Genomic DNA, 57,181 nt, shown 5'->3' with positions numbered 1-57,181 from the left:
CCCCCAGCGCGCTGGTCCTCTACTCGACGCTGGCCAAGGCGCCGGTTCTGGAGGGTGCGGACAAGAAGACGTCCACGCGTCATTTCCTGCGCGAACTGAACCGGTTCGGACTCACCTCCGCGATCGACGCGGCCGGGGGATTCCAGAACTTTCCCGAGAACTACAGCACCGTCGTCGAACTCGCCGCGGCGGGCCAGTTGTCGCTGCGCATCGCCTATCATCTCTTTCCGCAGACCGCCGGACAGGAAATATCCGACCTCAAACGCTGGATCGAAATGGCCCGCCCCGAGGACGGGGACGAATGGCTGCGTCTCAACGGGGCCGGTGAGAACCTCACCTGGTCGGCGGCGGATTTCGAGAACTTCGCGCAGCCGCGCCCTGAGCTCTCCTCGGACTACGAGGGGGATTTCGAGGCCGCGGTGCGTCTCCTCATGGAGAACGGCTGGGGGTTCAGGCTCCACGCCACCTACGACGAGACCATCCGGCGTGACCTTGCGGTGTTCGAGAAACTCGCCGCGGACGGTCTGTTCCCGGCCGGGAACCGCTGGCTGTTCGACCACGCGGAGACCGTCTCCGCCGACAGTCTCGACCGGATCGCCGCCCTCGGCGGAGCCATGTCCGTACAGAACCGGCTGTCCTTCCAAGGAGAGGCGTTCGTACGCCGGTACGGACCCGGCGCCGCCGCGGACGCCCCTCCGATCCGGGCCATGCTGGAACGCGGCCTGACGGTCGGCGCGGGCACCGACGCCACCCGCGTCTCCACCTACAACCCGTGGATCGCCCTGCACTGGCTGATCACCGGACGCACCGTCGGCGACCTGGCGGTCCGACCGCCGCACAACCGCGTCGACCGGCACACGGCCCTTGCCATGTTCACCGAGGCGGGCGCCGCGCTCACCGGCGAGGAGGGCGTCAAGGGAGTCCTACGACCGGGCTGCCTCGGCGACTTCGCCGTACTGTCCGAGGACTACTTCACCGTGCCCGAACCGGACATCGCCCGCATCGAGTCCCTGCTGACGGTGGTCGGAGGACGGATCGTCTACGCCGCCGCCGAGTACGAGGGCCTCGACGAGGAGCTGCCGCCGGTCAGCCCGGAGTGGAGCCCGGTCGCGCGCTTCGGCGGCTATCAGGCCGCGCCCGGCGGCGCGTCGGGCGCCCGGCAGGCCGAGTTGCTCGGCGAGGCCGTCGCCGAGTCCGAGCTGCACCGGCAGTGGCGGACGCGGCGGGACCCGGCTCCGCGGACCGGGGGCCCGATCCTGGATCCCTGCTTCGGCCTGTGACGCTGACGACGCGAGAGCTGGGCTCCGATGCTCCGGCCTCTGACGACGCGAGCGCCTCGGCCCCGAAGGCCCACGAAACTCGGCCCCGAAAGCCCACGAACTCGGTTCCGGCGGGCCCACGAACACGGTTCCGAAGACCCAAGACCTCCCTCTCTCCTCACTTCTCACCGTGACGCGGACGACGACCGCCCGCTGTCCCGACCAACCCACTCGAAAGGCACACTCATGACCGACATCTCCCAGGTCACCCCCGCCCCCGGCCCCGACCTGCTGACCCCCGACAACTGCGCCGTCCTCTTCGTCGACCACCAGCCGCAGATGTTCTTCGCCACGGGCAGCGGCGACCGCACCGCGATCATCAACTCGACCGTGGGTCTCGCGAAGGCGGCCAAGGTCTTCGACGTCCCGGTCGTACTGAGCACGGTGGCCGCCGAATCGTTCTCGGGCCCGCTCCTGCCGCAGCTCGCGGCGGTCTTCCCGGACCAGGAGCCCATCGACCGCACCTCGATGAACGCCTGGGAGGATGCCGCCTTCGTCGAGGCCGTCAAGGCCACCGGCCGCACGAAGCTCGTCGTCGCCGGCCTGTGGACCGAGGTCTGCGTCGTCCTGCCCACGCTCTCCGCCCTCTCCCAGGGCTATGAGGTGTACGTGGTCACGGACGCCTCAGGTGGCGTCAGACCGCAGGCGCACGAGCACGCCGTCCAGCGCATGGTCCAGGCCGGGGCGGTGCCCGTGACCTGGGTTCAGGTTCTCCTGGAGCTCCAGCGCGACTGGGCACGGACGGAGACGTACGTCCCGGTCACCGAGGTGGTGAAGGAGCACGCCGGTGCCTACGGCCTCGGCGTGGTCTACGCCCAGACGGTCATCGGCGCCCACGCGGCGGGCTGACCGGCACCTCCGAGCATTGACGGAACGTCAGGAACAGGCAGGAACACGATGGACACCGGACTATTGGTCCTCCGCTGGGTGGTGGGTCTGCTCATCGCCGGACACGGAGTGCAGAAGGTGAGTTTCCGGCTGGGCGGCAACGGCCTGGCGGGCGGGACGGAGGAGTTCCGCCGAGACGGCTTCCGCGGCGGCCGGCTGACCGCGCTCGTCGCGGGCGGCAGTCAGCTCGGGGCCGGCCTGTTCCTGGCGGCCGGGCTGCTCACCCCGCTGGCGGCCATGGCCGCCATGGGAGTGATGACGGTCGCCGGCACCGTGAAGCGGCACAACGGCCTCTGGGTGCAGAACGACGGATACGAGTACCCCCTGGTCCTCGTCGGGGCCGCCGCGGTGCTGGTGCTGACCGGACCGGGCCGCTGGTCGGCCGACCACGCCATGGGGCTGAGCCCGTGGCCCTCCTGGGTGCAGGCCGCGACCCTCGTGGCGGGACCGGCGAGCGGACTGCTCACGCGCGCGGTGCTGCACCGCCCGTACGCCGCGGGGAGGAGCGACCATGCGCGCGCTGCTGGCTGACGCGGCCCGCACACTGGTGCCGCCGAAGGACGACCGGCACGGTCCGCTGCCGCCGCTCCTACTCGTACTGACCTTGGCGACCGGCCTGGTGGACGCCGTGAGCTTTCTGGCGCTCGGTCACGTCTTCGTGGCGAACATGACCGGCAACGTCGTCTTCCTCGCGTTCGCCCTGGCAGGTGCCGAGGGGCTGTCGGCGACGGCCTCCGTCGTCTCGATGGCCGCGTTCCTCGCGGGCGCGCTGGCGGGCGGGCGGTTCGGCACCCGCTTCGCGGCGCACCGCGGTCGGTTGCTGGCTCTCGGCACGGCGGTGCAGACGGTCCTGGTCGCCGCGGCCCTCGGCACGGCGATCGTCGCGCACGACCGGGTGACGACGCCCGTCCAGTACGTCCTGATCGTGCTGCTCGGCCTCGCCATGGGGCTGCAGAACGCGGTCGCCCGGCGGCTCGGCGTCCCGGATCTGACCACGACCGTGCTGACCTTGACCCTCACGGGTCTTGCCGCCGACTCCGCTCCCGCAGGGGGTGCGGCGCCCCGGCCAGGAAGGCGGATCCTCTCCGTCCTGGCCATCTTCTTGGGAGCGTTCGTCGGAGCCTGGCTCCTGTCGAAGGCCGAACTCGCCCTCACCTTGGGGCTGATGCTCGCGGCACTGACGGTGACGGGGCTGGTCGCCCGGCGCCTGGCATCCTCCGGAGCCGCTTGGACGAGGCCGCCGGGGTGACCGGCGCCGCGAGGCCCCCTCGTGTCACCGCGCCGGGGCCTCGCGGACGGCGGACTCGCGCACGGGGTGCTTGCTGAGGATCGAAACGCGGTTGAACGCGTTGATGGTGATCGCCACCCAGACCACCGCCGAGATCTCGTCGTCGGTGAACTGCCGACGGGCGGCGTCGTAGGCGCTCTCCTGCGCGCGGGCGTCGGCGGGATGGGTGGTCGCCTCCGCCAGGGCGAGCGCCGCGCGCTCGCGCTCCGTGAACAACTCGGTGTCGCGCCAGGCGGCCAGAGTGCCGAGGCGCCGCGTGGTCTCGCCCACGCGCAGGGCGGCCCTGGTGTGCACGTCGAGGCAGTAGGCGCAGCCGTTGAGCTGGGAGACGCGCAGGTTGACCAGTTCCACGAGGACGCGGTCGAGGCCCGCTTCGGCCGCGGTCGCCCGGACCGCCTCGGACGTCTCGACCAGTGCGCGGTACGCCTTGGGGCTCTGCTTGTCGACGTAGACGCGACGATCCGTACCCATGTCTCCGCGACGATCCATGCCCGCTGTCGTGTCGCTCACCCTGGACTCCCTCGCGGGCCGCTCAGGGCCCTGGCTCGTGCCGGTACGCACCCGGTCGGGCGCAGGGCTTATCATCGGACACAGTTGTTGAAAGTCAAAATATCTTGGTGGGAGGAGCCCGCGATGAGCCAGCCCGCGATGAGCGAGGCCGACATCCTGTCCGCGCGTGATGTCCCGCTCGGCGGCCCGCGGTCGATGACGGTGCGCCGCACCCTGCCGCAGCGGGCCCGCACCCTGATCGGCGCCTGGTGCTTCGTCGACCACTACGGCCCCGACGACGTCGCCGAGACCGGCGGCATGGATGTGGCGCCGCATCCGCACACCGGACTGCAGACCGTGAGCTGGCTGTTCAGCGGGGAGATCGAGCACCGGGACAGCCTCGGCAGCCACGCCATGGTCCGGCCCGGCGAGCTCAACCTCATGACGGGCGGGCACGGCATCAGCCACACGGAGGTGTCCACCCCGCGCACCACCGTGCTCCACGGCGTGCAATTGTGGGTGGCGCTCCCCGACGAACACCGGCACGCCGCCCGCGACTTCCAGCACCACGCCCCCGCCCCGGTCCACCTGGACGGCGTCCGCGCCAGGGTCTTCCTCGGCACCCTGGCGGGGGAGACCTCACCGGTGCGGACCTTCACACCGCTGCTCGGCGCCGAACTCGTCCTCGACCCCCGCGCGACGATCACGCTCTCCGTGGACGCCGCGTTCGAGCACGGACTGCTCGTCGACCAGGGGCGGGTCCGCATGGCCGGCACCCTCCTCGACCAAGCCGAGCTGGGCTACCTCGACACCGGCCGCACCACCCTGACGCTGACGAACGAGACGGACACCGCGGCGCGCGTGATCCTGCTCGGCGGCACGCCCTTCGAGGAGGAGATCGTCATGTGGTGGAATTTCATCGGCCGCAGCCACGAGGACATCGTCGAGGCCCGACAGGCGTGGGAAGCGGCCTCCGACCGCTTCGGCGAGGTCGAGGGCTACCCCGGCGCCCGCCTCCCCGCGCCCGCCCTCCCCAACGCCACCATCGCACCGCGCAAGAACCCGGCGCGCACCTGACGCGTTCCTCCGACGCTTTCCTGACGTGACCCTGAAAGGCAGTACGACGATGACGCAGCCCGAAACGACCCCGACCCTCCGGCGCGTGGACGCCAGGCACCGCTACGAGATCCTCGTCGACGGCGAGAGCGCGGGCTTCACCGCGTACCGCGACCGCGACGACCGGCGCGTGTTCTTCCACACCGAGATCGACGACGCCTACGCCGGGCAGGGCCTGGCCTCGATCCTCGTACGGCAGGCACTGGAGGACGTGCGGAGCACGGGCCTGCGCGCCGTGCCCGTCTGCCCCTACGTGGCGAAGTTCCTCAAGAAGCACGAGGAGTTCGCCGACGTCACCGAGCCGGTGACGCCCGAGGTCCTGGAGTGGCTGGACGGCGTCCTGAAGCGCTGAACACTGAGCATTGAGCGCCGACGGCAGGGGCGAAGTCATGAGCGAGGGGAGTACGACCGGGGCCGCGACTGGGACCCGGGCCGGGCTCGGCGCACCGGAGTTGACCGGACGAGAAACGCAACGCGCGGTCATCGACGCGGCCCTGGCCCACATCGCCACCACCGGGGCGTCCGTCATCCTGCGCGGCGACCCCGGCACGGGGCGGACAGCCCTGCTGGGAGCGGCCGAGGCGACGGCCCGCCGGGCCGGTCTGCGGGTGCTGCGGATGACCGGCGCTGAGGCAGAGTCGGAGCTGCCGTTCGCCGCCCTGCACCAGGTCCTGTGGCCCCTCCTCGGCGACTCCGACGGTCTCTCCGAACACCAGCGGCACGCCCTGGAAAGCGCGTTGGGCGTGCGCGAGGGCGCCCCGCCCAGAGGATTCACGGTGGCGGGCGCCGCCCTCACCCTGCTCGCGCACGCCGCCGCACGCCGCCCCCTGGTCGTACTCCTGGACGATCTGCAGTGGGCCGACCCGTCCAGCGTCGCCGTGTTCGCCTACGTACAGCGGCACTTGGCCCCGCTGCCCCTGGTCGCGATCGCGGCGACCCGGCGTACCGGGGCCGCGACCGGCCGCGCCCGGCCCGCCGACCGCGAGGAGCACGACACCAGCGCCTGCCTGGCGGGAGAAGTGATCGACCTGCCGCCGCTGGACGCGCCGCACGCCGAGCTGCTGCTGCGCACCCGCCACCCGTCCCTGTCCGAGGGGGTGCGCCGCAGGGTCCTGCGGGCGGCCGCGGGCAACCCGCTCGCCCTGCACGAACTGCCGCAGCAGGTGGCGCGATTGGCCGCCGACCGTGCCGAATCCCTCGCGAGCCCCGCGCTGCCGGAGATGCCTGAGCTGTTCGACGCGCTGCCCTTGGGGGAGCGCCTCGGGCGGCTGTACGAGGACAGGCTGCGCGCCCTGCCCGCCGCCGCCCGCGGCCTCCTGCTCGTCGCGGCCCTCGGCGACGCCTCCACCCGGCACCGCACGGTGCTGCAAACCCTGGCGGAGCACGCCGCGGGCCCGCCCTGGCACCAGCTCGAAGAGGACATCGAACGCTCCGGGCTCGCGCACCTCGACCCGCAGTGGGAACTCCTGGAATTCCACCACCCCCTGGTGCGCGCCTCCCTGACACACCTCGCCTCCCCGGCCGAACTCCGCGCCGCCCACCGGCAGCTCGCCGACGCCCTGCCCGCCAAGGACGCGCGGCGCACCCTGCACCTCGCGGCCGCCGCGCTCGGCACCGACGCCGAACTCGCCGCGCGGCTGCACGCCGAGGCCGACAGCATGTCCGCCCAGGGCGGAGACGCCGAGGCGACGGTGCTGATGGCGCGCGCGGCCGGACTCAGCCCCGACCGGACGACCAGGACCGCCCGTCTCGTCGCCGCAGCGGCCCTGGCCGTACGCGCCGGTCGCCCCCACCTGGCGGCGGAACACCTCGCCGGGGCCGAGGCCGCGGCACGCCCCGGCAGGCCCGAACCCGCCGCCCCGTACGCCTTCGCCGTCGCCTGCACCCGGCTCCACCTCGACGCCGACCCGCGTCCCGCCATCGAGCTGCTGCCCGCCGTTCTGGACGCACCGGTCCCGCCGGACGCCGGGGACCAGCACGCCGCACTCATCGGCCCGATCCTCTTCCTCCTCCTCGTCGCGGCTGCCCTCACCGGGGACGAGCGGGCGTGGGACGCCCTCGACCGGCACGCGGCGCACCCCGCCGCGCCCACCGGGGCTGAGCTCTGCCGACGGGCCTGGCACGGCCCCCACCGGGCTGTCCACGAGGTACCACGGCGGCTGCGCGAAACGGTCGCGGCCCTGCCCGAGGACCGCGAGACCACCGAGGCATGGCTGCTGCTCTGGACGGCCGCGGCTGTCGACTCCCTCGGCGAGCACTGCGCGCTCTGGAGCGCGTTCGCCCGCCGCCACGCGTACTCCACCCAGACGTTCACGGACAGCCTCCGGGCCCACGACGACTTCCTGCACGGGAACTGGGACACCGCCCTGGCCGCCGCCCGCGCCGGTGCGCGAACGTCCGCGGAACACGGCTACGCGCTGGCCGAGACGCTGTTCTTGCAGACCGAGGGACACATCCTCGCCGCCCGCGGGGACCGGGCGGGGCTCACCGCACTGGAACCGGCGCTCGGCACCCGCGCGGGAGAACGCCGTCTGCGTCTGGTCACCGACCTGCTGAGCGGGATGCGGACGCTGTGCGCGCTCGGCCACGGGGACGCCGAGGAGGCGTGGCTCCACGCCTGCGACCTCATTACGCCCGGTGCGGTGACGGACCGCGGCCCCTGGACACATCTCTCGCTCGTCGACCGGGTACAAGCCGCCGTCGACAGCGGACGGACCGAGGAGGCCCGGCGCCATCTGCGGGCGGTCCGCGCGTCCGGCCTCGCCCGCATCTCGGCGCACCACACCTTTCTGGTGACCGTTGCCGAGGCCATCGCCGCCACCGACGACGAGGCGGACGAGCGGCACGCGGCCGTGTACGCCCAGCGGGACGCGGAGAACTGGCCCTTCCCGCTGGCCAGGGCCCACCTGGCGCACGCCGTGCGGCTGCGCCGACAGCACAGGACCCAGGAGGCGAGCGCGCACTGCCGTGCCGCGCTCACCGCCTTCACCCGCCTGGACGCCACGCCCTGGGTCGCGCGGGCCTCCCGCGAACTCGCCGCGGCGGACGCGGACATCGAGGCCGCAGGCAGGACTTCCGGGCACCACCCGCTGCTCACGGCGCAGGAGACACGGATAGCCCGGCTCGCGGCCCGAGGCCTCACCAACCGGCAGATCGGCGCGCGGCTCTCGCTCTCCCCGAGGACGATCGGCGCGCACCTCTACCGAATCTTCCCCAAGCTCGACATCACCACCAGGGCGGGAATCGCACGCGCCCTGGACGCCTCTCTCAGGAATCCGGCAGCGCCCCCGCAAGAGCCGCCCGTGACGTGACCCCCAACTTCGGGAAGATCCGGTAGAGATGAGCCCCGATCGTGCGCGGCGACAGCTGGAGAGCCGCGCCGACCTCCTTGTTCGTGAGGCCGGTGGACACCAGGCGGGCGACGCGCAACTCCTGCGCGGTCAGCCCGTCGGCGGGGACGCTCGTGCCGTTCGACGGGCGGTCCGCGGCCCGAAGCTCTGCCCGGCACTGCTCCACCCACGGATCCGCGCGCAGCCCCTGGAAGGCACGGAGGGCGGCGTGCAGCGTGTCGACCGCCTCGGCGCGGCGGCCCCGACGGCGCAGCCCAGCCCCGTGCAGCAGTCGCAGGCGCGCCATGTCGAAGACCCACTCACCGGCTCCCGGCACCGCGCAGGCCGCCGCGTACGCCGCGTCCGCCTCCGCGTCGTCCGCCGTGATGGCGGTCGCGGCCGCCAGCAGGAAGGCGTGGTGCGCGGAGACGGAGTCCATCCGCGCGGCCCGCCCCGCCGCGACGTGGGCCCGCGCCTCCGCCCGGCGGCCGCAGCGCAGGCTCGCCACGACGAAGTCGAAGAACGCGAGGTGGAACCACGCGAGGCCGCGCGGCAGTTGACCCGGCGGCATGACGCGACGCAGCAGGAGGTACGCCTCCTCGTCCCGCCCGTGCGCCAGTGCGGCGAGCGCGTCCAGACGGTCCAGGTGGTCCGTGACGAACCGCATCCGTGCCGACGTCGCCACCGGCCCGATCCGCGCCCGCACGTCGCGCAGGCCCCGCTCGTCGCCCCGGCCCGCCAGGAAGTGCGCGTAATAGTGCCGGAAGAGCAGGGCGTTGCAGTGATACCCGAGCTCCTCCGCGGTGTCGGCCTCGCGCAGACACTCCTCGGCGGCGTCCCAACGGCCCCGCAGGAACGCCTGATGGCACCGCGCCTTCGCGACGGACCCCTGGGTGGCGTACGTGTGCTCGTCGTCGAAGAGCCGCCGCAGCTCCTCGTCGGCCGCGTCCACCGCCGACGCCGCCCAGAGCAGCAGCCAGGCTCCGGCGGTCTCCCGCCGGGCCGCGACGCGCGCCACCAGGGACCGCAGTTCCCTCTCCGCGCCGTGCGCCGTGCGCGGCGGGTCCGCCCACGCGCGGTGGCACAGGCGTACGGCGGGGGAGAGGTGCCCGCGATGCCGCTCAAGGACGTCCCAGCCGCGCGGGTCACCCGTGTAGGCCGACGCGAGCAGCAGCTTGAACGCCATCTGCTCGACGAGGTCACCGAAGACCGGCGCGCCCGGCGCCGTCAGCGCCTCCAGCGCCCCGGGCAGCAGCTCGAAGGACGAGGCGAAGTCCACGTGGTGGCTCTGGTCGACGTACACGACCGCGTAGGCGAAGAGCGGAGCGATGTCCTCCGGCACCGGGCCGCGCCGGATTTCCCTCAGGAGTTCCGCCGCGTACGCGAGCCGCCCGCCCCGCGCCGACATCACGGCGGCCCACGTCAGACGACGCGCGCGGTCGCCGGGACCGGTCCCGAGAGCGGCCGCGCGCTCGAGGAGCATGGCGCCCTCCGCGTCACCACCGCGCCCCGCGATGCGGGTGCCGGCCTCCTGGAGCCGGGCGGCCAGCCGTTCGTCGGGGCCCTCGGCGGCGGACGCCTCGTGCAGGAGCCGACGTGGGTCGTCCTCGCGCAGCCGCTCAGCCAACGACCGGTGCGCGGACCGCCGTTCGGCGTCCGGGACGGCGGCGATCACGGCGCTCCGCACCAGGGGATGGCGGAAGACCAGCCGTCCCGCGGCGTCCCAGCGGGCGAGCCCGCTCGCCTCGATCGCGTCCAGAACCCCTTCGGCGCCGCCTTGTTCCGTCGAGCGCACGGCATCGCCACCGACGTCCGCCACGTCGTCCAGCGCGGCGAGCAGCAGGACGCGCGCCGCACTCCCGGGCAGCGACCGCACCCGCCGCGCGAACACCTCCTCCAGACGGCTGCCCAACGGCAGCCGCTCCGGGAGCGGTACGACGCCCCTGCGATGCTCGTCCGCAAACCGACCGGGCAACTCGGCCAGGGCGAGAGGGTTGCCAGCGGCCTCCGCGAGCACCCGCCGGACGGCACCGGCGGCGAGCCCCGGCTGTCGGCGCCGCAGCAGCGTCCGCGCGTCCTCGCCCGACAGCGCCTCGACATCCACCGGATGGGCGGGCCAGCCCTCCAGAGCGGACCCGTCGGACCGGCTCGCGCACACCATCACCACGGGCAGAGAGACGATCCGCTGGTGCAGGAAGACGAAGACGGCGGCGCTGGAAGGATCCACCCACTGAAGGTCGTCGACGACGATCAGCACCGGGCCGCGACGCGCCTGTTCGGCGAGCAGCGCCAGCGCGGCAGCGCCCACCATGAACCCCTTCGGCGGCAGCTCGTCGCGCAGCCCCAGCGCCCGTTCCAGGGCGAGCCGCTGGTGCGGAGGCAGCGCACGCGAGTTTTCCCGCAGCGGCAGCAGCACTCGGTGCAGCGCGCCGAAGGCGATGCCGGACTCCGACTCGCTGCCCACCACACGCAGGACGGTGAACCCGTCGCGCGCCGCGCGCGCGACCGTCCACTCCAGCAGCGCCGTCTTCCCGATGCCCGCTTCGCCGCGCAACACCGTCGCCGAACCGCACGCCCCGACGCGCGCCTCATCGAGGGACCGCTCCAGCAGCGCCTGTTCGCGCCGACGGCCGACGAGCGTCCTGTCACCCTGTCCGCTGCCCATGACTCTCCCCTGGTCGCCTCCGACCACCGTGACATCGCCGCGATGCCTGTGCGTGCACGGCTCGTGCCCCTGCCCGCAGGGAAGGCCGCACGCTCTCGTCAGCCGGGCCCGACCACAGCAGGCTGATCACGTGACAACGACCATGCCCACCCCCACCGCCACCACGGGGGACACCTTCGCAGACCGCACGCTCGGCTTCCTCCGCATCCGCACGTTCCGGGGAACGGCGCGCCCGGTCCGGCACGTTCCCGACGCGGACGCCGTGACCGACCCGTACGTCCTGCTGGGCTTCCACACCGCCGGGCGGGCCACGCTCGGCGGGCCCGGCAGCACCGAGGTCTGCCTGCCCGGAGACGTCTTCCTCCGTGACGGGGCGCGTCCCCTCACCCTGGAGGAGAGGGAGGACTTCGAACTGCACCTGGTGCACGTCCCGCGCCGTGCCCTGGCCCTCACCGACCGGCAGGCGCGCGACCTGGCAGGACGGGCCCCGTTCGCCGACGGAACCGTGGCGCCGTTGCTCGGCCCGCTCCTGCGCGAGATCACCGCGGCGGAACCCGGGCCCCCGTCACGCGCCGCGCTGCGCTGGGCCGGGGCGGTCGCCGACCTCGTCGCGCTGCTCGCCGTCGAGGACGCAGGACCCGGCTCCGCAGAGGACGGACAGGACCGCGAGGCCCTGGTCCGCAGACTGCGGGCGTACGTCGACGCTAACCTGCGCGACCGCAACCTGACACCGGCCACCGTCGCCGAGGCCCAGCACATCTCGATCCGCTATCTGCACAAGCTCTTCGAGGGGCGGGGGAGCACGGTCGGCCGGTGGATCCAGCACCGCCGCCTGGAGGAGGCCCGCCGCGAGCTGGCCCGTCCGGCACGCGACGACATCACGGTGGCGGCGGTCGCCAGTCGCTGGGGATTCGCCAGTGCCACCCACTTCAGCCGCAGTTTCCGTACGGCATACGGCATGTCGCCCAGCGACTGGCGCGACGGCCGGACCAGACCCGCCGAAGGGCCGGGAACCGGCCGCCGCTGACAGCATCGTCAGGCACGCGTCCCCGGAGCGTCGGCCGTCCCGGACATAGCCATCCGCCGCCACTGCTGAGGCGGATGGCCGTAGACGGACTTGAACGCGCGGCTGAAGTGCGCCGGACTGCGAAAGCCCCAGCGGGCGGCGACCACGGCGATGGACGGACTGCTCCGGCCGCGCCGCGCGAGCTCCCCGGCGCACCGCTCGACGCGCTGACGCTGGATCAGCCTCCCTACGGTGACGCCCTCGGCCTCGAAGAGGCGGTGCAGATAGCGGACCGAGATGAGGTGCGCCGCGGCGATGCGTTCTGCGGATAGGTCCGGGTCGCCGAGGTGACGGTCGATGTACTGGCGGATGGTGACGACCAAGGGGTGCCTGTCGTCCTCGGGCGGCCCTTCCGCGTCCTCGGCGAGGTCCTCGACGAGCCCGGCGACCAGATCCGTGACGAGACCGCCGAGCCGTTCGCCCAGCGGGGCGGACACCCGCGGGGCCGCGGTCTCCAAGTGCCGGAGCAGGGCGGGGAGAACCGCCGCGGAGCCCGCGGACGGCGGGAGCGCGCGAGCCGTGAGGGACCGCAGGGGGACCGAGGGAACGTGCAGCGCGTGCAGGGGCAGCCGAAGGAAGAGCGCGCGGGCCGCGCCCTCGTACTCGACGGTGAACGCGCGGCGCAGGTCGATGAGCGCCGACTCACCCGGCACCACGGACACGCCGCGCCCGTCCTGGACCAGCCGCACCGCCGCCTCGCGCGGGACGAGCAGCGCGACCGCGTCCTCCGTGCCCGGGCGGGGACCGCGGACCAGCCGCAGCGGCCCCGACGCGCAGGTCAGCATGCGGACGTAGCCGAACTGCCGGAAGGACACGGACCCGTCCGCCCGTCTGTCGGCGTCGCCGGGTGCCACGAGGGGTGTGAGCCAGCGCGCGAAGGCGGACTCCACGTCGGTCGAGGTCTCGGTGCCCGGCGACACGGCCGTTCCGGATCCCACGCTCACGGAGGGCTCCCTTCAACCGTCCCCGGGCCGGTGCCCTGTGCGTGGCAGAGGGGGACGGTCACCCCTGGTCCACGGCCCATGACCGTGAGTCTGGACCGACAACCGCGTGAGGCGTTAGGTCATATGACTGCCTTTCGCGTACGCGTCAGAGGCTGCGCCCGAAGTGTGCACGCAGCGGCATGAATCAGTGGGACCGCCGGTCCCCTTTCCGGCCGATGGCGTCCTAGGGTGAGTACTCCGAGTCGGCGGAGCCGCGAACGGCCCCGCGATCCGTCCCCTGTGCAGGAGTCCCCGTGGAAGCAGACGTTCCAGTCGTCGGGGAGAGACCTGTGCTCGAACGGCACACGAGGGCCTTCGCCGAAACGTACGCCTGTCCCTCCTGGCCCGAGTCCGCGTCCGAGCCCGGGTCCGACGACCCGGCCTCGTCCAGGTCCCGCATGGCCGCCCTGTGGGACGGCGGCGGCGCGGACGACCCGGACATCGAGGAAGAGTGGCTGGCGCTGCCGGGGCGCGACGGGAACCGCATCAGGGTACGGATCCTGCGCCCGGCCGGCACCGACGAACCGCTGCCGGTCGTGCTGTACCTGCACGGCCTCGGCTGGATGCTGACCGACGCGTACGCGCACCGGCGACTGCTTGCCGACCTCGTGCTCGGCGCCGATGCCGCCGTGGTCGTCCCCGAGTACGACACCCCGCGGGACGCCCGCCACCCGCACGCCGTGGAGCGCGCCTACACGGTGGCCCGCTGGGTCGCGGGGCAGGGCGCGGAGTGCCACCTGGACGGGGCCAGGATGGCGGTCGTCGGCGCCAGCGCGGGCGCCCAACTGGCCGCAGCCCTCACGCTCGTGGCGCGCGAGCGCGGCGGCCCGGACTTCCGCCACCAGGTCCTTGTCTGCCCGGTGACGGACGCGGCGATGGACACCCCGTCCTACCGGCGGTTCGCCGACGGATACTTCCTCAGCCGCGACGCCATGCACGGCTACTGGCAGCAGTACGCGCCGGACCGCGAGAGCCGAGCGCAGGGTGCCGTCTCGCCGCTGCGCGCATCGGTGAGCCGACTGCGCGATCTGCCTCCGGCGCTGGTCCTGACGGCCGAGGCCGACGTGCTCCGCGACGAGGGCGAGGCGTACGCGGCCCGGCTGCGGGAAGCGGACGTGCCCGTCGTGTCGATCCGCTACCAGGGCACCATCCACGGCTTCGTGCTCTTCGACCTGCTCCGCGGGACCGAGGCGTCCCGGGCGGCCCGCATCCAGCTGACGGACACACTGCACGCCGCCTTGCACTCGGCGTGAGCCCGGCCGGGACGGATGCCCCTCACCCGCCGCCGTCGGAGCTCGTGACGTCGCGGTGTCGGCGCCACTCGCTGGGGGACGTGCCGTACGCCGCCTGGAAGCGGCGGCTGAAGTGACTCGGGCTGGTGAACCCGCACCGCGCGCCCACCGCCGCGACGGTGAGCCGGTCGTAGCGGGGCGCGGTCAGCATCTCGCGCGCCCTGGCCAGACGCTCGGTGATGAGCCACTGCTCCAGTCTGATGTCCGCGTCGTTGAGCAGGGCGTAGAGCTTGCGCACCGAGACGGCGTGCTCCCGCGCGATCCGCTCCGGCGTCAGGTCGCGGTCGGAGAGGTGGCGGCGGGCGTACGCCAGGACCCGCGTGAGCAGCGTCTCGTCCATCGCCGAGCGGACGGCGGGGGACTCCTCGGCGTGCGCGGCGGAGACGAGCAGCGCGCGGACGAGCTCGGTGGTGGCCGTGGCGAGGGCTGCGGCGCCGGGGTCGCCCTCAAGACGCCCCGGATCGCGCCAGACACCGCGCAGATGGTTCAGGACCAAGTCGTACAGGGGACTGGCGCGCAACTGCAGCGAGGCCTTCACCACGGCGTCCACCGGCATGTCCAGACGGTCCACGTCGAACATCATGGACTGGGACGCGCCGTCGCCCGACCAGCCGTAGACCCGGGGCGACAACTCGTGGAACACACAGATGTCGTCCGGCCCGAGGACCTGCTGCCTGCCCGCGATCTCGGCCCGGTGGACGCCTTCGGGCTGGAGCGAAACCGAGATCACGGGCCGACTGCGGTGATGGCGCACGTGCCGGTCGTTGCGGCGTACCTCGAAGCCCGAATTGCGGGTGGAGAACAGCCCGAGCCCGCCCACCTGCCACAGCTCCATGCGCGCGTGGATGCCCGTCTCCGGCTCCTCGTGGACCACTTCATTGGGCACCAGCGAGTCGGTCAACGCATGATGAAACGCGTCCGCCCGCTCGCGTGGCGCCACGGTGGACAGATCGACGAGCAGCACACAACCCCCAAGACGACTTCCCCCATGAAGCAGACATTCTGCCTCATGGGGGAGGGGTACTTGACCGGGTACGTTCAGGCTGTGGGGAGGCGGTCGAGGAATCCGTGGACGGTACGGATCCGGCCGTCGTCGGCCAGCGTGATGACGTCGGCCCCGGCAACGGGTGCGGTTCCGTCCGCGGTCGACACGAGCTCCCAGGTGAAGCGAGCGATGCCGTGGTGCCCGTCGACCGTGCCGGTCCGGCGGAACTCGAAGCCGGGGAACTGCTCGTGGGCCCCGTTGATCACGGCGGCGAGGCCCTCGTGCCCGGAGACGTCGGCCAGCGGGTCGGTGTAGCTGCCGTCCTCGGTCCAGGCGGCGGCCACAGCCTTGATGACGTTCTCGTCGCCCCCGGCGTTCCAGGCCTCGAAGTAGCGGGCGACTGCGGTCTCGTACGCGGCGGTGTCGAATGCGGTCATGGCGGGTCAGCCTCCTGTGAGGTGGTGGTCGTCCTGCGGGGTGATGGCTCAAGACTGCCGCTCGCCCGCAGAGGGGTCGATTACCTCGCAGGTCATGAGCGCGACGCCCCTGACGCGCGGGATGCCGAAACGCACGGGATGTCGAGACGCACGGGTTCTTGAGGCCACGAGCAGCCCACGGCAGACGCGCGCCGCATGATCGATGAGTTCGTCAAGCACGCTGCAGGGATCTCGTCCCGGTGACGCCGCGTGCCCCAGAGCCTCGCGCTCGGCGCGCCGTGCGGGGCAGTCCGGCGCTGACGGCCCGTCCCGCGAGGGTGACCGCGTGGCCCAGGTGCCGCAGGTCGTGCGCGGGGTCGACCATGGCGCACAGCGCGGCGACGACCGTGCCGTCGGGTGCCGTCACCGGCGCCGCGACACAGTGCACGCCCGGTATCAACTCCTCCCGGTCCAGGGCCAGTCGGCTTTCCCGGATGGCGGCAGCCTCGCGGCGCCAGGATGCTGGCAACGGGTCGAACGGAATGGCCGGCGGGGCGGTCGCCACCAGGAGCCTGCCCGCGGCGGTGGACCACGACCAGGTCGCGCCGGGCCGCAGCGGTGCCAGATGGTCCACCATGCCGGGCACTCCGTGCACGGCGAGGGTCCGGCCCTCGCGCAGGACGCAGACCCCCACCGTGGCGTCGGTCATCTCCGCCAGGCGCCGCATCGGGGCGTGCGCCGCGACCCGCAGCCGTGGGTGGGGTTGCCACCCCTGGCCGAGGCGGAAGACCCGCGGGCCCATCCGATAGCGCGTGCCGCTCTGTTCAACGACGCCGAGGTCGACCATTTGTTCCAATAAACGGTGCACGGTGGTTTTTGGCAAACCGCTTTCCGCTGTCAAAGCGGTCAGTCCCGCTTCCTCGGTCCGCTCGATGGCTTCGAGGAGGGCAAATGCCCCTTCGAGTACCCCGCGCCCCCGGGTCCCCTCATGGGACTTCTCGTACGGACAACCGGCCATCAGGCCCCCTTCCCGAGGTCGCTTGCGCGTTGCCTCTCCCCCAGGGCAGTAAAAGCCATCCGCATGAATGGCCACTAAATAGTCGCTTGCCGCATAGCGGAGTTGCCGATGCCGGTCCGCTCAGCAGACCGCAGCGCGACAACACGTGTCTGCGCGGTGCAGTGTCGATCCGCCCGGGAGCACTCCGGAGGACGAGCACCCGTCTCGGCGCCGTCCGGCGACGAGTGAACTCTCCGGGGAGCAACGCGAGATCAAGAGACCGAGAGATCGAGAGGGGGTATGTGATGAAGATTGCGATCCGTCGTCTCGAGAAGATCGAGACCACTCAGCCGACGTGTGACCCGTGTGACTGCTGATTCCAGCACGGCGTTCCGGTGCGGAGGCGGCTCCTTAGCCTCCGCACCGGAACAGCCTCGGCTCGCGCAGCGGCGCACCCGTTCATTCCTCTCCATGTCCTCACCCTTCGCGCACTCACCGTTCCTTCTCGAAAGCAGGCTTGGATGTTGCGGCCCCGCGTCAAACCCATATTCCCGCCCATTCCCATCGGAGGCGGAAAGATCCGCATCGGCTGGTACGACTACGGAATCGCCGGCGAACTCGATGACGACGAGCAGGGCCACACCTGGCACCTGCTGCAGTTGCTCAGTGGCGAGCACACGCTTCCTGAGATTGCCCGGCTCATGCAAGAGTTCGACCCGCTGGTGCGGGACGAGGAGGTCGGCGATGCGGTTGATCAGCTGGCCGCCGCGGGGTATTTGGAGGATGCGGCCGTGGGCCCTGATGTGTCGCTCTTTTCTCCGCCGGAGATTGAGCGTTACCGCCGCAACGTCGAGTTCTTCTCGCATTTCCACCATCCGCCGTTGTCCGGCCACGACTTCCAGGCGCGTTTGAGGAAGTCCCGGATCGCGGTGGTGGGCCTCGGCGGCCTCGGCTCGTACGCTGCTCTCGCTCTCACGGCCATGGGGGTCGGTGAACTGCTCGTCGTGGACTGCGACACGGTGGAAGCGGTCAACCTGAACCGGCAGGTGCTCTACACGGACGCCGATGTGGGGCGGGCGAAGACGGAGGCGGCGGTCGAACGGCTCGCCCAGGTGAATCCCCATGTGTCCGTCACGCCGCTGTTCCTGGAGATCGACGGGCCCAAGAGCGCCGCCGAGGTGTTCGCCGGGCGCGACCTGGTGATCTGCGCGGCTGACCGGCCACGGGTGCGGATCTACGAATGGTTCAACGCTGCCTCGGTGGGGGCTGGTGTGCCCTGGGTGCGTGGTGGTAACACGGGTTTGACGGTCAGTTTGTTCCTGCATGCCCCGGGTCGTACCGCGTGTTTCGCGTGTGTGCAGCGCACCACCCACGAGGAGCTTCCCTGGTACGAGGCGGCCTCGCGATATCTGGCGGAGAACCTGGCGACGGGCACGTTCAACCCCTGCACGGCCCCGGTGGCCGGCCTGCTCGGCAGCATCGTGGCCCTGGACACGGTCAAGTACCTGACGGGTGTGGCCGCCCCGGCCGCTTTGGGTCGGCGTTTGTTGATCGATCTTGCCCGTATGGATGTCGCTTACAGCGAAGAGGAACCGCGGCGGCCGGACTGTCTGGTGTGCGGCGACGCACCGCGGCGGTGAGGGGGATGCCCAGGACACCGCTCTCCGGCAGCGCGCGTCTCGCGTTGTATCCGCTGCATATCGGCGCGCCGGAGGACGGCTTGTGTGAGGTGGGCCGTGCCGAGACGGGGGTGTTCATCGCGCTGCCTATAGAGGGTGTCGCGCTGGTCGAGTGGCTGGGCCAGGGGATGCCGCTGGCTGAGGTGGGGGTGTGTTTCGAGGACGCCTTCGGTATCGCGCCCGAGTTGGACGAGTTCCTTGAAGGGCTCTGGGAATGCGGCTTCATCAAGAGCATCAACGGCACGCCCACGGCAACGACCGCAGCCGGGCAGCCGGCCCGGGGCTGGCGGCTTTTCGCCTCCTTGCCCGCTGAACGGCTCGGCTGGCTTCTGTCCCGGCCCTGTCTGATCGCCTACCGGGCGATTTGGGTGGCTCTCGCCGTCGTCCTGATCACACGTCCGGGCCTGTGGCCGCACGCCAGGGACACCCTCGTGGTGTCGGGGGTGATCCTCAACGCGGTGATCGTGGCTCTGCTGGCCTGGACCATGGTCTTCCTGCACGAGCTGGCCCACCTTCTGGCCGCCCGCGCCCGGGGAGCCATCGGTGCTCTCTCACTGAGCCGCCGCATGTACTTCCTGGTGGCCCAGACGGACATGAGCGGGGTGCGGGCTCTGCCACGTGCCGAGCGCTACGCCCCATACCTGGCGGGCATGACGCTGGAGGCGGGCGTGCTGCTCGGCTGTCTGGGGCTGCGCTGGGCAGGCGCGGGCGGTGGCCTGCCCGCGCTCCTGGCCTACATCGTCACCATCCAACTGCTTTTCCAGTGCGCCATCTTCTTGCGCACCGACCTCTACTTCGTGCTCACGAACCGGCTGCGCGCGGGCAGCCTCGCGGCGGACACCACACAGGTGCTGCGCGCGTACGGGCGGCGTGTGCGGGGCGCCCCCGCGATCGACCTCAGCCATATCCCGCAGCGGGAACGCCGCCTCGTGCACTGGTACCTGCCCTTCTACGCCGCGGGCATCGCGGCGGCTGTGGTGGACCTCGCTCTGTTCGTCGTCCCCGCGGTCGTCACGATGTGCCGCCGCGCCCTTCACGAACTCACCACCGCAGGCCCCCTGCGCCAGGCCGAGGCCGCCGCGTTCTTGGCGATCGTCACGTTCAACCTGGGCTCCGTCGCCGTCATCGCCCTGTGGCAGCACCTCGGCGGCCGCCGCCGGGCCCGCACAACCGCCTGAGCCAACCGCATCGCCGCACCGCTCGCGGCACGCGGAAACACCCCGAACACGCGCGCGCCGGATCCCTGCCGTCCCTGACAACCCCGGGCTCGTGCCGGAGCCCGGAGCCCGGAGCCCGGAGGCCCGCCCCGACGCGGAGGCGCTGCACGCCCGTATCCGCGGGCTGCGGCAGCACGGGCACCCTGACACTGCACGCTGCCAGACATCGGCAAGACAGCCCTCGCCCTTGATCTCGCCCACGACGCCGAGACGCCCGCTCGCTCCCCCCGAGGGCGTGCTGCCCGAGGGTGTGCTGTGGGCCGGCTTGGATGCCCGGGCAGATGGACCGCACCACCTGCCGGCCAGGGACGAAAGACCGGGTGTGCCACTGGCGAACACCGCGGAACACACGGTCCCCGCCTGGTCCGAAGCGCTGCACCGGGAAACCGCACGCGATCCCAGGCCGCGCAGGATATCCGGGCGCCTCAAACTGAGTTCGGCCGCCGCGCTCTTCACCAGCGTATGCCGAGTTGGTCGAGGTCGGCCCGGCGTTCTGTACTGAGTTTGCCGGCGCGTTTCCGGACGTTGTCGAGCCACGTCCCCAACCGCACCTCTACCGGCCCGTCCACGCCCGGGAGGGAGCTGTTCGCCCCGGCATCGAACCCGAGGCCCTCCACGTGTTTACGGGGGACGCGCAGGTGTCCTTCCCGGGCATGGAACTGCTGCGCGGCAGTGTTCCGAGTCCGTGGGTCAGCTCCTCGGACGTTTGCCGCGTCCCCCTGTCGAGAAGCCGGGCCCCGGCATGGAGCGCGGGCAACCGCCAGGACTCGCCCATGGGGGATCCGGGAACAACGCAAGAGCCAACAGGTGGGGCAGAACGGGCAATTTGGCGTCGTGTTTGGTGCGTTAGTGCGCGCCGTGGCCCGGAAAGGGCAAGGTTCCGTATTCCGCTTGCGTTGCCTGACCGCCCCGTCGCCCAATAGGGAGGGCAGGGGCACATCGCAGTGCCCCGACGCGGGATCCCAGTCCGGGAGAGGGCCCCTCGTTTGCCGCGAGGGGGCCACCAGCCCCCGCCCTGCACCCGCTGGTCACCACCATGCACCGGGGCTGTGCTGTCCCTTCAATCCGTCGGTAGCACGCCAGCGAAGGGGGCAGGGGCCAGTGGGGCGAACAGATCGCGAGCGCAGGACACGCCTGGCGCGGCGACGGCCGCGGCCGGACCGCATCCGACAACGTCGTAAGGCGATGCGACAGCAGCAGGCCCCTGCGACGGAATGGCTTACGTCGTGGGGGACTTTCGGTGCGGCCCTCGCTGCGGCTGGAGGGCTTGTGATCAGTGGTGCTGCCTCATGGGCAGCGCTGCAGACCCTTCAGGACCAGCGGGCGGATGCAGCCGCTGAACGCCAAGCTGCCCAGGCCCGCCAGGCCGCGCGTGTCTCTGTCTGGACTGATGCCAACCCTGAGCTCATGCCGTTTGAGACCAGGGCCAAGAAGGTCCTCATCATGAACCGCTCGCCCGACCCCATACCGGTCTGGGCCGTGGAGATCACCACGTATCCCCGCAACACGTGGGGCGGGGTTGGCAGGGAGAAGTACAGCGCCGCTACCGCAGAGTCGGTCCCGCCCTGCACCTTGATGACCATTCAGCTGGATGCCCTCAAAGAGGGGGTGGAGCGGAACCGTGAATTCGGGGTGACGGCCTTGCTCTTCCGGGACAACCAGGGCCAGCCATGGCGACGCGGGACTTCTGGGACCATCCAACGACTCACACAGACCCGCAGCATCCAAGAACGCCTGACCTCGTTCACCAAGTCCCACACGTCCCGGGTGCCGCACTGTGGTTAGGGAGGAAGACGCGCAGCGACTGGAGGCATTGACCCATCAGCAGCAGCCGCTTCTGGAAGAGCTGCGTGCGTGCGGGCCGGGCAGCACATCCGCCTCACGCGGGTGGCTATGCAGGTGGTGCCGTGGCTGTTCCGGTTCCGAGGCTTTGGCGTCGCCGGAGAGCACGTCGATGACGCCGCTGCGCTGGTCCTCCAGCGGGCCGCGGCTTCGTCGCAGGTGTCCTGGAGCGGATCGAGGGCGCTGTGCTCGTCGACGTGGGGCGTGAGGTCGATCGTATGCCCCGCGGAGAGGGCGATGAGCGGCCAGAGGGTGTCGTCCTCGTTGTGGTGGTGATGCCGTACGGCGGCGTTGTCCTGATGGATGTACGCCGCGACGGCGCGGGCGCGGGGCTCCGGTACGTCGGTGTGGGCGAGCGAGGCGAGGAGCTCGGCGAGCCGCGTGATGTCGCCGGTGAGGGCGCGGTGGCTCAGCCGCATACCGGTGAGATCGGGCACCGGCTCGGACGTGCTGGAAGGAGGCGTGAGGGATGTGCTGTTGGACATGGCGCCAGGCTCTCCGAGCCCGCTCCACGCGCGGTGACCATCCACTCAACGCGATTACTCCTTGAGACGACCGGACCGAGCTGGTCAGGCTCTGTCCGAGCGCGCCCCCGCGTCGCTCTCCACACCGGCCTTCGGATCCGACTCCGATCCGGCCCCCTGTTCGGCGCGGCCCCCGTCGGCCTGCGCGTGCGTGGGCAGATGGCGCAGGCGTACCGCGGCGAGGACGGCGGCGGCGAGGACGATCGTGCCGGCCGCCGCGGCGGTGACGCCGAGGCCGCTGGCGAACGCCTCGTGGGCCGCCGCGAGGAGCGGGGTGGCGAGGGCGTCGGGCAGGGGCTCGGCAGCCTCCGTCGCCCCGGCGAGGGCGGAGCGGGCGGCGTCCGCGGTCGCCTCGGGCAGGCCGTCGGGCAGCTGGTCGGTGAGCTGGGTGCGGTAGACGGCGGTGCCGACCGTGCCGAGCAGGGCGACGCCGAGGGCCACGCCCATTTCGCCGCTGCTCTCCGAGAGGGCGGAGGCCGCTCCGGCGCGCTGGGGCGGTGCGGTGCTGATGACCAGGTCCGTGCAGAGGGTGATCATCGGGCTCAGGCCGAGGGCCACGAGTTCATAGCCGGTGATGAGCAACGCCAGGTCGTCCCCGTCGACTTGGGAGAGGGTGGCGAAGCCGAGCGCCGCCACCAGGAGGCTGCCCGTGATGACCGTCGCGGGGCGAAAGCGCCGCGCGAGCAGCGGGGCGAGCAGGGAGCCGACGATGGTGCCCACGGAGGCGGGGACCATCCAGGCACCGGCCATGAAGGGGGAGAGGTCGAGGACTTCTTGAAGGTAGAGGGCGATGAAGAGCTGGGTGCCGCCCATCGCGAACAGGCCCAGCAGGTAGGTGCCCAACGAGGTGTTGATGACGCGGTCGCGCAGCAGGGACAGGTCGAGCAGCGGGTCGTCCAGGTGGTTCTGGCGCCGTACGAAGACCACACCGAGGGCCAGTCCGGCCACCAGGGTCAAGGCGAAGGACAGGTCGGGGCCCGCGGCGCTGACGTGTTTTACCGCGTAGACGACGCCGAGCACGGCGGCCAGGGCGAGTGCGGCGCTGAACCAGTCGAGGCGCCCGCCTTGCGGGTCGCGGTACTCGGGCAGCAGGACGGGGCCGATGGCGAGCAGCAGCACCATCACCGGCACGCCCGCGAGGAAGACCGAGCCCCACCAGAAGTGCTCCAGGAGCGCGCCGCCGAGCAGCGGTCCGATGGTGGTGCCGACGGAGAAGCTCGTCATGACGACGGCCACCGCGAAGCTGCGTTGGCCGGCCCGTTGGAACATGACGCGGACCAGGGAGAGGGCGGACGGCATCAGGGTGGCCCCGGCCAGGCCGAGCAGCGCGCGGGAGACGATGAGCATGAGCGGGCTGGTGGCGTAGGCGGCGAGTGCCGAGGCGATGCCGAAGAGCGCGGCGCCGAAGAGCATGATGCGCCTGCGGCCGATGCGGTCACCGAGGGCGCCTGCGGGCACCAGGGCTCCGGCGATCAGGAATCCGTAGATGTCCATGATCCACAGGAGTTCGGTGGAGCTCGGCCCCAGGTCGGCGCTCAGGTGCGGTACCGCCAGATACAGGACGGTCATGTCCATGGAGATCAGCAGCGTCGGCAGGGCCAGGACGGTGAGTCCGATCCACTCCCGTCGGCCGGCGAGGGGAGGGGTGTCGGTGGTCATCGTGGTGCTTCCTCTGGTACGGGGGTGTGCGGGTGGACAGAGGTGGGGGCCGATCGGTAGATCCGGGCCACCGTGAGCAGGAACGTCGTCTCGTCGGCCAGGGTGTCGGCGCCGATCGGCGCGATGGGCGGGGTGTCGCGTCGCGGTTCCCCGCCGGTCAGGTGGGCCGCGCGGGCGCCTTTGAGGACGGCGGCGAGTACGGCGGCCGAGTGTTCCTCGGCCGGTGGCGCCGCCGCGCGCGTGTCACCGTCGTACGGGTGTGCCGGGACGCCGTCGCTCACGGTGTCCGCGAACGCCCGGGCGCGGGAGTGCAGTTCGGGGGTGGCGTACTGGTCGAGCACGAGGATGGCGTCACGGATCTCCATGAGCTTGCGGTACAGCAGGAGGCGGCGCGGGCCCTGTGGCCACAGGGCCTCCATGAGGCGGCTGCGCCGGGGTGCGAGCAGCACCTGCGGACACACCTCCACCAGGTCGCGCCAGAGCGGCCAGATCCGCCACAGGTGTCCGAGGTCGGTGAGCGCGCGGCGGGCGGCGCGGGTGGTGGGGACGGTCAGGGCCGCCGCGACGAGCAGACCGTGCAGCGCCAGGGCGAAGGGTTGTATGGGCACCGACCAGGCGGAGCCGAGGAGTTGGGACAGCGCGCCGAGCCAGAACACGCCCGCCATGGCGGTGCCGGATCCGAGCAGGAGCAGGGCGGCCGTCAAGGAGCGGTTGCCGCTGCGCCGCCCGCGGCGTACGCACACCGCGAGGCACAGGGTGTTGGCGATCAGGTGTGTGCCGATGATCAGCAGCCAGTACGGCGGGGAGGGTGTGGGGGAGGGGCCTTCGAGGATGAGGTGCCGTCCGTGGGGGCTGTGCAGCGTGTCCAGGGCGACGGCGCCCACCACGACGCAGCACGCGGTGACCCGTAACCAGCGGAGCAGCGTCCGGCTCCGGGAGCCCGCCGCGAGCGAGTGGACCAGTTCAAGCAGCGCGAACGCCGAGATGAGGCCGCATACGTTGCGGACCAGGTCCACGCTGTGCGCGCTGCCGGAGTTCCGGTCGACGAAGTCGCCGACGCCGTCCAGGTCGAGCGTCGTGGCGGCTGCCGCAGCCAAGCAGGCCAGCCACAGTTCGCGCTGCTGGCGTGAGCCCAGAGCGTGCGGCAGGCGAAGGAGCACGGCCGTCCACATGCATACCGTGCCCGCGACCTGCGCGTCGGTGCCAAGGGCCGCGAGGTCAGTCGCCGGAAGCAGCATGGAGCCCCAGCGCCCTTTCCACCGTCTTCGCCGTGCCGTGGGCGTTGAGGTACGTCGGGCGCAGCACTCCGCTGAGGATCAGGCTCGCGACCATCTCGGCCTCCTGTTCCTGGCGCGTGCTGTGCGAGGCGCGGCGCAACAGCCGCCGGATCAGGCGGGGGTCGAGGTCTGGGAGAACATCGCGCACCGGCTCGGTGTCGTCGGTCAGGGGGCGGTGGTGGCCGAGGAGTATGTGGCCGATCTCGTGCAGGATGATGTGGTCTTGGTGGGGGCGGGTGGTGCCCGGTTCGAAGAAGACGTGGTCGTCGGTGTCGGTGGCGATCCACGCGCCGCAGGTGCCGTCGGTGCGGCCTTGGGCGGGCAGCGGATAGAGATGGATGGGGCGGCCGCGCCGCCGCGCGACGTATCGGCACAGTTCGTGTGCCGAGGCGGATCGGGGCAGCGCGAGCTCCTCAAGGACTGATTCGCACCGCTGTCGCAGCGCTCGGTAAGGGAACAGCAAGGTCACTCGTCCTTTGGGGGGCGGCGGGTCGTGCTGGCCAGTGATGCCGAGTTCTCGTCCTCCTCTTCTGGGTCCTCGTCGTCGCCTTCGTCCTCGTCATCGCGTCACGACCGGGGGTCGGCCGCGGCGTCCGCTGATCCGTCCTCGGGTCTCGCTTCCTCGACGGCCGGGAGGCGGTGCAGCTTGCGTGCCTGGTCGACCATGGTCAGCAGCGCGTCGAGGGTTTCGCCGGAGAGCCCTTCGGCGCGCAGCGCCAGGGAGCGGACCCGTGCGTCCCGCAGTGCGGTGGCGAGTTGGAGCTGGGCGTTGACCCGCCCAGCGACCTCCTCGTTGAAGAAGTACTCGGGGGGGACGCCGAAGAAGTCGGCCAGAACGCCCAGTTGCTCGACCGTGACGTTGTGCTTCTTGCCGGTGGCCAGCTCCCACAGGTAGGTGCCCGAGAGCGCGCCGCCGGTGGTCTCCCTGATCTCCTTGGCCAGGCGCGCGTAGCCGGGTCTGGCGCGTTCGTCCGGGTAGAGCGTGCAGATGAGGTGGGTCAGCCGTGCGCTGATCTTGCCCGCCAGCTGACGGTTCGATGGCCGCCTGCCCTGGTTGCCCGTCATGTGTGCCTCCGTGGCTGAACGCGTCACTCCGCAAGCGGGGCGACGTCCCCCGTCCGCTGCAGCGGACGCAGTCTAGCGCTCCAAGTCGCTTCGTGTTCGCCACTGTTGACAGGCTGCGATCGTTTCAGCGTAAGCTTCTTGGTGTGGTTGTCCGCTGTAGTGTACGACCTGATCGTGTAGGGAAGGTGATCCACCTGTGGCCACTGGTGAGTCGACCTCACTCGCCGTTGACACCCCACCTCTGACGATTCCCTCGGCGTTCGCGCGTTCCGCCCTCGCGCGCCCCCTGTCACCCGCGCTCACCGATGGCCTGTTGGGCCTGACGTACCAGCAACTCCAGGACGAGACGGACGACATCAGCCGCGCCCTGGCGCCTCTGGTGAACCCCGGTGACCGGGTGGCCCTTCAGCTACCCCGCAGCGCCGAATACATGGTGACCTATCTCGCCGTTCTCTCCCTCGGTGCCACCGTGGTGCCCCTCGCCCATGACCTGAGCGCGGCGGAGACCGACACCGAACTCGCCTCCTGCGCACCGGTGTTGCTGCTGCAAGATCCGGATTTGCGGGGCGCGCGCCCGCATCGTGTCTCCGCCGCGAGCGACCGCGGGGGCGGCGCGTCGGCCACGGTCGTGCACGTTCCCGTACGCGCCCGGGCCGACGGTGATCTGACGTCCCTGCGGTCGGTCTGCGGGGCGGCGGAGGGTGCCGGTCCGGCTCCCGGCCGTGGCGCGAACCCGGCGGAACCCGCCGTGCTGCTCGCCACTTCCGGCTCGTACGGCCTGCCCAAGCGCGTCGTGCTGACCCATAGCGCCCTGCTCGCCAGCGCCCGCGCGCACCGCGCCTCGCTAGACGGCGCGACGGACGCGACGGATGCGACGGATGCGACGGCGGACGCCACGACGGGCGAGGGGGAGACCACGCTTGCCGCCGTGCCGCTGAACTTCGGCTACTGCAACACCGTGCAGATCGTCGGGCAGTTGGACAGCGGCGGGCATGTCGTGCTCCTCGACGGCGACTTCCTGCCCAGCCGGTTCGGGCGCCTCGTCCAGGAGCACCGGGTTACCTCGACGCTGCTCGTGCCCTCCATGCTGCGGCTGCTCACCCTCGGCGACTGGCACCGCGCGTACGACCTCTCCTCGCTTCGGCACATCGTCTACGGCGGCGCCCCCACCCCGCCCGAGATCCTGGCCGGCATCGAACAGCGCCTGCCCGATGTGGAGTTGGTCGAGACGTACGGACAGACCGAGGCCGGACCTCGGGTCACCACCATGCGGCGCCGCGACCGCCAGGACCACCCGGGATCCGTCGGACGCCCGCTGCCCGGCGTCGAAGTGGCCATCCGCGACCGGGACTTCCGCCCGCTGCCGCCCGGCGCGACCGGGGAGATCGTGGTACGCGGGCCCGGCGTGATGACGGGGTACCACGGCCGTCCCGAGGAGAGCGCGCGGGTGCTGCGCGACGGCTGGCTGCTCACCGGCGATCTCGGCCGCCTCGACGAGGACGGCTTCCTCTATCTGCGCGGCAGGCTGCGCAACGTCGCCATCGTGAGCGGGATGAACGTCTCCCTCGAAGAGGTGGAGGCATGCCTGACGGCGCACCCGGCGGTGGCCGAGGCCGTGTGCGGGGTGCGCGCGGACGACCGCGCGGGGGAGACGCTGGTGGCCTGGGTACGCCTGGCCGCCGACGGACCGGGCGCGGGCCCGGGTGAACAGATCGCGGCCCCCGCCGGACAAGCCGCCCTCCTCCAGGAGCTGACCGGCTTCTGCCGAGAGCGCCTGAGCGCCCACAAGCTTCCGCGCCGCATCGCGACGGTGGCGGATCTCCCGCGTACCCGGACCGGCAAGATCGACCGGTCCGCGCTGCTCGCCCGCAGCCGGAACGTTCCCGGGGAGCCAGCTGCGCCCGGTCGGGGCGCGCCCGATGTCGAGGAGGCAGTGCGGTGACACCCGTGGACGAAGTGGACGACTGGGTCGTGCGCCAGCTGGCCGTGCTGAGCATTCCGCCACGCCCGGCGGAGGAGATCACGGCGCAGCAGTCGCTGACCGAGGACCTCGGAGTGGACTCGCTGGCCTTCATCGAGGCCCTCGTCTCCTTCGAGGAGAAGTTCGGCGTGCGGCTCGACGAGGACCGGCTGCTGCTTTCCTCGTACGCCAAGGTCCAGGACCTCGCCGACTATCTGCGCGACTCCCGTACCAGCTGACTACCGCCCGACCCGCCGGACGGCCCGGGCGACCCAGCAGAACGGAGCACTCAGTGGAACCCGACAGCTACCTCCGCATGTTGGTCGACGCCGTACGCGGCATCGAGACCGGCCAGGTGACCGCTGCCGTCGACCGGATCGCGGCGGCCTGGACCCGCGGCGCCACCGTCTTCGTGGCCGGGAACGGCGGCAGCGCCGCCACGGCCTCACACATGGCGTGCGATCTGGCGAAGACGGCGACCCCAGGACTGGCGGCGGGGGTGCGGGTCGTCCCGCTGCTCGATACGTCGGTGCTGACAGCCTGGGCCAACGACGTCTCCTACGAAGCGGTGTTCGCCGCCCAGCTCGCCACCCAGGCGAGAGCCGGTGACGTCCTCGTCGTGATCAGCGCGAGCGGCAACTCGCCCAATATCGTGCAGGCGTTGACCACCGCCCGCGCCCACCGGGTGGAGACCGTCGCGCTCCTCGGCTTCGACGGCGGTACGGCGCGGTCCCTCGCGGACAAGGTGATCATGGTGCCCGCCGACCACTACGGGGTCGTCGAGGATCTGCACCTCGCCGTCAACCACATGATCACCGAACAGCTCGGCGCCCGGACGGGCGCCCGTGCCGTCGGGGGAGCGGCCGCGGTGAGCGCGGCCCCGCCGGTCGTGGGCGGTGCGCGGTGAGCGGCGGCACGGCCCGTGCCGGGACGGACAGCTGGGACGAGCGGGCCGGGCGCCCCGGCCTCTACGCGGTACTCTCCGGCCGGATGGACCCTTGAGCAGTGCGCCCAGGTCGACCAGGAGCAGAAGGCGCTGATCGCGCGGCTCCTTCCCGGCCTGGACGAGGACCGGGTGGCCGATCTCGGCTGCGGAGTCGGGCGGGCTCACCACCTGGCTGAGCGGACGGGCCCGCTGGACGGTGGGCGTCGACCGGTCGCCGGAGATGGTGCGCAGGGGCGACCCACGCGCTGGAGGGGAAACCGGCCCGCGCGGTGTGCTCCGGCATCGACCGACTGCCCTTCGAGGACGGCTCCTTCGACACCGTCCTCGCCGTCTTCACCCTCCAACACCTCACGGACGACGCGGAGTTGGGGGCCGCCTGCGTGAGATGGGCCGGATCGGTGGCGCCGGACGGCGGCCGCCTGCTCGTCGTGGACGGTCACAACCCCGCCGCCGAGCGCCGTGACGTCTCCAGCCCCACCACCTCGACCGTGATCCGGCCGCTCGCCGCCTACCAGGACCTGGCGGCGGTCGCCGAGCGCACGGCCGTGGAGGAACTGACGTACGTCGGTGACCGATACCTCGCCCAGCTCTGGCGGACCGGCCGACAGGACGGACAGGGCAGACAGGGCCGACAGGACAGGCAGGGCCGACAGGACAGGCAGGCTGACAGGACTGGCAGAACGACCGACACGGCCCGCCGACGAAAGGGAGCGCCGTGCACCTCTGGTTTCTCACCCCCACCTTCCCGCCCGTCCACGGCGGGTCGGAGACACAGATCTACACCCTGGCGGCCGGGCTGGTACGGCGCGGCCACCAGGTCGACGTGCTCACCGAGCGCTACCCGGGCACCGAGGAGTTCGAGACCTGCTCGGCGTGCGGGTGCACCGGGTGCGCACCGACGCCGCGCGCTGGTCCGAGCCCGACCGGGTGCCGTGGAGGAGCGGGTCTTCGGGCTGCTCGGGGATGCCGAACGCCTCATCGACCCCGGCCGGATCGACATCCTGCAGACGTTTTGCCAAGTGGGCGCCGTACTGGGGGGCGATGATGCGGGACACCCTCGGCTGCCCCTGGTCGTGACGGATGAACGAGACCACCCCCGACACCGACCCGTTCGGCGCTCCCGATCCCGGCTCGTCTTCGGAGGGCTGCCGCACGACGCGGATGGGTGACCGGCAGCCGCGCCTACCGGGAACAGGCCATCGGCTACGGCGCGGACCCGGACCGGGTGCACATCGCGCGCTATGGCATCGAGACCGACCTGTACGGCGGCGCGGGCGAGCGGTGAAGTCCGGCACGCCCGCGGCTGGCTCGGGGTCGCGCCGAAGGATCCCCTGGTGCTGCTCGTGGGCCGGTACAAGGAACGCAAGGGGCAGCGTGAACTCGTGCGGGCGATGGCCCGGATCGTGGCACGCCACCCCACGGCCAGAGCCGCCCTCGTGGGCTCCCTCAACTCCGCGTCGGCCGCGTACAAACGGCAGTTGGAGGACGACGTCGAGGCGCTCGGGCTGGGCGAGCACGTGCTCCTGCGCTCGTCCGACCGGCCGTTCGGCTCGATGCGCGCCCTCTACGGCGCCGCGGACGTGGTGGTGCAGCCGAGCCACGCCGAGGGCCTCGGCCTCTCCGCCATCGAGGCGATCGCCGCGGGCCGCCCCTTGGTGGCGGCCTCCGTGTCGGGCTTGTCGGAGGTCCTGGAGTGCTGCCCGGGAACGGTTCCCGTACCTCCGCGCGACCCCGAGGCGCTGGCCCGTGCGGTCTGCGGGCTGCTCGACGATCCGGCGGCCGCGGCCAAGGAAGCGCGCCGGGCCCAGGAGGCGGCACGGCGGGAGTTCGGCGCCGAGTCGATGGTGGACGGGTACCTGGCGGTGTACGAGCGACTGCGCGCGGCCCGCGCCCAGGCCCCGGCTCCGGTGGGGGCGGCGGCGCCTGCCGAGGCCAGGGCCGGGGCCGAGGTCAGCCCGTGACCGTCAGGCCGGGGATCCGGCGCAGCTCGGGCAGTTCCCCGACGGCATCCGCGAGTTGGGGCGAGGCGAGCACGACGCAGCCGCGCCGGTATCCGGTCTCCTCCCGTGCGGGGCAGCTCGGCCACAGAATGTGGCTCTCGGCCAGAGCGCTCTGCCCGAGATAGTCGACGGACAGTTCGGTTGGGCCGTACGCGTCGAATCCGTAGCCGCTGTCGTCCGGGACTTTGAAGTCGTCGATGACGATGACGGACAGCGGCCATTTCTGAAGAATGAAGGCCACCTCGTCGCGCAGGGGAAGATCGGCGTCCCAGTGCGCGTCCAAATAGCACAGGAAAGGTTTCGAGGAGGGAATGTGTGCGCCCGTGTGCAAGATCCGCAAGGCGTCCCGTGAATCGTGGTTGAGGACTTTGACTTCGGGTACGTGGCGAAATTCTCGGGCCACGTAGCGGGCGAAGTTGGGATTCTTCTCCGCTGTGTAGACGGGCTTTCCCGAGACATGCCACAGAAAGCGTGTCGAGGCTCCCCGGTAGCTGCCCGACTCGAAGAGGGATGCTGGCCGCACCGCGCTGACCAGGGAGCGGAACATGCGCTGCCGGGCGTGCTGACCGTTGAACGGTTCCAGCCAGGGGCCGTCGAGCGAGGGCAGATTCCGGCCGATCAACTCGGCGACGGAAGGGTGCAGAGGGCGGGAAAGGGAGTCGTAGGTCCGGGCCAGGAGGCCAGTCGTCTGCTTGGCGAGGTCGATGAGTGCCATGGAACTTCACCTCCGAAGTGAATGAGCTCGGCTCAGTATTCACTGGGCTTGGTTCGCCTTGCATTGATAAGCCAGCGTGCGAGCGGCCGTCAAGTGGGCCGGATGTGAAGGACTTCGAAATAGGGTGTTGTGTGAACGGAAAACACTGCTACGTTGTTGAATGACCGCCCCGAATGTGCCCCGGTCATCGCTGCCGCGGCCTCGGGAGCCGGTATTCATGATTCATGCTCATCGTGCGCTGAACCCGATGAAGCTGAACCCGATGAATGAGAGAGGGTTGGCATGCCATTCGTTCCGGCCGTCGAGATCGAGGTGTCCGACGCCGAGCGTCGCCAGGTCCTCGACGAGGTCGACCGGCTGCTGCGCGCCGGGAGGTTCTCCCAGGGCGTCAACGTCGAGGCGTTCGAGGAGGAGTTCGCGGCCTTCACCCGGGCCCCGCACGCCGTCGCCGCCGCCAGCGGCACCACCGCCCTCGAGCTGATCTTCCGCGCCGTGGACGTGGGCGGCCGTGAAGTCGTCGTGCCGGGCGGCACCAACTACGCCACGTACGTCGCGGCCGAACGGGCGGGCGCCACCGTCCGCCTCGCCGACACCGACCCGACGACCATGGCGCCCACCCTCGAACACGTCCGCGCGGTGTGCACCGAACGCACCGCCGCTGTGACGATCGTCCACACCGGCGGTCTGATCAGCCCCGAGACCGCGGCCATCGCGGCCTGGTGCGAGCAGCGCGGCATCGCCTTCGTCGAAGACTGCGCACACGCCCACGGCAGCGAGCGCGACGGGCGGCACGCGGGCACGTTCGGCGTCGCGGGGGCCTTCTCGTTCTTCGCCACCAAGGTCATGACCACCGGCGAAGGCGGCATGGTGATCACCGCGGACCCCCAACTCGCCGAAGAGATACGGCTGTTACGCAACCTCGGCAAGCCCGAAGCCTGGGTGAGCAGGCACACCCGCCCCGGCTGGAACGCCCGGCTACCGGAGCTCGCCGCCATCCTGGGGCGCGCCCAACTCGCCCGGCTCCCAGATGTGTTGACGGCGCGCCGCGCGGTCGCCGCCGACTACGCCGACGCCCTGCGTGACCTCCCGGTCGGTGACTTCCTGCTGCCCGAGCACCCCTACAGCGGCTACAAAGCGATGCTGCTGCTCCCGCCCGGCACCGACCGCGATGCCCTCAAGGCCGCCCTGCGGGAGTGCTCCGTACAGGCGGCGGGCGAGGTGTACGCGACCCCGCTGCACCATCAGCCGGTACTGGCCGAGCGCCACCAGGGCGTGCGGCTGCCCGGGACCGAACGGGCCTGCGCCGGACAGCTGTGCCTGCCGATCTATCCCGGCCTGGACGAGAAGCGCCTGACCCACGTCGTGCAGAGCCTGTGCGAGTGTCTGGCGGAGGTGAGTACACGGTGACGGCAGCCCAATACCCACCCGGGACGGAGCCCTCCGCGCAGCGGCACGGTTCCTCGCTCACCGCCTTCCACACCCCCTGGCTCACCGTCCGCGAGGCACACGTGCCGGAGCCCGGCGGCCCCGGGCGCGACTGGTACTACGTGGACCACCCGGGCTGTGCCCTGGTGCTTCCAGTGACCGCCGACGGCACGCTGCTGCTCATCCGGTCCTGGCGGATCGCGGTGCGCCGGTGGTGCCTGGAGGCGCCGGCCGGACGGTGCGAGCCGGGTGAGACCCCGCGTGAGACGGCCGTGCGTGAACTGGCCGAGGAGACCGGAGCCCGCGCCGAGGTGCTGCATCCGCTGGGCAGCGTCTGGCCCTCCAGCGGCTCCTCCAACGAAGAGGTCCACCTGTTCCTCGCGCCCTCCGTCGCTCCCGGACAGCCGCGCCTCGACCACGGCGAGGTCATCCTCCCCGGCCCGCTCCCTGTCGAGGAGGCGCTGGAACTCGCCACCGGCGGCGAACTCCAGGACGCTCCCACCGCGCTCGCCCTGCTCCGCGCCCACCGCCGGGGACTGCTGCCCGCCCCGGCTCATGGTGCGGCCTCGGTGCCGCTGGCCCAAGGGGAGCCGCGATGAGTGGCGCACCCGGCCGGCACCTCGACCGGCGCCTTGGTGAGCAGCCCCGCCCGACCCCCTCCGGCCTCCAAGTGGTCGTCCTCGCGGGCGGGTTGGGCAGCCGCCTCGGCGAACTGGGCACCCACCTGCCCAAGATCCTGCTCCCCGTCGCCGGTCGCCCCTTCCTGGACCTGCTCCTCGCGCCGCTCCTCGACGCCGGACTGAGCCGTTTCCACTTCTGCCTGGGGCATCTCGCGGATCCAGTCCTCGAACACCTCCACCGGCTGCCCGAGCCCATCGAGGCGACCTCCCACATCGACACCGTCCCGCGCGGCACGGGCGGCGCGCTGCGGGCCGCCGCGCCGTACCTGAACGAGACGTTCCTGCTGGTCCTCGGCGACACCCTGCTCGACATCCCGTACGCCGACGCGGCCCGCTGGCCGGGCCGCCGGGACGAGGCCGCCATGGTCGTCACCTCCGCCGACACCGGCGTACACCCCAACACCCGTGTTCAGGACGGCCGGGTGAGCGCATACGACAAGAACGCACACGCCCAGAACGCCACCGACCCCGACGGCAGCACTCTCACGACCGACACCGGCGTGTGCGTGCTGCGCCGCGATGCCCTGCGCCACCTGGCGCAGCACGAGGACCCGGTGGACCTCGGCGTGCTGTTCCGCGCGCTCATCCGGCGCCGGGCGCTCGCCGCCCACCTGGTCGACCGCCCCTTCACCGACATCGGCACACCCGAGCGCTACACCCGCTTTCGAGACGGGCGCGAACACCACGAACACCGTGAACACCACGAACGCCGCGAACAACCCCCCGCTCCCTGACGGGACGTGCACCTGCCCGCAGGAGCCCGATCGCCCCCACGGACCCGAGGAGCCACGTGCGCATATTGCTGGTCGAACCCGCCGTCTACACCCCGGAGGGCCTGGACAAACGCGAGATGCGGCCCTCGCAGCTGATCTCCCTCACGCTGCCCTACCTGGCCGCCATGATCCCGTCCGACTGGGAGGTCGACCTCGCGTACGAAGTCTGCGAGGACCTGGAACGCGAGTACGACCTCGCTTCCTACGACGTCGTCGGCATCACCACCCAGACCATCCAGCTCAAACGAACCCTGGAACTCGCCCGCATGATCCGCCGATTGGGGCCCCGCGTCGTCGTCGGCGGCCCCGCCACCATCGAGGACGACCACAGCCTGGTGCCGGTGATCAGCCGCTTCAGCGACTCCGTCGTGGTCGGCGAGGCCGACGTCCTGTGGCAGCACCTCCTGGACGACCTGGCCCGCGGCGAACTCAAGGAGATCTACCAGACCGAACTGCCGGTCCCCATGAACGGCCACCCCCTGCCCCGCTTCGACCTCGTCGACTTCAGCAAGATCGAGGAGCCGTACGTCCTGCCGTCGTTCACCGCGCGGGGCTGCCCGCGCAGGTGCACCTTCTGCAGCGAGTTCCTCTACAGCAAGTGGCGCTACCGCCCCGTCGGCGACGTGTACGACGAACTCATCGCCTACCGCGACCGGTTCCACATCCCCCGTGTGGTCTTCCGCGACGACGACTTCCTCGTCTTCCCCAAGCGCTCCAAGGAACTCCTGGGACGCATGGCGGGAGAAGGCATCGAATGGGGCTGCCAGACCGACTTCAACCTCTCCCGCCACCCCGACGTCGTCACGTCGGCGCTCGATGGCGGGATGCGGGTGGTCTCCTTCGGCGTGGAGAGCGTGCGGGAGAAGAACCGCGAGTTCACCGAGAAGACCTTCTTCACCATCCCCGAGGCCGAGGACCTGCTGCTCCAACTGCACGAAGCCGGAGTGGAGACGCAGGTCAACGTCATCTTCGGCTTCGACTGGGACGACCCGGACGTCTTTGAGGAGACCTACGAGTTCGCCCTGCGCACCAAGGTCTCCCGGCTGTTCCTGAGCGTCCTCTACCCCATCCCCGGCACACCCCTGTACGAGCACCTGGGCCGGGAGGGACGGCTTCTCGAAAAGCGCCCCCAGGGCATCGACGACCCCCTGGCCGTGACCTTCGAACCCAAGCTCATGACGGCGAAGCAGCTCGTCGACGGCTACCTGGACGTCGAACGGCGCTTCGCCGAGGCGGACTTGACCGGCCGCAACTACTGGCTGGGCAAGGACCTCGTCGTCATCTGAGCCCGACCCCCTGAACCGAACCCGCTGAACCCGCCCCCCCCCGAACCCGCACCCCTGAACCCCGACCCCCGATCGGAGGGCGTGATGCCTGCCGTGCCGGACATCAGCGTGGTCGTGCCCACCCGCGACCAGGCGGCACGCCTGGAGGCGACGCTGCACGCGTTCGCCCGCCAGGACGCACCGCCGGGCTCCTGGGAACTCGTCGTCGTGGACGACGGGTCGCGCGACACCACCCCCGGCGTACTGGACACCGCCCCGCCGTCACTGCCCCTGCGCGCGGTGCACACGCCCGCAAGGGGCCGGGCCGCCGCGCGGAACACCGGGGTCGCGGCCGCCCAAGGAGCGGTGGTGGTCTTCTGCGACGGAGACCGCGCGCCGGTGCCCGGCTACGTACGGGCCCACGCCCGCGCTTACGCCGACGGCTCCGCGGCCCGGCGCGTGGTGGTCGGGGACGTCAAGGAGCTGTACCTCAGCGCCTTCGACGAACGCCTTGCCGAGGTCAAGGAGTTGCTCGCCACCGACGGGCGGTCGCTGCGCCGGCGCTCACGTACCCCCGCGTTCGTGAAGAAGGTCTGCGGCGTGTACGACGCGTCCGGGCACACCGCCTCACCAGTGCGCTGGCTCAGCTTCCTGTCCGGCAACGTCTCCCTCGCCCGCGTCCTGTTCGACCAAGTAGGCGGATTCGACGAGGACTTCACCGAGTGGGGCCTGGAACACCTGGAGCTCGGCTACCGGCTCGTCGCGGCGGGCGCCGAGTTCCGGCACTGCGCCGCCGCCCGCAACGACCACTTCGCACACGGCAGACCCGACGGGTTCTACCGCAGGGCACTGGCCGGATCGGCCGCGGAGTTCGCGCGCAAACACCCAGAGGTAGCGGCCGAGTCGCTGCTCGGCCTGACGCTGGGCGGCCTGTCCGTGGCCGAGTTCGAGAAGTCCGTACGGGAGGTCGCCCGGGAGCACGAGCGGGAGACGCCCCAGGAGACGGCCCGGGGGGCGGACGAGAAGAAGGAGAGGTGGACATGCGACAGCCACGCCTGAGCCAGTACTTCCTGACGTCCCGCACCCCGTCGGACACGGACCCGGTGTGCGTGGTGCGTCACCACCATGACGACACGGCCCCCACTGTCGTACTCCTGACCGGGCTCGCCCTGTCGATGAGCGAGCCGCGCTACCTGTGGTCGATCCTCGCCCGCAGGCTGCGGACGCGCGGCGTGAACGTCGTGCAGTACGACCACCCCGGCCACGCCGACAGCGCCGCCACCGGCCGTCCGGCCACCTGGGCCGGGGCACGGGACGCGGCCCGCGCCGTCCTCGAGCACGCCCGCGAGACCGGGGGCGAGGAGGTGGCGGTGCTCGGCTGCGGCATCGGCAACGTCCTCGCCGCCGAACTCCTCGCGGACGGCACGGCCAGCGCCGGTCTGCTCGTCTGCCCCGACCTCGCACGGTGGCGGGCCGGGGCGGCATCCCCTGCGGAACTGGCCGCCCTCGCCGCGCGGGGCCGGGCGGTCCCCGACGAACTCCAGGACAGCCGGGTGGCCGCCGCCCTCGTCGACGCGGCCGTCGGCGAGCCGTACCAGCCGCCGCAACCGGCAGGCCCCCTCGACGCCGGGCTGCTCGCGGCGGCGGCTCCGGCCGCCGAACGGGCCTTCGCCGCGCTCGACGGCACCCGCACTCTCGTCGTCGCCGTCACCGACGAGGACCGCAGGTGGGCCCGCGACATCGGGCTTCCGCTACGCGAACTCACCCACCAGCCGGACGGATGGGCGCCCAGCTGGCACTGGGAGCACGAGACCCGCGAGACCGTCATGGCGGCGGCGGTCGACTTCCTGACGAATGGCGCCGACGGCCAGGCGGCGGGGGGCTCCCTGCCGGGCCGCAGGACGTCGGCGGCCGGAGCGGTGGATCGTGCCGCGCCCCCGGGCCCGTACACCGGTCACACCGCGGACACCGTCCCGGGAGCCGACGGCTCTCTCATCAGCTCCGTGCGATTCACCTCCGACGGCGAGGAGTTGCTCGGCATCCTGCACACGCCCCCGCCCCGCTCCGCCCCCTGGCCCGTCTGTCTGATCTACGAACCCGGCAACCCCGGGCAGCGCGTGGACATCCACGAGTGCGGCACCCTCCTGGCGCACGCCGGTGCCCAGAGCGGGCTGCCTGTCTTCCGGTACGACAGCCGGGGCACCGGAGTGAGCGACGGCTGCTTCACGCACACCACGTGGAGCCGCCGCCTGGCGGACCTGCGGGTGGCCGTCGAGCGGCTGCGCGCCCAGGGAGTGGCCGAACGGTTCGTGGTCGTGGGCAACAGCGCGGGCGCCCGGCTCGCCGCGATGGCCGCGCACGACCTGCCCGCCGTCTGTGGTGCCGTCCTGTGGGGGCCGATCCTCAGCGAAGATGGGGAGGGGCCCGCGCCCCGGCTGCGTCGCGTCGACGGCACCCTGGCCGCCGCCTGGTGCGGACTGTGGCTCGGCGTCGCCTACACCCGTGACGACCGCGGCCGCGACTACCCGGCCTTGCTGCGCGACAGCGACGTCCCGGTCTGCGTCGTCTACGGCACCGAGGAAGTGGAGCACCCCGACACTGCGACCCGCCTCCTCCTCGACGAGACCGGCCGCCGCCGCGGGTGGGAGCTGCGCGTCGTCGACGGCAGCCACGGCTTCTCCGCGAGCGGCCTGGCCGGGGCCGTGCGGGCCACGACCGCGTGGACGGCCACCACCTTCGGACGCGGCGGCTCCGGCGAGGCACACCAACCGCCCTCGGCCCCGGCGACACCTCAACCGACCCTGCCCCCACCCCCGTTGGAGGTACCCGCTCATGACCGACGACCGCTCCGGTAGCTCCGCCCGGCACCGCCCACCACGACGCCAGGACCGGCGCCCGGCGGCCGAACGCCCGGCCACGGAGAGCCCACGGGCCCAGCGCACCACCGACCGCTCCCGCCCCCCGCAGTGGCGCCAGGCGCCGCTGCGCATCGAGCAGAGCGAGTGCATCAGCTGTGACGCCTGCGTCGAGGCATGCCCGTCCCAGTTCGGGGCGGTCTTCAACCTCGGAGCCGGCGGCATGGCGATCCTGCCCGAACTCTGCTCCGGCTGCGGCAAATGCCTGCCGCCGGTGTGCCCGGTGGACTGCATCTATCCGGACGAGGACTGGCAGCCCGCCCCCGAGCAGTGGTGGCAGGAGCCGTTCGGCCCGCAGGACCCCTACGTCCAGGACGACGGCACCCGCCGTCCTTCCGGACAGCCGACCCGGATACGCCGCTGGTGAGCGTGGCCGAGACAGAGGAGCCGACGATGCGCGACCCCGCCGCCGTGGTGAAGGCCTACGACATCCGAGGAGTGGTGGACGACGAACTGGACGAGGGCCTGGCCCAGACGTTCGGGGCGTGCTTCGCGCGCCTGGTGCCCGAACCCGAAGTGGTCGTCGGGCACGACATGCGGGCCTCGTCGCCGCGCCTGGCCCGCGCGTTCATCAGGGGAGTGCGCGGCCAGGGCAGCGATGTCGTACGGATCGGCCTGGCCAGCACCGACATGGTCTCCTACGCGTCGGCCGCACTCGCCCGACCCGGCGCGATGATCACCGCGAGCCACAACCCGCCCCACTACAACGGCATCAAGCTGTGCCGCGCGCATGCCGAACCCATCGGCTGGGACACCGGGTTGAGCACGCTGCTGCGGATGGCGCGCACCGCGACGCCGGGGCCGGGGCCGACGGTGCGTGCCGGGGACGTCCGGGACCATCCAGTGCTCCTTGGCTACCGGGACCACCTGCTCGCCCTCGCCGTACCTGATGCGGCGCCGCGGCGGCGGGTGACGGCCGTGGTCGAGGCGGGCGGCGGCATGGCCGGGCTCACCGTCCCCGCCGTACTCGGTGCGCTGCCCGTCGAGGTGATCGGCCTCAACTTCGCCGTGGACGGGAACGTCCCGCAGCCCGACTCCGACCCGATGAAGCCCGGCTACACCGTCGAGCTCCGCGCCCGTGTCCGTGAGATGGGCGCCGACGTGGGCTTCGCTTTCGACGGCGACGCGGACCGCTGCGTGGTCGTCGACGAACGTGGCGAGACCGTGCCCCCGAGCGCCGTCGGCGCGCTCCTCGCCGAGCGGGCACTGGCCCGCGAGCCCGGCGCCGCCGTCGTGCACAGCGCGGTCACCTCCCAGTCGCTGGTCGAGGCGGTGAACGCGCTGGGCGGTCGCACGACGCGCTCGCGGGTCGGCCACTCGTACATGAAGCGGGAGATGGCGCGGCACCGGGCCGTACTCGGTGTCGAGCACTCCGGGCACTACTACTTCCGCGACTTCTGGAACGCGGACTCCGGTCTCCTCGCGGCGCTGCACGTACTCGCCGCCTCGGTCGCCACCGCCGTGCCGGTGTCCGAGCTCATCCGCCGCCGCACCCGCTACACCACCCTGCCGGAGACCGCCGTACGCGTCGGCGACCCCGAGGAACGCCTGCATGAGGTCGCCCGCGTGGCCGGGGCGCGCGCCGACACGACCTGCGACTGGCTCGACGGGCTCACGGCGCGGCGCGGCGACGGCGCCTGGTTCAACCTCAGGCCCTCCCAGACCGAGAGCCGCGGCCTGCTGCGGCTGAACGTGGAGGCCCTGGACGCGCAGACCGCGCGGTGCCTGCGCGCCGAGGTCCTGGCCCTGCTCGAGGAGGCAGCACCTTCCCGCCCGTCCGTCCCGCCGCACGCGCCCGTGCCTGCGGCTCCGGCGCACTGAAGGAGAGCGATCAGCAGATGACGACCCTCGACAGCAATGACCGGGCCGCCACCGGCACCGACGACCCGGCCGCGCAGGCAAAGGCGCAGACACCCGAGGCATCCGAGACATCCGAGGGATCCGAGGCACAGGAGGAGACGGCCGAGCAGGAGTCGACAGCCCGCCTGTGGGAGCTCGCCTTCGGTTCCATGCCCGCCCAGATCATCCACGCCGCCGTCCGGCTCGGACTGCCCGACGCCCTGGCCGACGGGCCGCGCACCAGCGCCGAACTCGCCCGCGCCAGCGGCGCCGACGAGACCGCGCTGCGCCGTTTGCTGCGCGGCATGGCGGGTACCGGCATCGTCGCTCCCGACCCCGACGGCGGCCCCGACCGCTACGCCCTCACTCCCATGGGCCGACCGCTCCGCTCGGACGTGCCCGACTCGCTCCGCGCCATGGTGCTGCTCTTCGCCGGTGAGGCCATGTGGCGCAGCTGGGGCGACCTCGCCGAGACGGTACGCACCGGCGCCAACGCCTTCGAACGTATCCATGGGGTGCCCTACTTCACGTACTACGCCCAACGACCCGAGGAATACGCGATGTTCAACGCGGCGATGGGCGAGGACACCAAGGCGGTGGGCCCGGCCCTCGCCCAGGGCTACGACTTCTCCTGGTGCAGGACCGTGGTGGACATCGGCGGTGGCAACGGCGCCCTCCTCGGCTGTGTCCTCGCCGCCCACCCTCACCTTGAGGGCATCGTGTTCGATCAGCCGGAAGGCATGGCGCAGGCACGCGCGGCTCTTGCCGAAGCCGGTCTGGCCGAGCGCTGCTCGGCGGTCGCGGGGGACGCCTTCAAGGAAGTGGTGCGCGGCGGCGATCTGTACGTGATGAAGAGCGTCCTGCACGACTGGGACGACGACCACGTGCTCCGGCTCCTGCGCAACTGCCGTGCCGCCATCGCCGACGACGGTCGCATCCTCGTCATGGAACCGCTGATGCCGCAGCGCTCGGAGGAGCTCGGGCCCGCCCACGGCATCGTCACCACCGACATGGACCTTCTGGTCACCACGGGCGGTCGCGTGCGCTCCGAGGCCGAGTTCGCGCAGCTGTTCGCGGATGCCGGGTTCCAGCACACGATGACGCGCAAGCTCGCCGACCACGGCTATCTCGAGGCCCAGTACCACAGCGTCATCGAGGGCGTACCTGCCTGACCCGCCGCACGTCCTCCTTCCTTCGTTTCTTCCGTCCTGCCGAATCCATTCACCCAGAAGGGACAGACATCCGCATGCCCGAAGCAGAGCACCGCGCACCCTACGGCGGTCCCTCGCCCGCCGACTACGCGCTGACGGTCCAGCGTGCCGCTGCCGCGGCGGTCGCCACCCTCGCGAACGGCTCTTCCGCTCCGGCCGAACAGGAGGCGGGGGAGAGCACCGCGCGGCTGTGGCGGCCCATCGTCGGCGCGGCCTTCGCCGTATCCGGCACCGGGGCGCCGCAATGGCGCCTGCCCGCCCACGTCGACTCCGACGTCGGGGTCCTGCAGATCGACGGCGACGACACCATCATCCGGCCCGAACTCGCCGAGACCCGCCGCTGGGAGGTCGACGAGGACGCCGCGATCCGCAAGACCGTCACCGCGGGCACCACCGTCCTCGACATCGGCGCGCACATCGGCTACTTCAGCCTCCTGATGTCCCAACTGGTGCAGCCGCACGGCCGGGTCATCGCCATCGAGGCCGACGCCTGGAATCACCAGATGCTCGTGCAGAACGTGCTGCGCAACGGCGCGTCGAATGTCACGCCGGTGTTCGCCGCGGCCGGTGAGCGGCCCGGCGTCGCGTTTCTGCGCCGCGACAAGGACGGCAACACCGGCGACCACCGGGTCCTCGAAGAGTCGAGCGACCTCGGCCACCCGGTACCGGTGATCGCCCTCGACGACATCCTGGACGACGTGCACGAGATCGACTTCGTGAAGGTCGACACCCAGGGCGGCGACCATCTCGCGATCCTCGGCATGCAGCGCACGCTGCGCCGCTGCCGCCCGCGGATGCTCGTCGAGTTCTGGCCGCCGGGCATCCGCGAGCGCGGCGGTGACCCGGTGGAGGTGCTGCGGATCTACGCCTCGCTCGGCTTCACCCGCGACATCGTCGACGACCTCGACATCGACCCCAAGCTGCCCGACGAGGAGTTCGTCAGGGCCGCGGAGAGCACGGAACGGGAGTTCGTGAACCTGTTCTTGACCCCCGCCCCCGAGTAGCCGCCCGGTGCCGCACGCGACCGCCGTGAGCCGTACCGGCGGTCGCGCCCGGCCCTCCGCCGCCGAGCCGCCCGGGCCCGGCGGGAAGGAGCCACCATGAGCACCGCACAGTCCCGCAGCCCCGCACAGCCCCGCGCCACCACCCCCGGCCCGAGCCCGCCCCGACGCCCCCCGCCGCGCGCACAGGCGCGCAGCACCCGGCCCTGCTCCTGGACTCCGGAGGCGTCCTGATCCTGCTCGACGGCGAGGTGCTCGCCCACTACGGCAGACGGCTCGGACTGCGTGTCGACCCCGTCACCGCACGCCGCGCCGTGGCCCTGGCGGCCCGCGACCACGATCTGGAGAGCGAGCCCGGCACCGGGCCGCGCCCCTTCGCGCACCGCTGGTCCGCGCACGCAGGCTGTTCGCCCGACGCCGCCGACCTGCTGTGGCGGACGGTCCACCGGGAAGTGGACGACACGGTGCTGTGGAGCATCGTCAACCCCGAGGCCGTCCCGTTCCTGGACGCCCTGCCCACGCAGGTGCAGCGCTACGTCGTCAGCAACGCCGACGGCCGCGCGCACGCCGAACTGGCCCAGGCCGGGCTGCTCGACCTCCTCGACGGCGTCCTCGACTCGTCCGCCGTCGGCATCGCCAAACCCGACCCGAGGATCTTCCGGATGGCGGCCGTCGCCCTGGGCCGCCCCCTGGAGCAGTGCCGCTATGTCGGCGACACCCTCGACGGCGCCCCGCGCGAGCTCCCCTTCACGGTCCTCTACGACCCCCTCGGCATCTACCCGGACGACGCCGCGCGCTACGTCCGTATCCGCAAGCTGTCCCAACTCCTCGACCTCACCCACTAGTTCACTCTGTAGGCGAACTGGCGGGGACCACCCGCGACGAAAGGTCTGGAACAGACATGGATGTACCAGGAGACACTCCCGGAGACACACCTGGCGACACGTCCGGCGACACCCCGCGCGCCGTCGTCACCGGAGCCGCCGGATTCATCGGCTCACACCTGGTGACCAGGCTCCTGTCCGCGGGCTGCCGGGTGACGGCCGTGGACATCGTCCCGTGGTCGGCCGCGCACCGCCTGCGCGGTGCCACCCCTCACCCCGAACTGCACTACCACGAGGCCGACCTGCGCGACACCCGGACGCTGCGGCAGCTCACCAGCGGCGCCCGTTGGGTCTTCCACCTGGGCGCCAACACCGAGAACCGCTCGTGGGCCCACTCGGGCCGCGCCGACCTGGACACCACGGTGGCGGGCACCGTCGCCCTCCTCGAAGCCCTCGCCGAACACCCCCCGCGCTGCCTGGTGATGACCTCCAGCCAACTCGTCTACGGTGATCAGGCCACACGCGAGGTGTCGTCGGCCGATCGGCCGACGCGGCCCACGACCCGGTTCGGCGCGGGCAAGGCGGCGGCCGAGGCGTTCCTGTGCGCCGCCGCCCACGAGACGGGATTCCGCGCCGTGTCCGCGCGGCTCTCCAACATCGTCGGCGGGGGCATGCGCCGCGGCATCATCCATGACTTCGTCGGCAAGCTCCGCCAGGATCCGGGCAAGCTCACGGTGCTCGGCGACGGCAGCCAGACCCGCAGCTACCTCCATGCCGCCGACTGCGCGGCCGCGTTGATGACACTGGCGGCACCGGGGCGGGCGGCGGAGCAGGCCACCTCCGACACCGGGGCGGCGTTCGAGACGTACGACGTGTGCAACACCGACTCCACCTCGGCCGCCGACATCGCCCGTATCACCGTCGCCGAATTCCCGGGCGAGGACGGCGAGATCGAGTTCGGCTCGGGGGAGCACGGCTGGAAGGGCGACATCCCCACCGTGCGCGTCAGCCCGCAGCCCCTGCTCGACCTCGGCTGGCAGCCGCGGCTGACCTCGACGGCCGCCGTCCGCACCACGGTCCGCGACCTCATCGCCGAAGACCCGCCCGAACCGGCCACCCCGCCCGAACCCGCCGAACCCGCCACGGGCGGCGCCAGCGGACACAGCCCCGTACACCGCCACGGATCCTCCGCGTTCTTCGGGCAGCACCATGGCTGACCACCGAGCGGGGCGCCCGGCCCGGTTGGCTCCCGAGGGGTGCCTGGCCCAGCGGGCACCCACCGCGCGCCCCGACGGGCAGCTCCAGGCCGTGCTCCTCGACCGCGACGGCGTCCTCAACGTCAATCGCCCCGACCATGTGACCCGCGCCGAGCAGTGGCGGTGGCTGCCAGGTGCGCTCGACGCCTGCGCCCGGCTCACCGGTCTCGGCCTGCGCCTTGCCGTGGTGACGAACCAGGCCGCGATCGGGAACGGCCTGCTCACCGCGCATGAACTCGACCGCATTCACGACCACATGGCCGCCGACCTGGCGGCCGTCGGCGTGCCACGACCGGTGATCCTGCACTGCCCGCATCCGTCCGCCGCCCGCTGCCCCTGCCGCAAACCCCGGCCGGGACTCCTCACCGGGGCCCTGGACCGGCTCGGGGTGCGCCCGGCCCAGACGCTGATGGTCGGCGACCACGAGACGGACATGATGGCCGCCACGGCTGCGGGCTGTTGGTCGCTGCACGTCCGCAGCGGCCGCGGCGGACCACCCGCCGCGCAGCCCGGCTGCCTGGGTAGCGTGCCCGCGCTCCGGGAGGCGGCGGAGCTGGTGGCGGCGTTCGCCACGACGGACTGGCGGCGACCGCCGCTGCCCCGGCCGGACGGCAGACATCCGGGTCCGGGCGCCGCCCGCAAGAAGGAAGGGGCGAGGCCATGAGGCGCGCACTGATCACCGGCATCACGGGGCAGGACGGCTCCTACCTCGCCGAGCACCTCCTGGAGCGCGGATACGAGGTGTGGGGGCTGCTGCGCGGCCAGGCCAACCCGTACCGCCCCCGCATCGAGCGGATCGCCTCCGAACTGCGCTTCGTCGAGGGCGACCTGCTCGACCAGAGCAGCCTGGTCGCCGCCGTCGACCGGGTCAGGCCCGATGAGGTCTACAACCTCGCCGCCATCTCCTACGTCCCCATGTCGTGGCAGCAGGCCGAACTCACCGGCGAGGTCACGGGCATGGGTGTCCTGCGCATGCTGGAGGCCCTCCGCATCGTCGGCGGCCTCGGCCAGTCCGGCGCCGCACCGCCCGGCACCATCCGCTTCTACCAGGCTTCGTCCTCCGAGATGTTCGGCAAGGTCAGCGAGGTGCCGCAGGACGAGGACACCCCGCCGCGGCCACGCAGCCCCTACGGGGTCGCCAAGACGTACGGGCACCTCATCACCCGCAACTACCGTGAATCCTTCGGCATGTTCACCGCCGCGGGCATTCTTTTCAACCACGAATCCCCGCGGCGCGGACGGGAGTTCGTCACCCGCAAGATCTCCAGGGCGGCGGCCAGGATCAGCCTCGGCCTGCAGAGCGGACTGCGCCTCGGCAACCTCGACGCCGTACGGGACTGGGGCTTCGCAGGCGACTACGTACGCGCCATGCACCTCATGCTCACCCAGGACGAACCCGGCGAATACGTCATCGGTACCGGGCACATGCACTCTGTGCGCGACGCGGTACGCATCGCCTTCGAAGCCGTGGACCTGGACTGGCAGGCCCACGTCGTCAGCGACGACCGACTCGTACGGCCCGCCGAGGTGGACCTGCTGTGCGCCAACCCCAAGAAGGCCCGCACCGACCTCGGCTGGGAGCCCGAGGTCGGCTTCGAGCAGCTGATGCGGACGATGGTCGAGGCCGACCTGGAGAGGGGGCTCCGCGAGCTGCGCCATCCCTCGGCGCCGGGGGACGTGCATGACTGGTGAGCCAGGGAAGGGGCGGCGGTCGGGCCCGCACGCCGGATGCGGAGGCCGCCGCCGTTCCGGGCTCGGCTGTCATGGGCGGCGTCGAGCAGCTGACACCACGAGGTGCGGCCCGTCTCCGGGGCTGCGACGAACGAGTACGGTCAGCGCCTTCCGCAGCCCACCCGTTCTCCGTCCCCGCGTCCCGGAAACTCCCGATAGGGGATCACGTTCGGGGCGTTGTTCGAGGCCGCGCGGAGCAAGCGAGGCCGGGCCGCGCGGAACAAGCTCAGTCTCCGCAGCTTTCGTCTATGGCGGGCATCGGCCCCCCGCCCGGATGCCATCGGCTGAGGAACTCGCTCTGCCGGCTGACATCGACGAGTTCGATGCGTGCCCCGATGCTGTCCATGCGGTGATAGGCGAACGGACGGCCGTAGGGGCAACCGGAGAAGTCCGTGGGCATGCCCTCTTCCGCCAGACGTCGGGAGCCTTGGCGGACGTCGCTGGACCAGAATCCGATGTGATCGAACCTGGCTCCCTCCGACGCATCCCAGGCACTGCCCGCAGGCCCCTCGATGAGCTCGATGAACGGCGGTCCGCCCGCGCTGAAGACGATGCGGTAGTCCCACTCGCCGAGCCGGTCGGCCAGAGGGGCACTCCACTGGACCCCGGCCGAACGCTGAAAGTCCCGCATCGCTTGCTCGATGTCCGGGACCACAAAGCACACGTGATAGAAGGCAGTCATCTGCCCATGATCGAGCACCCGGCCCCCGGCACCCGGCGGCCAGGGGCAACAACCAGCAGCACTGCGAACACGAAAGCCACGGCCGCCTGGTACCCGATCCACGCCCGCCCCAGCGACCCCATTCACCCCGACCTGATACTGGAATCATGGAGTACACCGTTCACCTTCCCGACAGTGCCGACGTCCTGGCGGGCAGCCGCGGCGCTGCCCATCTGGCGGCCGACGGCGTGTCCCACACGCTGGGCGAGCGGCCGGTGCTGCGGGACATCTCCCTGACCGTCGCCGCGGACGAACGCATCGGCCTGATCGGCGAGAACGGCCTGGGCAAGTCCACGCTGCTGCGGATCCTGGCCCGCGATCTGGCTCCCGAACGCGGCCATGTGCTGCGTGCCGTGACGGGAAGGGTCGGTTTCTTGCCGCAGGAGCCCGGCTTCCCGGCCGCCTGGACGATCACTGACGTACTGGACCGGGCGCATGCCGAACTCGACGCGCTCGGCGCGCGGCTGGAGGACCTCGAAGAGCGGATGGCGCACGCCGAAGGGACGCAGGGAACCGCGGAGTCCGAAGGGTCCGAACTGCAGGAGCTGTTGGCCGAGTACGGGCGTGCCCAGGACGCGTTTACCGATCGCGGCGGCTGGGAGCGCGAGGCACGTACCGGTGAGGTCCTCGCCGTCTTCGGGCTCGGCTCGCTGGCTCCCACCCACCCGGTGGCCCGGCTCTCCAGCGGCCAGCGGGCCCGTCTTGCGCTCGCCGAACTCGTCTTGGCACAGCCGTCAGCGCTGCTCCTCGACGAGCCGACGAACCACTTGGACGACCGGGCCGCGGACTGGCTGACCGACTGGCTGCGCGGCTACCGCGGCCCGTGCGTGGTCGCCACCCATGACCGCGGTCTGCTCGCCGCGGCGGTCACCGACATCGTCGACCTGGACGGCCCGCGCGCCGTTGCCGTCCGTCACGGCGGCGGCTATCTGGAGTACCTCTCGGAGCAGCGCGCCGCGCGGGCCCGCTGGGAACGCCAGTACGCGCAGTGGCGCGAGGAGATCGACCGGGTGCGCCGCCGCGTTGACCGGGCGGCCGCCGCCGACGACGGGGGCGGCCTGCCGTCCGACAACGAGAGGATGGGCTACGACCGCACGGGCGGCAAGGTCCAGGCCGCGATGGCCCGCAGGACGCGGGCGGCCCGCCTCGACCTGCAACGCCTCCTCGACGACCCCGTGCCACGCCCACCCGAGCCGCTGCGCTTTAGCCCCGGCCCGTCCGCCGAGCGGCCCGCGGCGCCGACAGCCACCGATCAGCCTTTGCTGCACGCCGCCCACATCGCACTCGGCGACGTCCTCAGTGACATCGAACTCGCCCTCAAGCCGGGCGACTTCACCGTGATCGTCGGCCCGAACGGCGCGGGCAAGTCCACCCTCCTGCGGGTCCTCGCCGGTGTCCTGACCGCCGATCGCGGCACCGTCACCTTGGGGGAGGGCGTGCGGGTGGGGTACCTGCCGCAGGAGACGGTCTACGAGGACGGCCACTGCAGCCTCCTGGACATCTACGCCCGGCGCCGGGCCCTCGACCTCGAGACGGCGTACGCCGAACTCGGCCGGTTCGGGCTGTTCCGGCGCGGCGACCTCCAGGTGCCGGTGGACCGACTCTCCACGGGCCAGCGCCGCCGCCTGAGCATCGCCGAACTCTTCGCGGGCCGCCCCGACCTCCTGCTCCTCGACGAGCCGACCAACCACCTCAGCCTGCCCCTGGTGGAACAACTCCAGGAAGCCATCGAGGAGTTCTCCGGTCCGAAGCTCCTGGTCACCCACGACCGCGCCCTGCGTGCACGTTACGCCGAGCGTGTGCTGGAGCTGACCGACGGCACGCTGCACCGCCCCGCCTGAACTCCGCGAGCACTTCGACACTCCGGCACTCTGGTGGGGGCGGCGGGCCCGCCGCCCCCACCAGTCGTCGTGTCCCGTCGTCATCCGTCCTGCGGCCCGGGAATCTCCGTGACCGCGCCGCGCTCAAGCCGCAGCCAGCGGGTCACACCGATCGCCCGCAGGAACGGCTCGTCGTGGCTGACGACGACGAAGGTGCCCTCGTAGGCGCCGAGGGCGTTCTCCAACTGGGCGACGCTGGCGAGGTCGAGGTTGTTCGTGGGCTCGTCCAGGAGCAGCAGTTGCGGCGCGGGGTCGGTGGCCAGGGCGCACGCGAGGGTCGCCCGAAGCCGCTCGCCGCCGGACAGCGCCCCGGCCGCCGAGTGGACCCGCGCGCCGCGAAAGGAGAACTGCGCCAGCCAGTGCCGCATCTGCTCGTCGCGCAGCTGCGGTGCGAAGGCCCGTAGATTGTCGAGGATGCTCCGGTTCAGATCGAGCAGGTCGAGGCGTTGCGACAGATACGCCACCCGTTCGACCGGCGTCCGCACGGTCCCCGACGCGGGCGCGAGCTGCCCGGCGATCAGTTTCATCAGCGTCGACTTCCCGGAGCCGTTGGCCCCGAGCAGCGCGATCCGCTCCGGCCCTCGAACGTGCAGGTCGACCCCGGAACGGGCGAACAACGGCATGTCACCGTAGCGGACTTGGGCCCCTTCGCATTCCAGGACGGTGCGTCCGGCGGGCACCCGGGTGCGCGGCAGGGCGATCGCGAGCTTCGCCTCCTCGCGCAGCCCCTGACCGGCCTGCTCCAGCTTCGCCTTGGCCTCCTGAAGCCGCTGCTCATGTACTGCCGAGGCCTTCCCGGCCGATTCCTGGGCCTGCCGTTGCAGAGTGCCCGCGTGGATCTTGGGCACTCCGAGAGAGCCCTTGGTGCGCTTGACGTTGCTCGCCCTGCGCTGGGCGCGTTCCTGCGCGGCCTGAGCCTCGCGCTTGTGGCGTCGTACCTCCTGCTCGGCGCCTCGCACCGAACGCTGCACGGCCTCCTGCTCGCGCTCGACGGCTTCGGTGTACGCGGTGAAGTTGCCGCCGTGCCAGCGGATTTCACCGGGGTGCAGCTCGGCGATGCCGTCGACGCGCTCCAGGAGAGCGCGGTCGTGGCTGACGACCAGAAGAGCGCCCTTCCACTCCTCGACCACCTGGTACAACCGGCGCCGGGCCGCCAGATCGAGGTTGTTGGTGGGCTCGTCGAGAAGCAGCACGTCCGGCCGCTTGAGCAACTGCGCCGCAAGGCCGATGGACAGCACCTGGCCGCCGCTGAGGGAGCCGAGCGGCCGGTCGAGGCCGACGCTGCCCAGATCCAGGCGGTCCAGGACGGCGGCGGTCCGTTCCTCGATGTCCCAGTCGTCGCCGACGGCGGTGAAGTGCGCCTCGTCCACATCGCCGGACTCGATGGCGTGCAGGGCCGCCCGGATCGGCGCGATGCCGAGCGCCTCGTCGACGGTGCCCTCGGCCAGGGGCAGGGACTGCGGCAGATATCCGAGCTGCCCTTGGACGCCGACCGACCCTGAGGTCGGGGTGAGCTCCCCGGCGACGAGCCGCAACAGTGTGCTTTTCCCCGCGCCGTTGGGGGCCACCAGGCCGTGCCGCCCGACGCCGAGGGACCAGGTGAGCTCGTCGAAGACCGAGGTCTCGTCGGGCCAGGAGAAGGACAAACCGGTGCAGACGACGGTTGCGTCAGTCATGAGATTCCCGTGGGGTGTCACCGCTGACCCGGTGTAGCGACAGTCGAAAGACCGGAAGAAGGGTGCGACCGAAGGTCCGAATACGGCGAAGAACCGAGAACGGCGAAGAACCGAATTCGGCCGTACGGAATCGATGCGTGCCAGGCCAGCGTGGATGAGTCGGTGAACGGGCCTCGCGGCGACCTGCGTCAACGACGCGTCGCGGCGGGCCTCGGCCGGGTGGTCATCCGTTACTGACCTGCCATGCTGAATCCTCCCTGAGAGATGGCGTGTTGAGAGGCATTTGCACCGTACCATCCGGACGTCGTCTCCCCCACGGGGAGTAGACGATCGCGATGAACGCGGCGATGCCAGCCCATATCAGGAGCGGCACAAGCGAACCGCGCAGAACAGCCCTAACCGGAATCGGCACAGCCTCGCTCGGCAACGCTCGTTCATTCCACACATCTATGTGCTTCCTGGTGACACAGCGCTCCGGCCGCATCCCAACATCACACCATCCGCGACCTTCACGTGGCAGAGCAACTCGAGCACTCCTGCCTCCGCTCATGCTCGCCACCCCCACCACTCATTTCAAAGCACAACAAAGTGGCGACCAAGAGCACCTTCGACGAAATTCAAAGAGCCCCATCACCCGGGCACCGCGGACGATGCGGCCTCCTGGCTGCTATCGCTGATCACGCACCCCACACAACGCCATGCCTGACCTGCCGCGCAGGAGAACCGGCCGGAAACCGCAACATCGGTGCAACCGCCGGATGTTGGGCGGCGCGCGGCACCTAGGGTGCCGCGCCCGGGCACCGGTGTCAGCGCAGAGTCCCGCACTTCCACGTTCCCATTGCAGGCCCTTGTGTCAGCCCTCGCCCTCCGAAGCGCTCAGTCACACAAGCAGAACCAGAGCCTGCGGCTGGTGTCGGGTCAGTAGTCGAGGTCGAGGTAGTCGATGTCGTTGAGGGTGACGTCGGAGAGTCCCATAGCGCGGCCTCCGCCGTCTTGGAAGTAGATCTCCTTGAATCCCTCGGCGATGATGCCGCGCATCTCCTGGTCGCCCGCACCGGCGTTGCGGGCGTCGAAGAGGCGTTGCGCATAGGCCGGGGGGAGGTGGACGGTCAGGCGCCGGAAGCGTCCGTCGTCGGTTGTGCCGACCGGTGCGGTGTACCCGAAGCGGGCCCTCGTCTCGACCGTGACCCCGGTCGCGGTGGCGGCCTGCTTCTGCCGGCGCCTGCGGACCTGCGGCTGCCAGCGGGCCCGGACCGCGTCGTCGATCTTCGCGGCGACATCGGCGCGGGCGTGTTTGCGGGCGCCGCGGCGGTAGCGGTTGACGGAGTCGGCGGTGACCCCGAGCTCATGCGCGACAGCCTTCGCGCTGCCCATCTGCTTGAGCAGGTAGCCGATCTGACCCTTCAATGTCTTCGGCGGCTGGCGGGTGAAGGACTCCCGGTCGGCCCGCTCGATCGCGTCGTCGATCTCGCCCACCTGTTACTCCCCTTCGTCCAGGACGGCGTCGCCGCCCTTGATGTGGCGGGCCGGGTTGAGGCCCTTCTCCATGAGGTCGACCGCCCACAGCATCGGCTGGACGCCCTCCAGCTTCGCCAGGCCCGGCGTGGGCCCGAGGCGGAAGCCGCCGGGCTGCGGCTTGCCGGAGGCTGCGTACGGCAGGAAGTTCAGCGGGCTGTCGCCGGGGCTGGGGTAGACGACGCAGTCGGAGAGGACGGCGAGCGGGAACAGCCCGGTCATCCGGGACATGTTGAGCAGCTTGCGGTGCATGTTGACGCGGGCCTTGCTGATGACGGCGGCGCGGATGTCGGGGCGCCAGGTCGGCCGCAGGAGAGCGGGCCACGGCTCGCCCTCCTTGTAGTGCCGTCCCTGGGGGCGCTCGCGGAGCTTGCCGATGCCGCCCTTCACGGTGGCTTTGATCGCGGACAAGACGGCGGCCATCGCCGGGTCGGCCTGCCTGTGCTGCTCCATCGCGGCGAGGAACGCCGCATCGTCCAGGTCCTTGGTGACGCCGAGGTCGGCGAGGGTGTCGACGTAGGCGGTCTTGAGCCGGTCGTGCCACGGGTCCAGGTACGCACCGGTCTCGCGGCGCAGGTACGCCTCGATCGGGTGCACGTCGTAGCCGAGCTCCTGGGCGTAGGCGAGAGTGTGCGTCTGATACCAGGCCGGGCCCGTCGGGCGGTAGCCGTCCGGCGTGAACGGGCTGGGCAGCCGCGGGTCCACCTCGATGTGCGAGAGGTCGACCAGCCAGGATCCGGGGATCTTCGGGTTGAACACCGGGGTGTGGAAGTGGTCCGGCGCGCTGAGGCCGACGACCAAGCGGGCCGCGGCGGCGAGGAACGCGGTATTGAGGTCCAGGCCGACCGCGAAGGGCAGCGTGCACTCCTCATCGGAGAGCATGTCCACCGATCGCACCCACTGGTACGCCTCCTCGTTCAGGAACCCGCCCGTCCAGCCGCTGTTGACGACGACAGGGTGTTCCGGGGTGGCCTCCGGCGGCGCCGGGTCCATCGGCTCGGTGCCGAGGCTGCCCGCGTTGTAGCCGGACACCCAGTTCCCGGTCTGCGGGTCCTGCACGGCCTTGGTGGGCGGGCGCAGCGCGGTCATCAGCTCGAGGCCGGAGACGGCGGTGGAGCCGCGCGGGGTGATGACCCGGGTCGCGTACACGCCCAGCACGCGGGCGATGTCGGCCGACTCCATCCCGCTCACGCCGGGCCAGGACCGCTCATCGAGGGCGTCCCAGGACAGGATCGCCAGCTGCACACACTGCCGGTCGCGGCCCTGCGCCTTGCGGTAGATCCGCGCCCACGGCCCGAACCCGCGCTGCGTCAACTGCCACTTCGCCTTCACCACCTGCTTGACCACTGGGTGGTCCTCCGGCAGGCGCAGGGAGCGGCGCTGCTCGTGGCCCTCCAGGCGCTCGGGCAGCCCCAGCTTCACCGCGGCGGCCGCGGTGAGCACGATCAGCGGGTCGCTGTCCTTGCCGTACCGGTTGAGCTTCGGCGCGCCGAGACCGGACTCGCGCAGCGTCCACTCCACCAGTTCCACCACAGTGGTCGCAGGGCAGTCGAGCACGATGCCGCCCGTGCCGTACGCGGACCCGTCGCCGTCCAGGACCGCGAGCGGACCGTGCGGGAAGCGCGGATCGGCTGCGGGCTGAGCTGCTTTCCTCGCAGCCGGGCGGCGCGATGCCGCCGCCGGCCGGGTGGCGGGACGCGCTGGCCCGGTGGCTGGAGCGGTGGGAGCCTGCGGGGCATCTGCCGTCTCCACCTCGGACGCGGCCGATTCACTGGACATCGCCGACAGTGCCGTGGCGGCAGCCGAGGATGCGCCGTGTGCGGGATGCTTTGCGGCCCACCCCTTCAGCAGCCGCTGGTAGGCATCCAGACGCGGCGACTTCGGCTCCGAGCGGCCGTTCTCCCAGTTCTTCACCGACTGGGTCGTCGTCTTCAACGCGGTCGCGAGGCGGGCCTGGGTGATGCCGGCGGCCTCACGCAACCGGGCACGCTCCGCCGGAGGCGGGAGATGCGGCTCCTCGTTCAACAGAGCGTCGACGGACGCGAACAGCTCTTCCTCAGATGCCATTCCCTGCACCTTCACATCGGGACTTGATACTGATTAACCAGAAATTTATCCCACTCCTTAACCTTCCTGTGCCCATTCCAGCTCAAGGGCAGCGAGCGTGGCGAGTTTGTCGGTGGTGAGCTTCGCGCGGCGCCCTTTCTGATTCATGATCCAGACTCCGAGCTTGACGGGGTGCTCCTGACCGCTGAGCTCGACCGTCTCTACGTGGGCTCTGGGGACGGTCACAGAGCCTTCCCGGGCCTTGTACTGGGTCAGGGCCGCGACGCCCCTCTCAAAGGCGCTCACGGGCGCCGTGGACGCCCCGGCGGACACCTCCGGCACCGGGGCGGGGGCTGCGGGGAGCGGGGTGACACCGACAGCCTCCAGGCGTTCGCGCTGACCGTCCGTCAGGGCCGCCCATACCTCGGGTTTCCGCTGCCGGGCCAGCCACTTCCCGATGTCCATGCCGTGGACCGTGACCCCGGGCAGGACCTTCACCGCGCCAGCCTGGCCGTCTTCGTCGCGCACGAGCTCGCGCAGTGCGGCGTAGTGCCGCTGCCACTCCGCCGGCCAGGCCGGGTTCCAGTCCTCGTCGACCTCCCTGAGCGCCATCTCCCACTCGGGGTGGCCCTCCAGCGCACCCTGTCGCCGCAAATTCGCGAGCCACATCCCCAACGGCCGGTCCAGCATGCTGGCGGAGCGGGGCGCGCAGAGTGTCCAGTGCTGGCCGTAGTACGCCTTGGCAGCCGCCAGGTTCTCCTGGAACCGCTCATCGGCCAGCGACCACACCATGCCGAGCTTCTCCAACCGCCGGGCACGCTGGCCGCTCATCTGCCCCGCTCCGTACGCCCGTCGCTGCTCTGCGACCCACTGCCCAAGCGGTGTCGCACCCTCCCTGTGCCCGTAGGGAACCCTCGCGTTCCCGACCCGCTCGACGTACGCCTTCAACTTCGCCCAACCGCGCGCCCAGTCCTGCCGCTCGGTATCGATCACGTTGAACGAAACCCAGTCCGCGACCATCACCGGATCACGCGGAGCGGCAAAACGGAGCAGCAGGCGGGATTCCTCCTCGCCGTCTTCTGGTGCGACACCGATGTTCACGGACGGCTGGGCGACGTCCTTCTGCGGTTCCTGGGGGATGGCGAGGAGTTCCACCGCCTCTTCATCGTGGGCCCGCAGTCCTTCCAGGACTTTCACCAGGGGCCGGTAGGAGCCGGAGGTGAACATGTCCTCGGGCTGCTCTCCGGGCTGGAGGAAGACGGGCACGATCAGGGAGGCGAGCTTGCCTTGTCCGGGCTTCTGGCGGAGTGCCCGGCCGATAGCCTGGACGATGTCGTGCGGTGCCCCCTTCGGGTCCAGGAGGGCAACCGAGTCTACCGCGCGGATGTCGACACCCTCGCCCAAAACACGACAGTTCGAGAGCACGGCCCGCCGCGCCGTCGACCCGAACGAACCCAGGACCTCCTGCCGGTGCTCGGGGACGTGCTCGCCGCACAGCCAGTCCGCCCAGATCCGAGCGGCGTACGTCTCGGGCTGATCCGCGTGCAGCTTGGCCGCGACGCGCTCCAGGCCCTCCGCATACGCCTGCGCCTCGATGGTGCGGTGGTGGAAGGTGATGCACGTCGACAGGTCGTGCTGCGCCATCGTGTGCAACAGCGCAGTCTGCAAGGCCCCAAGACGCTGCCCGCGGACCTCTTCGCTGCGCCGCTCCTCGCCCATCAGCCGCTCAGGAGTGACGACAGGGTCCTTCAGCTCCAACACGATGATCTGGTATCGCGCCAGCAAACCTCGGGAGACGGCAGAGGCGAGCGAGAGCTTGTACAGGACAGGCCCGAAGACCTTCTCGTCGTCCATGGAAGCTGCCATCTCCCTCGGCAGCGGGTCACGGACTCCTTCGACGACCTCCCGACTGAGCCGCTCTTCCCAGATCCGTGGTGTGGCCGTCAAGTACAGCCGTCGGTAGGCAGGGATGACGGTCTGGTCGTGGATGTCGGCCCACGCCTTCCCCATCGAGCCACTTGTCCGGTGGGCCTCATCAACTACCGCGAGGTCTACTGGGTCAAGCTTCTGACCGTAGACACCTTCGAAGGCCTCCGCCAGGACACCCAGAGACGCGTAGGTGGCGTAGATAGTCACGGGCCCGGAGCCGTGCCACAGCGCCAACTGGATCGGGTTCGTCGTGGAGCGCACCTTCAACGACCACAGCCCTGGATCGTCCTGGAGCGAACACACCGCCACCGCCGGCCCCTTGTGACCGGCCTCGTGCCACGCCCTCACCGTCTGCGCCAGCAGATCCAGCGTCGGCACCAACACGAGCACACGCCCCCTGGGCACAAGCCGCCTCGCCGACGCGGCAGCCATGATGGTCTTCCCCGTCCCACACGCCGCGTGCACCTGCCCACGAAGACCATTCCAGGGAATACCACCCGGCGGAACATCGAGACCCCGCACAATGGCGGCAACGGCCTCGATCTGGTGATCACGCAGCTTCACGGACATGCCCCGTGTTCTCCCTTTCGCGGAATACAGCGCGTAATAACAGGCACAAAGGTGCGCGGCGGTATGGGTGTAGCATCTGGTCCCAGATCCTACACAGCCGTGACTCGTGATGCATCACCTGCCCACCAAACTTCACACCCGAGTGTGCACATGACTCAATCTCCCCCACGAACAGCCGGTTACCCTGTACGCTGGCAGGGCATTGAT

General features: G+C 71.4%; 50 protein-coding genes and 1 pseudogene (1 of these 51 cut by a window edge). 33 read left to right on the top strand and 18 right to left on the bottom strand.

Annotated elements, in window-relative coordinates:
- The 4 genes from KY5_RS00250 to KY5_RS00235 form a co-directional block, all read left to right on the top strand.
- Positions 1-1,280, top strand: the 3' portion of a protein-coding gene (locus KY5_RS00250) for an amidohydrolase (protein WP_098240231.1). Its footprint begins 643 nt before the window's first position; 1,280 of the gene's 1,923 nt are visible here — the last part of the coding sequence; its start codon lies beyond the left edge, outside the window; it ends in the stop codon at positions 1,278-1,280.
- Positions 1,281-1,505: 225 nt separating this feature from the next.
- On the top strand, positions 1,506-2,168 hold the full coding sequence (locus KY5_RS00245) for a hydrolase (RefSeq protein ID WP_098240230.1): 663 nt from the start codon (positions 1,506-1,508) through the stop codon (positions 2,166-2,168).
- Positions 2,169-2,216: 48 nt separating this feature from the next.
- Positions 2,217-2,738 carry a DoxX family protein gene (locus tag KY5_RS00240; protein WP_098240229.1) on the top strand — a complete coding sequence of 174 codons (522 nt, stop codon included), beginning with the start codon at positions 2,217-2,219 and terminating at the stop codon, positions 2,736-2,738.
- Positions 2,719-3,456, top strand: a complete 738-nt coding sequence (locus KY5_RS00235; RefSeq protein ID WP_098240228.1) for a YoaK family protein — start codon at positions 2,719-2,721, stop codon at positions 3,454-3,456. Before KY5_RS00240 ends, KY5_RS00235 begins: the two co-directional genes overlap by 20 nt.
- A 24-nt stretch (positions 3,457-3,480) precedes the next feature.
- Here KY5_RS00235 and KY5_RS00230 read toward each other — a convergent pair whose 3' ends face one another.
- The gene (locus tag KY5_RS00230) at positions 3,481-3,984 is read right to left on the bottom strand and encodes a carboxymuconolactone decarboxylase family protein (RefSeq protein ID WP_098240227.1); all 504 of its coding nucleotides are present in this window, start codon (positions 3,982-3,984) and stop codon (positions 3,481-3,483) included.
- A gap of 144 nt (positions 3,985-4,128) precedes the next feature.
- On the opposite strand from KY5_RS00230, the gene KY5_RS00225 reads away from it, so the two are divergent.
- The 3 genes from KY5_RS00225 to KY5_RS00215 are packed head-to-tail and all read left to right on the top strand — an operon-like array spanning position 4,129 to position 8,411.
- Complete coding sequence (locus KY5_RS00225; protein ID WP_098240226.1) at positions 4,129-5,061, top strand: pirin family protein; 933 nt, start codon at positions 4,129-4,131, stop codon at positions 5,059-5,061.
- A gap of 49 nt (positions 5,062-5,110) precedes the next feature.
- Positions 5,111-5,452, top strand: a complete 342-nt coding sequence (locus tag KY5_RS00220) for a GNAT family N-acetyltransferase (protein WP_098240225.1) — start codon at positions 5,111-5,113, stop codon at positions 5,450-5,452.
- 37 nt (positions 5,453-5,489) lie between these two features.
- Positions 5,490-8,411 carry a helix-turn-helix transcriptional regulator gene (locus KY5_RS00215; RefSeq protein ID WP_098240224.1) on the top strand — a complete coding sequence of 974 codons (2,922 nt, stop codon included), beginning with the start codon at positions 5,490-5,492 and terminating at the stop codon, positions 8,409-8,411.
- Here the strand turns inward: KY5_RS00215 and KY5_RS00210 are convergent.
- Positions 8,368-11,094, bottom strand: coding sequence for an AAA family ATPase (locus KY5_RS00210; RefSeq protein WP_098240223.1), 2,727 nt, complete (start codon positions 11,092-11,094; stop codon positions 8,368-8,370). The genes KY5_RS00215 and KY5_RS00210 overlap by 44 nt on opposite strands.
- A gap of 130 nt (positions 11,095-11,224) precedes the next feature.
- Here KY5_RS00210 and KY5_RS00205 point away from each other — a divergent pair, with 130 nt between their 5' ends.
- Positions 11,225-12,121: a helix-turn-helix domain-containing protein gene (locus KY5_RS00205; RefSeq protein ID WP_234362556.1), complete on the top strand. Its 897-nt coding sequence runs from the start codon at positions 11,225-11,227 to the stop codon at positions 12,119-12,121.
- Positions 12,122-12,129: 8 nt separating this feature from the next.
- Here the strand turns inward: KY5_RS00205 and KY5_RS00200 are convergent, their stop codons facing one another.
- A complete protein-coding gene (locus KY5_RS00200; RefSeq protein WP_098240221.1) occupies positions 12,130-13,104 on the bottom strand; it encodes a helix-turn-helix domain-containing protein in 975 nt (324 codons plus the stop codon).
- A 293-nt stretch (positions 13,105-13,397) separates the two neighbouring features.
- Between KY5_RS00200 and KY5_RS00195 the strand changes: the two genes are divergently transcribed.
- Positions 13,398-14,396 carry an alpha/beta hydrolase gene (locus KY5_RS00195; protein ID WP_098240220.1) on the top strand — a complete coding sequence of 333 codons (999 nt, stop codon included), beginning with the start codon at positions 13,398-13,400 and terminating at the stop codon, positions 14,394-14,396.
- 22 nt (positions 14,397-14,418) lie between these two features.
- Here KY5_RS00195 and KY5_RS00190 read toward each other — a convergent pair whose 3' ends face one another.
- The 3 genes from KY5_RS00190 to KY5_RS00180 form a co-directional block, all read right to left on the bottom strand.
- Positions 14,419-15,336 carry an AraC family transcriptional regulator gene (locus KY5_RS00190; RefSeq protein ID WP_234362554.1) on the bottom strand — a complete coding sequence of 306 codons (918 nt, stop codon included), beginning with the start codon at positions 15,334-15,336 and terminating at the stop codon, positions 14,419-14,421.
- A 137-nt stretch (positions 15,337-15,473) separates the two neighbouring features.
- Positions 15,474-15,857, bottom strand: a complete 384-nt coding sequence (locus KY5_RS00185) for a nuclear transport factor 2 family protein (protein WP_098240218.1) — start codon at positions 15,855-15,857, stop codon at positions 15,474-15,476.
- Between the two features lie 211 nt (positions 15,858-16,068).
- Positions 16,069-16,854 carry an IclR family transcriptional regulator gene (locus KY5_RS00180; protein WP_098240217.1) on the bottom strand — a complete coding sequence of 262 codons (786 nt, stop codon included), beginning with the start codon at positions 16,852-16,854 and terminating at the stop codon, positions 16,069-16,071.
- Between the two features lie 500 nt (positions 16,855-17,354).
- Between KY5_RS00180 and KY5_RS00175 the strand changes: the two genes are divergently transcribed.
- Both KY5_RS00175 and KY5_RS00170 read left to right on the top strand, forming a co-directional pair.
- Positions 17,355-18,473 carry a HesA/MoeB/ThiF family protein gene (locus tag KY5_RS00175; RefSeq protein WP_098240216.1) on the top strand — a complete coding sequence of 373 codons (1,119 nt, stop codon included), beginning with the start codon at positions 17,355-17,357 and terminating at the stop codon, positions 18,471-18,473.
- A gap of 5 nt (positions 18,474-18,478) precedes the next feature.
- Positions 18,479-19,690: a hypothetical protein gene (locus KY5_RS00170; protein ID WP_159072442.1), complete on the top strand. Its 1,212-nt coding sequence runs from the start codon at positions 18,479-18,481 to the stop codon at positions 19,688-19,690.
- Positions 19,691-20,181: 491 nt separating this feature from the next.
- On the opposite strand, the gene KY5_RS42910 is transcribed toward KY5_RS00170, so the two are convergent.
- The 6 genes from KY5_RS42910 to KY5_RS00135 all read right to left on the bottom strand — a co-directional run bounded on the left by KY5_RS42910 (position 20,182) and on the right by KY5_RS00135 (position 26,096).
- Positions 20,182-20,667: a helicase associated domain-containing protein gene (locus tag KY5_RS42910; protein ID WP_098240214.1), complete on the bottom strand. Its 486-nt coding sequence runs from the start codon at positions 20,665-20,667 to the stop codon at positions 20,182-20,184.
- Positions 20,668-21,510: 843 nt separating this feature from the next.
- On the bottom strand, positions 21,511-22,056 hold the full coding sequence (locus tag KY5_RS00155) for a hemerythrin domain-containing protein (protein ID WP_159072441.1): 546 nt from the start codon (positions 22,054-22,056) through the stop codon (positions 21,511-21,513).
- An 84-nt stretch (positions 22,057-22,140) separates the two neighbouring features.
- Complete coding sequence (locus KY5_RS00150) at positions 22,141-23,754, bottom strand: MFS transporter (protein ID WP_098240211.1); 1,614 nt, start codon at positions 23,752-23,754, stop codon at positions 22,141-22,143.
- On the bottom strand, positions 23,751-24,992 hold the full coding sequence (locus KY5_RS00145; protein WP_098240210.1) for an MAB_1171c family putative transporter: 1,242 nt from the start codon (positions 24,990-24,992) through the stop codon (positions 23,751-23,753). The genes KY5_RS00150 and KY5_RS00145 overlap by 4 nt, the downstream gene beginning before the upstream one ends.
- Positions 24,973-25,494, bottom strand: a complete 522-nt coding sequence (locus KY5_RS41665) for a hypothetical protein (RefSeq protein WP_159072440.1) — start codon at positions 25,492-25,494, stop codon at positions 24,973-24,975. The genes KY5_RS00145 and KY5_RS41665 overlap by 20 nt, the downstream gene beginning before the upstream one ends.
- Before the next feature lie 104 nt (positions 25,495-25,598).
- Positions 25,599-26,096, bottom strand: a complete 498-nt coding sequence (locus KY5_RS00135) for a hypothetical protein (RefSeq protein WP_098240208.1) — start codon at positions 26,094-26,096, stop codon at positions 25,599-25,601.
- Positions 26,097-26,292: 196 nt separating this feature from the next.
- On the opposite strand from KY5_RS00135, the gene KY5_RS00130 reads away from it, so the two are divergent.
- The 6 genes and pseudogenes from KY5_RS00130 to KY5_RS00110 all read left to right on the top strand — a co-directional run bounded on the left by KY5_RS00130 (position 26,293) and on the right by KY5_RS00110 (position 30,963).
- Positions 26,293-28,038, top strand: coding sequence for a class I adenylate-forming enzyme family protein (locus KY5_RS00130; RefSeq protein WP_098240207.1), 1,746 nt, complete (start codon positions 26,293-26,295; stop codon positions 28,036-28,038).
- Positions 28,035-28,295, top strand: a complete 261-nt coding sequence (locus tag KY5_RS41660) for an acyl carrier protein (RefSeq protein ID WP_159072439.1) — start codon at positions 28,035-28,037, stop codon at positions 28,293-28,295. Before KY5_RS00130 ends, KY5_RS41660 begins: the two co-directional genes overlap by 4 nt.
- Positions 28,296-28,348: 53 nt before the next feature.
- Positions 28,349-28,963 (top strand): D-sedoheptulose-7-phosphate isomerase, encoded by a 615-nt coding sequence (locus KY5_RS00120; RefSeq protein WP_098240205.1) that lies wholly within the window; start codon positions 28,349-28,351, stop codon positions 28,961-28,963.
- Between the two features lie 284 nt (positions 28,964-29,247).
- Positions 29,248-29,379 (top strand): annotated as a pseudogene (locus tag KY5_RS43175) (class I SAM-dependent methyltransferase); the annotation flags it as partial.
- Positions 29,380-29,717: 338 nt separating this feature from the next.
- A complete protein-coding gene (locus KY5_RS43170) occupies positions 29,718-30,047 on the top strand; it encodes a glycosyltransferase (RefSeq protein ID WP_418952727.1) in 330 nt (109 codons plus the stop codon).
- Positions 30,048-30,243: 196 nt separating this feature from the next.
- A complete protein-coding gene (locus KY5_RS00110) occupies positions 30,244-30,963 on the top strand; it encodes a glycosyltransferase family 4 protein (RefSeq protein WP_098240203.1) in 720 nt (239 codons plus the stop codon).
- Here KY5_RS00110 and KY5_RS00105 read toward each other — a convergent pair.
- A complete protein-coding gene (locus KY5_RS00105) occupies positions 30,953-31,717 on the bottom strand; it encodes a hypothetical protein (protein ID WP_098240202.1) in 765 nt (254 codons plus the stop codon). The two genes, KY5_RS00110 and KY5_RS00105, sit on opposite strands and share 11 nt — an antisense overlap.
- Positions 31,718-31,999: 282 nt before the next feature.
- On the opposite strand from KY5_RS00105, the gene KY5_RS00100 reads away from it, so the two are divergent.
- The 15 genes from KY5_RS00100 (at position 32,000) to KY5_RS00035 (ending at position 46,598) form a co-directional block, all read left to right on the top strand.
- On the top strand, positions 32,000-33,124 hold the full coding sequence (locus KY5_RS00100) for a DegT/DnrJ/EryC1/StrS family aminotransferase (RefSeq protein ID WP_098240201.1): 1,125 nt from the start codon (positions 32,000-32,002) through the stop codon (positions 33,122-33,124).
- Positions 33,121-33,741, top strand: coding sequence for an NUDIX hydrolase (locus KY5_RS00095; RefSeq protein ID WP_159072438.1), 621 nt, complete (start codon positions 33,121-33,123; stop codon positions 33,739-33,741). Before KY5_RS00100 ends, KY5_RS00095 begins: the two co-directional genes overlap by 4 nt.
- Entirely contained in the window at positions 33,738-34,556 is an 819-nt protein-coding gene (locus KY5_RS00090; RefSeq protein ID WP_098240199.1) for an NTP transferase domain-containing protein, read from the top strand. The genes KY5_RS00095 and KY5_RS00090 overlap by 4 nt, the downstream gene beginning before the upstream one ends.
- Before the next feature lie 56 nt (positions 34,557-34,612).
- Positions 34,613-35,881, top strand: a complete 1,269-nt coding sequence (locus KY5_RS00085; RefSeq protein ID WP_159072437.1) for a B12-binding domain-containing radical SAM protein — start codon at positions 34,613-34,615, stop codon at positions 35,879-35,881.
- Positions 35,882-35,965: 84 nt separating this feature from the next.
- Positions 35,966-36,919 (top strand): glycosyltransferase, encoded by a 954-nt coding sequence (locus tag KY5_RS00080; protein WP_098240197.1) that lies wholly within the window; start codon positions 35,966-35,968, stop codon positions 36,917-36,919.
- Entirely contained in the window at positions 36,901-38,715 is a 1,815-nt protein-coding gene (locus KY5_RS00075) for an alpha/beta hydrolase (protein WP_098240196.1), read from the top strand. Before KY5_RS00080 ends, KY5_RS00075 begins: the two co-directional genes overlap by 19 nt.
- Complete coding sequence (locus KY5_RS41290) at positions 38,693-39,142, top strand: indolepyruvate ferredoxin oxidoreductase subunit alpha (protein ID WP_107645676.1); 450 nt, start codon at positions 38,693-38,695, stop codon at positions 39,140-39,142. Before KY5_RS00075 ends, KY5_RS41290 begins: the two co-directional genes overlap by 23 nt.
- 2 nt (positions 39,143-39,144) lie before the next feature.
- Positions 39,145-40,596 carry a phosphomannomutase/phosphoglucomutase gene (gene manB, locus KY5_RS00065; protein ID WP_324958905.1) on the top strand — a complete coding sequence of 484 codons (1,452 nt, stop codon included), beginning with the start codon at positions 39,145-39,147 and terminating at the stop codon, positions 40,594-40,596.
- 17 nt (positions 40,597-40,613) lie between these two features.
- Positions 40,614-41,786: a methyltransferase gene (locus KY5_RS00060; protein ID WP_098240194.1), complete on the top strand. Its 1,173-nt coding sequence runs from the start codon at positions 40,614-40,616 to the stop codon at positions 41,784-41,786.
- A gap of 74 nt (positions 41,787-41,860) precedes the next feature.
- Positions 41,861-42,829, top strand: a complete 969-nt coding sequence (locus KY5_RS00055) for an FkbM family methyltransferase (RefSeq protein WP_098240193.1) — start codon at positions 41,861-41,863, stop codon at positions 42,827-42,829.
- Positions 42,830-42,925: 96 nt separating this feature from the next.
- Positions 42,926-43,060 carry a hypothetical protein gene (locus KY5_RS42905; protein ID WP_267894256.1) on the top strand — a complete coding sequence of 45 codons (135 nt, stop codon included), beginning with the start codon at positions 42,926-42,928 and terminating at the stop codon, positions 43,058-43,060.
- Positions 43,061-43,077: 17 nt separating this feature from the next.
- Complete coding sequence (locus KY5_RS00050) at positions 43,078-43,671, top strand: HAD family hydrolase (RefSeq protein WP_098240192.1); 594 nt, start codon at positions 43,078-43,080, stop codon at positions 43,669-43,671.
- Positions 43,672-43,727: 56 nt separating this feature from the next.
- Positions 43,728-44,867 (top strand): NAD-dependent epimerase/dehydratase family protein, encoded by a 1,140-nt coding sequence (locus tag KY5_RS00045; protein WP_098240191.1) that lies wholly within the window; start codon positions 43,728-43,730, stop codon positions 44,865-44,867.
- Entirely contained in the window at positions 44,860-45,570 is a 711-nt protein-coding gene (locus tag KY5_RS00040; RefSeq protein WP_098240190.1) for a D-glycero-alpha-D-manno-heptose-1,7-bisphosphate 7-phosphatase, read from the top strand. Before KY5_RS00045 ends, KY5_RS00040 begins: the two co-directional genes overlap by 8 nt.
- Positions 45,567-46,598 (top strand): GDP-mannose 4,6-dehydratase, encoded by a 1,032-nt coding sequence (locus tag KY5_RS00035; protein ID WP_098240189.1) that lies wholly within the window; start codon positions 45,567-45,569, stop codon positions 46,596-46,598. The genes KY5_RS00040 and KY5_RS00035 overlap by 4 nt, the downstream gene beginning before the upstream one ends.
- Positions 46,599-46,863: 265 nt before the next feature.
- Here KY5_RS00035 and KY5_RS00030 read toward each other — a convergent pair whose 3' ends face one another.
- On the bottom strand, positions 46,864-47,319 hold the full coding sequence (locus tag KY5_RS00030) for a VOC family protein (RefSeq protein ID WP_098246971.1): 456 nt from the start codon (positions 47,317-47,319) through the stop codon (positions 46,864-46,866).
- 146 nt (positions 47,320-47,465) lie between these two features.
- Between KY5_RS00030 and KY5_RS00025 the strand changes: the two genes are divergently transcribed.
- The gene (locus KY5_RS00025) at positions 47,466-49,199 is read left to right on the top strand and encodes an ABC-F family ATP-binding cassette domain-containing protein (protein ID WP_098240188.1); all 1,734 of its coding nucleotides are present in this window, start codon (positions 47,466-47,468) and stop codon (positions 49,197-49,199) included.
- Between the two features lie 80 nt (positions 49,200-49,279).
- On the opposite strand, the gene abc-f is transcribed toward KY5_RS00025, so the two are convergent.
- The 4 genes from abc-f to KY5_RS00005 form a co-directional block, all read right to left on the bottom strand.
- Positions 49,280-50,914 (bottom strand): ribosomal protection-like ABC-F family protein, encoded by a 1,635-nt coding sequence (abc-f, locus tag KY5_RS00020; RefSeq protein ID WP_098240187.1) that lies wholly within the window; start codon positions 50,912-50,914, stop codon positions 49,280-49,282.
- Between the two features lie 918 nt (positions 50,915-51,832).
- Positions 51,833-52,390 (bottom strand): telomere-protecting terminal protein Tpg, encoded by a 558-nt coding sequence (gene tpg / locus KY5_RS00015; protein ID WP_098240186.1) that lies wholly within the window; start codon positions 52,388-52,390, stop codon positions 51,833-51,835.
- A gap of 3 nt (positions 52,391-52,393) precedes the next feature.
- Positions 52,394-54,496: a telomere-associated protein Tap gene (gene tap / locus KY5_RS00010; RefSeq protein ID WP_098240185.1), complete on the bottom strand. Its 2,103-nt coding sequence runs from the start codon at positions 54,494-54,496 to the stop codon at positions 52,394-52,396.
- Between the two features lie 57 nt (positions 54,497-54,553).
- Positions 54,554-56,974, bottom strand: coding sequence for a DEAD/DEAH box helicase (locus KY5_RS00005; protein WP_098240184.1), 2,421 nt, complete (start codon positions 56,972-56,974; stop codon positions 54,554-54,556).
- Positions 56,975-57,181: the final 207 nt, after the last annotated feature.

It is taken from the genome of Streptomyces formicae (assembly GCF_002556545.1).
In the GTDB taxonomy this organism is placed as follows: domain Bacteria; phylum Actinomycetota; class Actinomycetes; order Streptomycetales; family Streptomycetaceae; genus Streptomyces; species Streptomyces formicae_A.
This window is presented reverse-complemented; position numbering and strand designations above follow the sequence as displayed.

Excerpts from the sequence above, each read along its gene's own strand:
- KY5_RS00245 (WP_098240230.1), top strand. The coding sequence starts at position 1,506 with ATGACCGACATCTCCCAGGTCACCCCCGCCCCCGGCCCCGACCTGCTG.
- KY5_RS00240 (WP_098240229.1), top strand. The coding sequence starts at position 2,217 with ATGGACACCGGACTATTGGTCCTCCGCTGGGTGGTGGGTCTGCTCATC.
- KY5_RS00235 (WP_098240228.1), top strand. The coding sequence starts at position 2,719 with ATGCGCGCGCTGCTGGCTGACGCGGCCCGCACACTGGTGCCGCCGAAG.
- KY5_RS00230 (WP_098240227.1), bottom strand. The coding sequence starts at position 3,984 with ATGGATCGTCGCGGAGACATGGGTACGGATCGTCGCGTCTACGTCGAC.
- KY5_RS00225 (WP_098240226.1), top strand. The coding sequence starts at position 4,129 with ATGAGCCAGCCCGCGATGAGCGAGGCCGACATCCTGTCCGCGCGTGAT.
- KY5_RS00220 (WP_098240225.1), top strand. The coding sequence starts at position 5,111 with ATGACGCAGCCCGAAACGACCCCGACCCTCCGGCGCGTGGACGCCAGG.
- KY5_RS00215 (WP_098240224.1), top strand. The coding sequence starts at position 5,490 with ATGAGCGAGGGGAGTACGACCGGGGCCGCGACTGGGACCCGGGCCGGG.
- KY5_RS00210 (WP_098240223.1), bottom strand. The coding sequence starts at position 11,094 with ATGGGCAGCGGACAGGGTGACAGGACGCTCGTCGGCCGTCGGCGCGAA.
- KY5_RS00185 (WP_098240218.1), bottom strand. The coding sequence starts at position 15,857 with ATGACCGCATTCGACACCGCCGCGTACGAGACCGCAGTCGCCCGCTAC.
- KY5_RS00180 (WP_098240217.1), bottom strand. The coding sequence starts at position 16,854 with ATGGCCGGTTGTCCGTACGAGAAGTCCCATGAGGGGACCCGGGGGCGC.
- KY5_RS00175 (WP_098240216.1), top strand. The coding sequence starts at position 17,355 with ATGTTGCGGCCCCGCGTCAAACCCATATTCCCGCCCATTCCCATCGGA.
- KY5_RS00170 (WP_159072442.1), top strand. The coding sequence starts at position 18,479 with ATGCCCAGGACACCGCTCTCCGGCAGCGCGCGTCTCGCGTTGTATCCG.
- KY5_RS00155 (WP_159072441.1), bottom strand. The coding sequence starts at position 22,056 with ATGTCCAACAGCACATCCCTCACGCCTCCTTCCAGCACGTCCGAGCCG.
- KY5_RS00150 (WP_098240211.1), bottom strand. The coding sequence starts at position 23,754 with ATGACCACCGACACCCCTCCCCTCGCCGGCCGACGGGAGTGGATCGGA.
- KY5_RS00145 (WP_098240210.1), bottom strand. The coding sequence starts at position 24,992 with ATGCTGCTTCCGGCGACTGACCTCGCGGCCCTTGGCACCGACGCGCAG.
- KY5_RS00135 (WP_098240208.1), bottom strand. The coding sequence starts at position 26,096 with ATGACGGGCAACCAGGGCAGGCGGCCATCGAACCGTCAGCTGGCGGGC.
- KY5_RS00110 (WP_098240203.1), top strand. The coding sequence starts at position 30,244 with ATGGCATCGAGACCGACCTGTACGGCGGCGCGGGCGAGCGGTGAAGTC.
- KY5_RS00105 (WP_098240202.1), bottom strand. The coding sequence starts at position 31,717 with ATGGCACTCATCGACCTCGCCAAGCAGACGACTGGCCTCCTGGCCCGG.
- KY5_RS00100 (WP_098240201.1), top strand. The coding sequence starts at position 32,000 with ATGCCATTCGTTCCGGCCGTCGAGATCGAGGTGTCCGACGCCGAGCGT.
- KY5_RS00090 (WP_098240199.1), top strand. The coding sequence starts at position 33,738 with ATGAGTGGCGCACCCGGCCGGCACCTCGACCGGCGCCTTGGTGAGCAG.
- KY5_RS00080 (WP_098240197.1), top strand. The coding sequence starts at position 35,966 with ATGCCTGCCGTGCCGGACATCAGCGTGGTCGTGCCCACCCGCGACCAG.
- KY5_RS00075 (WP_098240196.1), top strand. The coding sequence starts at position 36,901 with ATGCGACAGCCACGCCTGAGCCAGTACTTCCTGACGTCCCGCACCCCG.
- KY5_RS41290 (WP_107645676.1), top strand. The coding sequence starts at position 38,693 with ATGACCGACGACCGCTCCGGTAGCTCCGCCCGGCACCGCCCACCACGA.
- KY5_RS00060 (WP_098240194.1), top strand. The coding sequence starts at position 40,614 with ATGACGACCCTCGACAGCAATGACCGGGCCGCCACCGGCACCGACGAC.
- KY5_RS00055 (WP_098240193.1), top strand. The coding sequence starts at position 41,861 with ATGCCCGAAGCAGAGCACCGCGCACCCTACGGCGGTCCCTCGCCCGCC.
- KY5_RS42905 (WP_267894256.1), top strand. The coding sequence starts at position 42,926 with ATGAGCACCGCACAGTCCCGCAGCCCCGCACAGCCCCGCGCCACCACC.
- KY5_RS00045 (WP_098240191.1), top strand. The coding sequence starts at position 43,728 with ATGGATGTACCAGGAGACACTCCCGGAGACACACCTGGCGACACGTCC.
- KY5_RS00040 (WP_098240190.1), top strand. The coding sequence starts at position 44,860 with ATGGCTGACCACCGAGCGGGGCGCCCGGCCCGGTTGGCTCCCGAGGGG.
- KY5_RS00035 (WP_098240189.1), top strand. The coding sequence starts at position 45,567 with ATGAGGCGCGCACTGATCACCGGCATCACGGGGCAGGACGGCTCCTAC.
- KY5_RS00030 (WP_098246971.1), bottom strand. The coding sequence starts at position 47,319 with ATGACTGCCTTCTATCACGTGTGCTTTGTGGTCCCGGACATCGAGCAA.
- KY5_RS00025 (WP_098240188.1), top strand. The coding sequence starts at position 47,466 with ATGGAGTACACCGTTCACCTTCCCGACAGTGCCGACGTCCTGGCGGGC.
- abc-f (WP_098240187.1), bottom strand. The coding sequence starts at position 50,914 with ATGACTGACGCAACCGTCGTCTGCACCGGTTTGTCCTTCTCCTGGCCC.
- tap (WP_098240185.1), bottom strand. The coding sequence starts at position 54,496 with ATGGCATCTGAGGAAGAGCTGTTCGCGTCCGTCGACGCTCTGTTGAAC.
- KY5_RS00005 (WP_098240184.1), bottom strand. The coding sequence starts at position 56,974 with ATGTCCGTGAAGCTGCGTGATCACCAGATCGAGGCCGTTGCCGCCATT.